The organism is Parapusillimonas sp. JC17 (genome assembly GCF_052180245.1).
In the GTDB taxonomy this organism is placed as follows: Bacteria; Pseudomonadota; Gammaproteobacteria; order Burkholderiales; family Burkholderiaceae_B; genus Parapusillimonas.
In genome coordinates, this window is record NZ_CP197474.1 from 1,584,260 (window position 1) to 1,639,934 (window position 55,675).

The window sequence follows — 55,675 nt, forward strand, 5'->3', positions numbered from 1 at the left end:
GTCAACATGTCAGAAAAACTGATAGAAGCTGACTTTTTTCGGGGCTGAGGCGGAGGTATATTTCTTTCGGTTCAATCAAAGTATTTATGGAGTCGCACCATGCAGGGCGTCAAACGCAAGGTGGTTTATGTATCGCTTTATGAGCTCATCGCCGTCATCCTGACCAGCGTCGCGCTGGCGATGCTCGGGCATGCACCGGGCCATGCAGGCGTCGCGGCCGTTGCCGCATCCTTGATTGCGGTGGTCTGGAATCTTGTCTGGAATGCGCTTTTCGAGCACTGGGAATCCCGCCAGACGATCAAGGGCCGCAGCGTGAAGCGCCGCGTGGCGCACGCCATCGGCTTCGAAGGCGGCCTCATCGTGGCGTTCGTGCCTTTTTTCGCATGGTGGCTGAATGTATCCTGGTGGGAAGCATTCGTGCTGGATCTGGGCTTCATCGTATTTTTCCTGGTCTATACCTTCGTGTTCAGCCTGATTTTCGACAAGGTGTTTGGGCTGCCTGCATCGGCCATGCAGCCAGCTCCCTCGATGAAAGCCGGCCCGCCCACGTCCGAGGCGCGGCAGGCCGCCTAGGCCCTGGTTGATGCAGGCTCTAATCGCCGATCTGGCGCGGGCCCCGTACCTGCCTGACCAGCTCGATGAAGCGGCGCGCGCCCAGCCCCAGGGGTCGATCCCGCAACCAGACGACATCCACCCACAGCTGTAGCTGATTGCTGATGTTCTCGAAAGTGATCTCGACCAGCGTTCCGCTCTGGGTGAGCGGCTGCACCAGGGAGCGCGGCAGGTAGGCCCAGCCCAGTCCCGACCGTACCAGGCTCAGCGTGGCCAGGTAATTGTCGGTTCTCCATATCTGCCGCGCCACGACGACGCGGGGATCGGTTTCGTCGGCATCTCGGCCGGCCACGACGATTTGCCGGATATCGAGCAATTCCTCCTGGCGCAGCATGCTGCGGCCGTTCGAGAACGCGGGATGATCGGGGGCGATGACGGCGACCAGGATTTCGCTGCTGAATTCCTGAAAGGCCTCATGCTCGTTGGTGGCGGGACGCTCGAACACGATGGCCAGCTGGGCGCTGTCCTGTTCGAGCATGCGAAGCGCGTCGGCCTGCGGCGCCGAGAGCACTTCGACCTCGAGCGATGGGAATTCATTGGAAAGCAGGACCAGGGGATCATTCCAGGGTGCGGACAGCAGCTCGGGCGCAATAGCCAGCGTCAAGCGGCTTTCCAGGCCCTTGTGCAGGGCGAGCGCATGGGTCTGCAATTGGCGCAACTGACCCGCAAGCTGTCGCGCCTGGGGTTCCAGGGCAAGTGCGGCGCTGGTTGGCCGGGGTTCGCGGCCTGAGCGGTCGAACAAGGCCAGGTCGAGTTCCGCCTCGAGCTGCGCGACCATCATGCTGACCGCGGACGGTACACGGCCCAGCCGCCGGGCGGCAGCTGAAAAGCTGCCGGTGTCCAGCACAGCAAGAAATACCTTGACGTTTTCCGTCGTGAAGGCCATGGCGCCTCTTTCATCCTTCAGTTTATTTGATATGAGTGTAATGCAACCTGGATTTCCTGGCGCCATGTGTCGCGGAGCGGGCAGGTAGAATGGTTTGCGCTTGGCGCCGCGCGTCCGGCTTCAGCCTCTTGTCTAACATTCACATGGAAGGTGCAATGAACAGGGAAACCACGGAAAGCCTCGTCGCAGGCATCGAGGAATGGGTGCGGCTGGAATCGCCGACACACGACCCGGGGCGGGTCGGGCAGATGATGCAAATGGCCGGGGAGCAAGCGCGCAAGCTGGGCCTGAGCGCGAGTATCGAGCCGTTGGCCGGCGACGTGGGGCCCTTGCTATGCGTCAGTAATCGCAAAACCGGGGATGATCGACCGGGCATACTGATTCTCGCGCACCTCGATACCGTCCATCCCGTCGGCACGCTGCTTGAAAACCCGGTCCGGCAAGAGGGCGACCGCCTGTACGGCCCCGGCACGTACGACATGAAGGCCGGCGCTTACCTGGCGCTGGCCGCCATGGGGCAGGCGACCGCAAACGGCGGCACGGCGCTGCCCGTCGATTACTTGTTTTCGCCCGACGAGGAGACCGGCAGCCACGCCTCGCGGGCCAGCATCGAACATTACGCGGCGCGTGCGCGCTGTGTGCTGGTGACCGAACCGGCAAGGGCCGACGGCGGACGATGCGTGACCGCGCGCAAAGGCACGGGGATGGTCACCCTTACCGCGCGCGGTCGGCCGTCGCATGCTGGCGTCGCACACGAAAAAGGACGGAGCGCGATCAAGGAGATGGCGCACCAGGTCCTGGCGCTCGAAGCCATGACCGACTATGCACGAGGCATCACCGTCAGCGTCGGCACACTGAAAGGCGGCACCGCCACCAACGTGGTCCCGGCCGAATGCAGGGCGGTCGTCGATTTCCGGGTGCCCGATCGGGAAGCGGCCGAATTCATCCTGTCGCGCATCAATGCGCTGAAGGCCGTCGACCCCGACGTCGAACTGGCCGTCAAGGCGGAACTCAATCGCCCGCCCATGACGCGCAGCGACGGAACGGCGAAATTGCTGGCCGTCGCCCAGGATTGCGCGCGTCGTGCCGGATTCGAACTCGAAGAGGCCCCCATGACCGGAGGCGGCAGCGACGCCAATTTCACCGCCGCCCTGGGCATCCCTACCATCGACGGCGTTGGCGCGGATGGCGATGGCGCCCACACCTTGAACGAGCACATCCTCGTCTCGACACTGGAAAAAAGACTGGAGTTCTGGCGGCTGCTGCTGGCTGAACTGACCTGATTCGGGGTCAGACCCCATGCGGGGTCTGACCCCTTTTCCGAGGCGGCCAGGTTGATCGAAGTTCAGACCCCGCATGGGGTCTGACCCTTTTTCATAACGATGATAAGGTTGCCCGGGGTCAGACCCCTTCATGACGGTTGTTCGGGGTCAGACCCCGTATGGGGTCTGACCCCCTCTACCCGCGCCGTTTTCCATCAAATGGAATTGTTCTTCCCGCAGCCCGCGCCGCGCCTATAATGCCATCCGGCGCCCGAAGTCGGCGCATCACAGGAGCCATCATGGGAGGTAAAGCGGCACAAGGCGACGTTGGAACGATAGAAAGGGCGGTGCAATTGATGAAGCATATGGCCACTGCGGGACGCAGGGGGCTGCCGCTCACCCGGCTCGCTTCGGACACCGGCCTGCCTTATTCCACCGTGCACCGCCTGTTGCAGCGGCTGATACAGCAGCGGATGGTGGTGCAGAACGAGTCCAACAAGCGCTATCTGCTTGGCCCGCTGGCCTTCGAGCTGGGCGTGGCGGCCTCGATGTCCTTCGATCTGCGCGAGCCCTGCCGCCGTTACTTGCTATCCCTTGCCGAAGAGGTCGGCGATACCGTGTACCTAACTGTGCGCAGTGGCGCGGACGCGGTCTGCCTGGACCGCTACGAAGGGCCGTCGCCCGTTCGCGTACTGACGCTGGAGGTCGGCAGCAGGCGGCCGCTGGGCCTGGGCGCGGGCGGCTTGGCAATGCTGGCCTTTCTGCCCGAGGAAGAGCGCGAAGCCCTGATCGCCAGCTTGGCCACCGATGTTCCAGCCAAAGGCGGAAGCCGCCTTGAAATCGATTTGCACAAAGCGGTCGCGCGCTGCAGGAAGGACGGTTATGCTTTTATCCGGAACCAGGTCAATCCGGGTGTGTCCGCCGTGGGCGTACCCTTGTTCGATTCTCTGGACCAGCCCATCGCCGCGATCAGCGTGGCCGCCATCGACGGGCGCATGGGCCCGGCCCGCATACAGTCCCTGGCTTCCATCCTGCAGACCCGGGCAAGGGCCATACGCAAGGCGCTGAACGCCGCAGCTTGAGTCCTTCGCGCAGATCATTTCCATCCAATGGAAAACTGTGGCGCATTCGGCGCGGGGCTCTCTATAGTCTGTCCTTGACGCTCACAAGAATCAAGGAGACCCCGATGGAATTCAATTTCAAAGCACTGCTGGCCGGTCTGGCCATGGCTTTCGCAAGCGGTGCCGCCACTGCCGCCTATCCCGAAAAACCCGTTACGCTGATTCACGGCTTCGGTGCCGGCGGCAACGCCGATTCGGTCGCGCGGCTCGTCGCGGCAGAGCTCGAAGGCCGTCTCAAGCAACCTTTCGTGGTGGAATCCCGGACCGGCGCCGGCGGCACCATTGCGTCCGGCCATGTCGCAAAGGCGCCCGCCGACGGCTATACGCTGATCATGCTGACCGGTGGGCATACCGCTTCGGCCGCGGTCCGCAAGTCGGTTCCCTACGATCCCGTGGCCGACTTCTCCATGATCTCCACGGTCACGCAATTTCCTTTCGTCGTGGCCGTCAGCGCCGATAATCCCGCCAAGACGCTGGCCCAGCTGCTGGAGACCGCGCGTGGGAAATCCGACGGTGTGAGTTTTTCCTCCGTGGGCGTCGGCTCCACCCAGCACCTGACGGGCGAACTGCTGGCGTCCACCGCCAAGGCCCCCATGTTGCATATTCCATACCGGGGCGGCGGCGCGCCCGTCGTATCGGTGATCGCCGGCGACGTCGACGTCCTTGTCGATACGGCGACCGTGGCAGGCCCGCAAATCCACGCAGGAAAGCTGCGCGCCTTGGCGGTGACCAGCAGCGAGCCCTGGCCCTTGTTGCCCGACGTGCCTCCGGCCAATAAGGCCTTGCCCGGCTTCGAGGTGATGTCGTGGCTGGGGCTGGCGGCGCCCGCCGGAACGCCGGCCGACGTGATCGGCAAGCTGAACGCCACTTTGGACGACATCCTGAAGGATCCCGGCGTCAGGAAGAAGCTCAACGATATGGGAAGCGAACCTTACTACAGCTCGCCCGACGGCATGCGCGACATGATCCGCGACAACATCGTCCAGTGGAAGCAGGTCGTGCAGCAAGCCCAGATCCCTCAGCAGTGAAACAGCAACAACGAGTAGGAAGAAGGTACTATGAAGCTCGCATCTTTACGTTCGGGTCGGGACGGCGCGTTGGCCGTCGTCAGCCGCGACCTGGGCAAGGCAGTGAAGGCCGGGGCGGCCGCGCCCACCATGCAGTACGCGCTCGATAACTGGGCCCAGGTGTCTCCTGCGCTCCAACGCTTGTATGACCAGCTCAATGCGGGCGATGTCGAGGGGCAGTTTCCGCTCGATCTCGACACACTGGCGGCGCCCCTGCCGCGCGCATACCAGTTCCTGGACGGCGCGGCCTACGCCAGCCATATCAAGCGCAACCGTGCCGCGCGAGGCGAGGCCATACCCGACGATTTCTACGAGAAACCCTTGGTGTACCAAGGAATATCGCATGGCTTCATGGCCTGGAACGAGACGGTGAAGCTTCCTTCCGATGACCTGGGCATCGATTTCGAAGCCGAGATCTTCGCGGTGACTGACGACGTGCCCGTGGGCGTCGATCGCGAAGACGCAAGCCGGCACATCAAGCTTTTCGTCTTGATGAACGATATTTCGCTGCGGTCTTTGATCCCGGCCGAGCTGAAGCGCACCTTTGGCTTCCTGACGGGCAAGCCGGCGTCCAGCATGGGACCCATTGCCGTTACACCCGACGAGCTTGGCGACCTGTGGGACGGCAAGCTGGTGGCCGGCACCATGAAGTGCTGGGTGCGCGGCAAACAGGTGGGCAATATCGAAACCGGTATCGACACTCCCTTCCATTATGGCGACTTGATCGCCCACGTTGCCCAGACCCGCCCGTTCGAACCGGGCAGCCTGGTGGGACTGGGCACGGTGTCGAACGAAGACGAGAGCGCCGGCTGCGGATGCATCGGCGAGATCCGCGCCCTCGAAACCTTGAACTCGGGCGCCGCCACGACGCCGCTGCTGCGCTTCGGGGATGAAGTCCGTATTGAACATTTCGATCGGGAAGGCAATTCCGTCTTTGGACGGATTCAGCAGACTTTTGCTGCGCTCGATCACTGACAGGAGACCGCCATGCTGTGCAAAGGCCTGCATCACGCTGCATTCCGCTGCAAGGATGCCCGCGAGACCGTTGACTTCTATACCAAGGTGCTGGGACTGAAGTTCATACATGCGATGGGTGAAGACCACGTGCCGTCCACGGGGGCTTACAGCCCTCATGTCCACATTTTTTTCGAAATGGAGGACGGCAGCTGCATCGCTTTCTTCGAGCTCCCCCGCGACAAGGGCGAGCCGTCCGGACGCGACGCGGAAACGCCGGGCTGGGTCCAGCATTTCGCTTTCCGCGTCAAGGACGAAGATACCTTGCTGAAGGCCAAGGCGGATCTCGAGGCCAAGGGCATTCCGGTCATTGGCCCGGTCAACCATGACGATTTTCTGCTGTCCATCTACTTTTTCGATCCGTCCGGACACAGGCTGGAGCTGGGCGTCCAGATATCGACTCCTCAGCAGGATGCCCAGTTCCGTGCCGAAGCAATGGATGTCCTGCGCCTGTGGGAGCAGACGCATGACTGGTCCCAGCGGGAAAAGCTGTTCGGCGGAAAGACGGGTTATCAGCGGGTTTGAAGCGTCAAAGGGTCAGACCCCATGCGGGGTCTGACCCTGCTGCAAAGGACTTGGGGCCGGATCCCATGCGGGGCCTGGCCCTGTTGCAAAGGGCTTGGGGTCAGACCCCGTACGGGGTCTGACCCCTACACCGGCTGCAGGCCCGATGCCTTTACGACGGCGGCATACTTGGCCATTTCCGAACGGAAGAAGGCGGCGGTTTCCTTGGGAGCCATGTTGACGATATTGTTGCCCTGGGCCTTCATGCTGACCTGCACGGCGGGGTCGTTGAACGCCGTTTTCAGCGCCTGATGAAAGCGCTGCACGTCCTTGTCGGGCAGGCCCGCCGGCCCCACGGCGGCAAACCATCCGTCGCATTCGTACTCGGTGACACCTTGTTCCGCGATGGTGGGAAGGTCGGGCATGCTTTCCATGCGCTTTGCGCCGCAGGCGCCCAGGGCGCGCAACGCCCCGCTTTCCACCTGCTTCTTTACGGACGGCAGCGACAGGACGCCGAAATCCACTTGGCCGCCGATCAGATCGGTCATCATGGGCGCGACGCCGCGATACGGAATATGGCGAGCCGAGGCGCCGGCCTGATGCACGAACATTTCGACGGCCAGATGCAGAATCGTTCCATTTCCCGAAGACGCATAGGTGTATTTGTCGGGACTGGCTTTCAGTTCGCTCACCAGTTCCTGGATGTTGCGCGCCTTGATGGTGTTTGGATTCACGACCAGCATGAAGGGCGTGGACCCCACGACCGAGATGGGGGTGATGTCCGCGATCGGGTCAAAGGGTACCGACTTGTATACGCTGGGATATACGACGTGATTGTTGGAAACCATGCCGATGGTGAATCCGTTTGGTTCGGCCTTGACGATGGCGCTGGTGCCGATGATGCCGCCGGCGCCCGGCCGGTTGTCGACGACGACCGTTTGGCCGAGCGCGTGGGCGAGCGCTTCGGAGGCCGAGCGCGTGATGGTGTCTACGCCGGACCCGACGCTGACCGGCAAGATCAATGTGACGGGGCGATCGCTTTGGGCGCGGCCGCCAAAGGGCAACGCCACCGCGGCGGCGCCCAGGCCGGCCAATACATGGCGGCGGGTCGGTGAAAAATTGTTCATTCTCGTCTCCTTGGTGTATATAAGGTCCTGCCTTCGTGATTTATTGAATGGCGCCGGCTGTTCTGAGCGCCTGGATATCGGCTGCGCCGTAACCGAGATCCTGCAGCAGGCTGTCGCTGTGTTCGCCCAATTGAGGAGGGGAGTTCCGCACGCCCAGGCGCTTTCCGGCGAGCACCAGCGGCAACAGCGGAACGCGCGTGTCCTGCCCGGCCATGGCGCCGTCGGGCACCCGGATGTCGGCAAGCCCGCCGGTGGCATTCAGGTGCGGGTCATCGAACAGGTCTTCGGGACGCGCGATGGGGGCAAAGGGCAGGCCTTGCGCCTCGAAGGTCTCGGCGAGGGCCTGAGCGCTGTAGCCGGCCAGGCGTTCGCGCAGGTCGGCCAGCAGGGTGGGGCGCATCTGCACGCGCAGGTTGTTGGTGGCGAGGTCCTCGCGGCGCTTCAGGTCATCGAAGCCGAAGGCGTCGCAGAAGGTGTTCCACTGGCTGTCGCTGACCGCCGCCAGGAAGATCTGTTCGCCGTCCTTGACCGTGAAAACATCGTACAAAGCCCAGGCGGAGATGCGTTCCGGCATGGGGGCGGCGGCCTGGCCCGTCAGCATGTACTGAAGCATGTGCTGGCCCACCAGGAACACATTGTTTTCGAACAGGGCCGACTGGACCTCCTGGCCCTTCCCGGTGATGCCGCGGCTGATCAGCGCCGCCATCACGCCTATCGCACCGAACATGCCGCCCATGATGTCGTTCACGCTGCTTCCAGCCCGCAGAGGATCGCCCGGCCTTCCCGTCATGTAGGCGAGTCCGCCCATCATCTGCACGACCTCGTCCAGGGCCGTGCGGTTTTCATAAGGACCGGGCAGAAAACCCTTGTGGCTGACATAGATGATTTTTTCGTTCTTTGCGCGCAGGGATGCGTAGTCCAGTCCATACTTTTGCATGACGCCCGGGCGGAAGTTCTCGATGAGCACGTCCGCGCCTTCGCCCAGCTGCCGCGCGATGGCGGCCGCTTCCGGCTTGCGCAGGTCGAGCGCCATGCTTTTCTTGTTGCGATTGAACATGGGGAAGAAGCCGGCGCCGGCGCCCAGCAGGTGGCGGGTCCGGTCGCCGTCTATGGGCTCGATCTTGATCACCTCGGCGCCCAGGTCGGCCAGTATGAGCCCGCAAGTGGGACCCATCACCATGTGGGTGAACTCCAGTACGCGCAGGCCGGAAAGAGGCAGGGCGGCCTGGGTCGTGGCGGGAACGGTGTCTTCGGTAGTCATCTGCTTGGAAATTCCGTTACGGTTTGTTTGGCGGGCATCATGAGGCGGCGCGGGTCCTGGGCAGGCCGGCCCGCCAGAGCGCACCATGCAGCGGTACGTCGCACAAATGGTCGGCAACAAGGGCGCGCGCTTGCAGCAGGTGCTCAAGGTCGATGCCGGTGTCGTGCCCCATGCTTTCCAGCATGAAGGCCAAGTCTTCGGTGCTGACGTTTCCGCTGGCTCCGGGCGCATGCGGACAGCCGCCGATTCCTGCCAGGCAGGCGTCGAAGCGGCGTACTCCTGCCTGCAGCGCCGCCAGGGTATTGGCCAGGCCCAGGCCGCGGGTGTCATGGAAGTGGGCGCCATGCAAGCGATCTCCGATGGCTGCCTGGACCCGGCTGAACAATTCATTCACGGCCGCCGGGTCGGCATAACCGACGGTGTCGGCCAGGCTGATGCGATCGACGCCGGCTTCCAGCAGCGCCAGGGCCAGGCGCAGCACTTCGTCCTGGGCCACATGCCCTTGCAGTGTGCATCCGAAGGCGGTTCCGATGCCGCCTTCGATCAAGGCCCGGGAACCGGCCGCATCCCGCGCCGCGCGTATTCTTGCTGCCTCACGGACGACATCGTCCGGGGTCTTCCGCAGATTGGCGAGACTGTGCTCGCGGCTGGCCGACAAGGGCAGCAGCATCAAGTCGACTTCGGCAGCGATCGCGCGCTCCGCGCCTTTCAGATTGGGTATCAGCACCGAGACCCGCAAGCCGTCAAAGGCGCGCGCCGCTTTCACCAGCTCGGCGGTATCCGCGAGTTGTGGCAGGAGATGCGGTGGAACGAACGAGCCCACTTCGATTTCGCGCAGGCCCGCAGCATGGGCTGCGGCAATCCATTCCAGTTTCCGGTCGGTGGGCACGGTCTGGGCAATGCTTTGCAAGCCATCTCTCAGGCCGACTTCCCGAATGGCGACTTTTTCTTTCACGACAGACATGTGCAGGACCTCAGCGACCGATAGTCTATTGATTCTAGCTATTCTTTATCGAGTATGCTTCGTTAATAAAGAACGAGTAATTTTCCATACGGGAATATCATGCGGGATATCGACATCACGACGCTGCGGCTGTTCGTGGCCGTGTGCGAGTTGCGCAGCATGTCGCGAGTGAGCGAGGATGCGAATATGGTGCCATCGGCCATCAGTAAGCGCTTGGCGGCACTGGAGGAAGCCCTGGGCGTGCCATTGCTGATTCGCCGGCGGCGCGGCGTGGAGCCCACGGCGGCCGGCGAAACCTTGCTCGAGCACGCACGCGCCATTCTGGCGGGCGCCGATCAGATTCACCGGGACATGTCGGCATATGCGGCGGGAGTGAAAGGCCTGATCAAGGTACTGGCCAGTTCGTCCGCAATGGCCGAGTCTCTGGCGGACGACATCGCCGGCTTTCTGCACATACCCGCGCACCACGACATACGCGTGAGTCTCGAGGAGGCCGTCAGCGAAAAGGTCGTTCAGGGTGTGCGTGCCGGTGTCGCGTCCCTGGGCATATGCTGGGATGCCGCCGACTTTCAGGGACTGGAACACGTCCCGTATCGGCATGACCACCTGGCGGTGCTGGTTCCGGAGGGGCACCCGCTTGCCGGCCGCAAGACGGTGGCGTTCGAGGAGGTCCTGGACTACGAGCAAGTGAGCCTTCCGCCCACGACCGCGGTCGTCAGTTACATGCGCAGGCAGGCTGCGTTACTGGGCCGCACATTTTCCCATCGCGTCACGGTGTCGAACTTCGATTCCGCATTGAGAGTCGTGCAGGCACGCCTGGGGGTGAGCATTGCGCCCAGAGAAGTGCTGGCCGCGCGGCACAGCGCCAGCGGAATCGTGGCGGTGGATTTATCGGATTCGTGGGCGAAACGAAGATTCGCGGTGTGCTTTCAGTCGCGGGCCTCATTGACACCCGCCGCACGGCTGCTGATGGAGTATTTGGGGTCAGACCCCGTACGGGGTCTGACCCCCGGGGCAGCCCCGGGCGCAGGCCCCACCGGCAAGCAGTCCAGATGAGACTGGGGTCAGACCCCATGGGGTCTGACCCCTTGAAATCAGGCGGTGGTGTGCAGAATCGTTCCCACATTGCCGACAGTGGCCAGACGCGGAACCGCGGATTCGACCAGGTTGGTGATGGCATCGGCCTGCATGTCGAGCGTTTTCCGCAGCACGGTCATTTGCTGCTGCTGTTGCGCATTGGCGGTTTCGATGGCAAGTGCGGTGCTTACGGTGGCATCGATGGACATGCTCATTGGTGTGTCTCCTGATGGACGATGGTTTGATTGCTTCGGGGTCAGACCCCGCATGGGGTCTGACCCCAAGATAGCAAGAGCCGTTTCCGATAGTAGCATAGGGGTCAGACCCGTATCGGGTCCGACCCCCGATTTCCGCTACTGAGGGGTCAGACCCCGTACGGGGTCTGACCCCAGCTTTTTGCCAGTACGGGATCCGACCCTTCAAAGCGAAATCGCCGTGTTTTCCGTATCCACTTCGAGCTGGTTGTTGGCGTTGCGCGACCAGGTCATTCTGTATTCGAAGCGATCGGGCGTGTAAAGGATTTCGGCAAAGTCGACGGGCCGGCCATCCGTATCGATGAAGACCCGGCGCAGCTTCAGCAAGGGGCTGCCCACGCTGACTTTCAGCAGCCTGGCCGATACATTGTCGGCCAGCGTGCAGGTTATGGCCTGCTGCACCTGCGCAATGGTGACCGAGCGCTGGATCAGGTCGATAAGCGGCGTGTTGAGCATGTCGTCGGCCGTGAAGCTGCGTCCTATGCTTTCCAGCACGTAGCTGGTCGAGTGCGAGAAGGGTTCGCTGTTCAGGTGGCGGACCCGCGAAGCGCGCTGGACCACGGTGCCGACGGGAATGCGAAGCTGCTCCGCCACGTAAGGGTTGGCGGGCTGGTATTCGAAAGCGTCGATTTCGACCGACGTGCCCTGGCCGATCACCGACAGGCTCGTCAGCAGCCCGTCGATGCTGGCGGAAATTGGGCTGCCTACGCGCATCGACGCACCCGCCTGGGTAACCGTCGTTCCCCGGCCGCGCGAGCGCTCGACCAGGCCTTCCGCGGCCAGATCATCCAGCGCGCGCTTGACGGTGATGCGGCTGACTCCGAAACTGGTCATGAGGTCTGCCTCGGAGGGCAGGACATGGCCGGCACGGTAGTCGCCGTTCACGATGCGCTCCCTCAGTATGACGTACAGGCGGTGATAGAGCGGCAAAGGCGATTCGCCATGCGCTAGGGTATGGACAGCGTTTCTATCTTTTCTTTTCATTCCACATCACTTCCCTTGTTGCGTTGGAGGGCCCTAGGGGTATGTACTAGTATGGACGGATTTGTCTAATGATATAGCATTAGGTCTTTTACGGCAAAGAAAATCAGGAGATCACCATGGAACTGTCCAGCAAGTCGGCTCGTGAATTGTATGAAGGCATCAAACAGAAGCCGACTCGTCCTCGATTCGGTTTTGGCCGCAAGCCCGTGCTGGTGAATATCGATCTTCAAAAGTCCTATACCAACGTCGGCGAATTCATCACCGCCTATGAAACGGATCCCAAGCAGCTGGACTACGTCAACGAGCTGGCGGACCTGTTCCGCGCCAACAGCCTGCCGGTCGTCTGGACTTTCGTGGGCTATATGGAGTCGGGCGAAGATTGCGGTGTGTGGGGTACGCGCACCGACACGCCGGACTCCCTGCAGAACATCAAGCTGGGATCGCGCCGGTCCGAATTCGACGACCGTCTGCGCATCGATCATGTGCGCGACGTCATCATCAACAAGCGCATGGCGTCGGCATTCTTTGAAACCAATCTGCGTTCGCTCATGACCTGGCACGGTTGCGACAGTGTCATCGTGACGGGCGGATCGACGTCGGGTTGCGTGCGGGCCACGGTCGTCGATGCCTTGTCCTGCGGCTATCGGGTAAGCGTTCCCGAGGAATGCGTGGCCGACAAGCATGAAGGGCCCCATTTTGCGAACCTGTACGACATGGCCATCAAGTATGCCGACGTCGTGCCGGTCGCCGAGGTGATCGCGCACCTGAAGCAATACAAGGGGGTCTGACCATGAGCCGCATCATGACGAACGATCCCGGGCTCTACGGGTATCTGCCCTATCGCGGCAGGCCGAAAATCACCTGGCCCGGCGACGCGCGGATCGCCGTATGGATCGCGCCGAACATCGAGTTCTACGAAATGAACCCGGAGCCGAACCCCATCCGTGCTCCCTGGCCCCGGCCCAACCCCGACGTGGTGGGTTATTCGCACCGCGACTACGGCAACCGCGCGGGCTGGCAGCGCATGATGCGGGCCATGGACGAGACCGGTTTTCGCGGCTCCGTATCGCTGAACGTCGCCTTGTGCGAACACCACCCCGAGATCATCAAGGCCTGCGCCGACCGCGGCTGGGAATTCTTCTCGCATGGCATCTACAACACGCGCTACACCTACGGCATGACGCCGGAACAGGAGCGCGCGATCATCGTGGATTCCCGCGAGACCATCGCCAAATGGACGGGCCAGACGCTGGACGGCTGGCTGTCGCCGGCACTGTCCAACAACACCTGGACGATGGACCTGCTGGCTGAAGAAGGCGTGCTGTACACCTGCGACCTGTTCCACGACGACCAGCCCACGCCCATCAACGTGGCCAGCGGCAAGCTGATCAGCATTCCGTATTCGCTGGAAATGAACGACACCATCGTCTACAACACGAATCAGTACACGCCGCGCCATTACGGCGAAATGATCAAGCGCCAGTTCGACCAGCTCTATGCCGAGGGCGCCGAGTCGGGCACCGTCATGTGCGTGCCGCTGCATCCTTACCTGGTGGGCCAGCCTCATCGCATAGACGCCTTTGCCGAGGCGCTTGCACACATCGCCGGCCACGACAAGGTCTGGCTGGCCACGGGGCGCGAGATCGCCAGGCATTACATCGATCATCACTATGACGCGGTGGCGAGCGCCATATCGGCCCACGACGCGAAACGAGGATAGCACCATGTCCCTGAGCAACGATTACCTGAACTATCCCTGGCGTCGCCATGGCATGGACCACGAACGCTATGCCTGGTCGGACCTTTTCGAGCGCAAGCCGGTTCAGTGGCCGGGCGGCGCGCGGATCGCCCTTTGGGTGACGCCCATACTGCAATGGTTTCCCCTGGACATGAAAGGCAAGCCCTTCCGTGCGCCGGGCGGATTGACCATGCCTTTTCCCGACTTCCGGCATTACACGAATCGCGACTATGGAAACCGGGTCGGCATCTTTCGCATACTCAAGGTGCTGGACGACTTGACGCTTCCTTCCTCGATCGCCTTGAATGCCATCATCGCGCAGCGCTACCCCGGCCTGATCGAAGAGCTTCTGAAGCATGATGCGGAAATCATCGCACACGGCCAGGACATGGACAGCATCCACTACACCGGCATGCCGCGCGACGAAGAAGACGCGCTCATCCGTGGCGCCCTGGAAACCCTGCGTAAAGCCACTGGGCAAGAAGTCACCGGCTGGCTGTCGCCAGGGCGGGCCCAATCCGCCGATACCCCCGACCTGCTGGCGGCCAATGGCGTGGCGTATTCCTGCGATTGGGCCAACGACGACCTGCCTTACGCCATGAAGACCGCACGTGGGACGCATTATGCGATGCCCATGGCGTACGAGACTGATGATCGCGTGGTGATGCTGGAACTGCACCAGTCCGAAGACGAATGGGCCCGGCAGATCAAGGACCGCTTCGATGTCCTGTACCGGGAATCCGCCGAGTACGGCGGGCGCGTCATGAGCCTGCCTTTGCACGCCTGGGTCAGCGGCGTGCCTTACCGGATCGGCAAGGTACGCGAAGTGCTCGAATATATCCTTGGGCACAGCGGGGTCTGGGCCGCCAGCGGCGCCGACATCCTGTCCGCTTACGTCGCGGGACAAGAAAATGAGCATGCTTGAGCCGCACACCGGGAACGTCCCCAGGACGATGTTCGACAAGATCTGGGACCGGCATGTAATCATTGCGCGTGAAAATGGCCCGTCGCTGCTGTACATCGATCGGGACATCATCCACGAAGGCTCTTTCCATGCCTTCGCGGACTTGCGGCGCCGCGGCCTGTCGGTGCGCTCGCCGAAGCAGGTATTCGGCATTCCCGACCACTATGTGCCGACCCGATCGCGCAGTTCGGCCGGCGCCGCGACCCCCGAGATCGCGCGCATGATCGATCAGTTCGACGAGAACATGAGCTGGGGCGGCGTCAACAACTTCCCGCTGTCCGATCCGCGCCAGGGCATCGTCCACGTGGTGGGGCCGGAGCAGGGCATCACCCTGCCAGGCCTTACGGTCGTGTGCAGCGACAGCCACACGTCGACGCATGGCGCGCTGGGCGCCATCGCCTTCGGCATCGGGCAGTCCGAGAATGCGCACGTGATGGCCACCCAGACCCTGTGGCAGGTCCGGCCCAAGGTGATGCGCATCAGCGTCACCGGCAAGCGGGCGCCCGGGGTGAGCGCCAAAGACATCATCCTGGCGATCATCGGGCGCATCGGCTCGGCGGGCGCCACCGGCTATGCCATCGAGTACGCCGGTCCGGTCATCGAGGCGCTGTCCATCGAAGAGCGCTTGACGGTGTGCAACATGTCCATCGAGGCCGGTGCCCGTTGCGGCATGGTCGCGCCCGACGACACCACCTTCGACTACCTGAAGGGGCGTCCCTATGCGCCCGGCGGGAAGGACTGGGACCAGGCGGTGGCATATTGGCGCAGCCTGCCTACCGACGCCGGCGCGGTGTTCGACCTGGACATCGAGCTCGACGGCAGTGCCATCGAACCCATGGTGACGTGGGGAACCAGTCCGGAAGACGCCTTGCCGATCAGTGCTTCGGTGCCCGATCCGCAGTCGTTCGCCGATCCGCAGCGTCGGGCGGCGGCCGCCGCGGCGCAGGAATACATGGGCCTGGTGCCGGGCACCAGGCTGGACGAAGTGGACATTGATACGGTGTTCATCGGTTCCTGTACCAACAGCCGGCTTGAAGACCTGCGCGCGGCAGCGGCGGTCCTCAAGGGACGCAAGGCCGTCGTGCCCGGGATGGTGGTGCCGGGCTCGGGCCTGGTCAGGAGGGCGGCCGAGGCCGAGGGCCTGGACCGCATTTTCATTGACGCCGGCCTGCAATGGCTGGAATCCGGCTGCTCCATGTGCGCGGCCATGAACGGCGACGTGGTGCCTGCGGGCAAGCGCTGCGCATCGACATCCAACCGCAACTTCGTAGGAAGGCAGGGGCCGGGCGCGCGCACTCATCTGGTCAGCCCCGCCATGGCCGCGGCGGCAGCGGTGACCGGCCGCTTGACCGACGTCAGAAAGCTATTGGGAGACTGACCGCATGCAGGCATTCATATGTGAAACCGGTATTGCCGCGCCGCTGGAAGGCCGGAATATCGATACCGACCAGATCGTCCCTGCACGCTTCCTTAAGGTCGACCGAAGCAAAGGCTATGGGCGGATCTTCTTTCATGATCTGCGCTTCGACGCGGATGGCAACGAGCATGCGGATTTCATCCTCAATCGGGAGCCATTCCGGCAGGCCTCCATTCTTGTGGCCGACGTGAATTTCGGTTGTGGATCGTCCCGCGAAGCCGCGGTCTACGCCTTGGCCGACTTCGGCATCCGTGCGGTCATCGCGCCCAGCTTCGGCGATATTTTTTACAACAACTGCCTGAAGAACGGCATCGTGCCCGTGCGCCTGGACGAGGCGGTCGTCAACGAGCTGCGAACGCGGCTGCGCGAAAGCAATGACCGCATGGTCACCGTCGATCTCCAGAACCTGTCGGTGAGCTTGCCGGGCGGCGGCCGTCACGACTTCGCCATCGATCCTTTCTGGCGCGATTGCCTGTTGAAGGGCGTGGACGACCTGGAATTGACCTTGAGCCACGAACAGGAAATCAAGCGGTTCGAGGCGCGGTATTACTCGGAAATGCCGTGGGCGCGTGTCCCCGGGATGTCCTGATTCAAGATTGAGGATGACAAGATGGCGGTGAAACCGGCAGAACAGGCCAAGTTCGAGTTCAGCGTACCCGTGGTGGTGATAGGCGCCGGCGCCTGCGGCCTGACGGCGGCTTTGTCCCTGGCCGAGCAGGGCGTGGATGTCCTGGTGCTGGAACGCGACGAGCACCCCACAGGCAGCACATCGTTGTCGGCCGGCCTCATTCCGGCCGCCGGCACACGGCTGCAGCGCGAGAAGGGCATCGAGGACAGCGCCGCGCAATTCGCCGCCGACATCTCGGCCAAGGCGCATGGGCAGAACGATCCTGTCGTCGTCCGGGCGGTGGCCGAGGCCTCGGGGCCGACGGTGGATTGGCTGATCGACGTCCAGAAGCTCGACCTGCACCTTGTGGAGGGGTTCCGGTATCCGGGGCACTCGCAGCTGCGCATGCATGGTCCGCACTCGCAATCGGGCGCCGATCTGGAAGGCATGCTGCTCACGGCCGCCGGATCGGCAGGCGTCGACATCATCACCAGCGCATCGGCCGAAGACCTGTATGCCGATGGGCAAGGGCGGATTACCGCCGTGGGTTTCCGCCGGCCCGACGGCTCCATGGAGGTCGTGGGTTGTGATGCCGTGATCCTCGCCTGCAATGGGTTTGGCGGTAATCCCGACAAGCTGCGGCAGTACATTCCCGAGATGGCCGAGGCGGAGTATTTCGGCCACACTTCGAATACGGGCGATGCGCTCGACTGGGGCGTCGCGCTGGGCGCTCAGACCCGCGACCTGGGAGCCTATCAGGGGCATGGGTCCGTTTCCACGCCGCACGGGTCCTTGCTTACCTGGGCGGTCATCACCCTGGGCGGCATCCAGGTCAATCAGAACGGAGAGCGTTTCGCCGACGAAATGCAGGGTTATTCCGAACACGCCCAGGAAGTGTTGCGCCAGCCGGGCAAAGTGGCCTGGGATATCTACGATGCCCGCTGCGAGGAACCGGCGCTCGCTTTCCAGGACTATAAGGAACTCGTCGCCATGGGCGGCGTTCGCCAGGCGGGCAGCGTGGCCGAGCTGGCTGCGGTGACGGGGCTGCCGCAGGCGGCGCTGGAGCGCACGCTGCGCGGTGTCGAGGCCTGCGTCCGCGGCCAAGCCGCCGACGAGTACGGCCGCGACTTCACCGGCAACATTCCCCTGGCGCCGCCTTATCGGGCCGCCAAGGTGACGGGCGCTCTTTTCCATACGCAAGGCGGGCTGGCGATCGACAGCTCCGCCCGCGTGCTGAAGGCCGACGGGCAGCCGTTGCCGAACCTGTATGCCGGCGGCGGCGCGGCGCGCGGGTTCTGCGGCCCGGCGGCATTTGGCTACCTCTCCGGAAACGGTCTGCTGTCGGCGGTTGTTCTGGGGCGCATTGCAGCACTTTCTTTCTTAACGACGCAGCACTTGATTTCAACTTCGAGGAATAAAAAATGACTATGACACGTACCTCTATCAATCGGCGCAATTTCATCAAGGCGGGCGCAGCGGGCGCCGCCGTGCTGGCTGCGCCGGGAATTCTGCGCGCGCAGACCCCGCCGGCCATCAAGATCGGCATTCTCCAGCCCGTTACAGGCGCATTCTCCATGGACGGCGGATTCGGCCGCACCGGCGCCGAGATGGGCATCGCCAAAGTCAATGCCATGGGAGGCATCAAGGCGCTGGGGGGCGCCAAGTTCGAAATGATCTTTGCCGACGCGCGTTCCAATCCGGAGGCCGCCGTTCAGGAAGTCGAACAGTTGAATGCGCAAGGCGTCGCGGCCATCGTCGGCGGCTTTGCCAGCCCCGTCTGCCTGGCGGCCAGCCAGGCGGCTTCGCGCTACAACCTGCCCTATATCGTCGACGTCGGCGTCACCGACCAGATCATCCAGCGCGGCCTGAAAAACACCTTCCGCTTCAGCCCGGGCTTCTCGCTTTGCACCAAGACCGCCATTGAAAACCTCATCAAGATCAACGATGCGGCGGGCAAGCCCGCCAAGACCATCGTGCTTGTGCATGAAGACGGCTTGTTCGGCTCGGGCCTGGCCAAGATGATGGCGACCGAGCTGCCCAAGCACGGTTTCGAGATCCTGGACTCCATTGCGCACCCGACGCCGGCGCGCGACATGTCCAACGTGGCGCTGCGCATCCGCTCGCTCAAGCCCGACCTGATCATTCCATCTTCCTACTACGGCGAGACGGTGCTGCTGATGCGCACCCTGCAACAGCAGCGGGTTCGCTCCAAAGGCATCTTCTCGGTGCTGAACGGTGCTGCCTCCAACCTTCGCTTCGTCAGGGAATTCCCGGAGGCCGCCGAGAACATCATGGACTGCAACCATTGGCACGATCCGCGCAAACCCGCCGCGCAAGAGCTGCGCAAAGAGGTCGAGGCCGCGGGCAAGGGGTGGAACTACAACATCGCCATCAACTATTCGGACATCCTTCTGCTGGCGGACGCCATCGAGCGCGCCGGCTCGATCGAGCATGACGCCGTCATCGCCGCGCTGGCCTCTTCGACCTTCGACGGCCACGTCATGCCGTACGGGCCCACCAAGTTCGTCGATGGCCAGAACACCGGCGCCGCGCCGGTGTCGACCCAAGTCCAGAAGGGCGACATCAAGGTGATCTTCCCCGAGGAGTTCTCCGACGCGAAGGCCAACTATCCGCTCAAGACCTGAGCGGTCGGCACCTTATCAGCCAGGCGGGCGCGTGAGCGCGCTCCGCCCGCGCTGCGTTGTAACGTCATCATAGAGAGTGATTCATGTACTCGATGAATATTGTTGTCGAGGCGATATTGAATGGAATGCTGACCGGCTCCGTTTACGCCTTGGTCGCGCTGGGACTGACATTGGTCTACGGCGTGCTGCACATCATCAATTTCTCGCACGGCGCCATGCTGGCGGCTGCGATGTTCGGGGTGCTGACCCTGAACCAGGCTTTCGGCCTCGATCCCTATTTGCAGATCCCGATCCTGACGCCCTTGCTGTTCGTGGCCGGCTACGCCATACAGCGCTTCGTCATCGGGCCCGGCAGCCACGGCAAGGATGAAAACATCCTGATGATCACGCTGGGCATCGCCATCGTCATAGAGAACGTGCTGCTGGCGATCTTCCGTTCCGACATCCGCTCCATCAGCACCGACTATTCCTTCAATGTCTTCGAGATCGGGCCGTTCATTTTCTCGCAGGCCCGCGTATTCGGCTTGGCGGGATCGGTCGTGACGGCCGTGCTGCTGTGGTTCTTTCTTGCCCGCAGCGACACGGGCAAGGCCATCCGGGCCGTGTCCAAGGAGAAGCTTGGCGCCAGCCTGGTGGGCATCAATGTCAAGCATGTCTACGCAGTGACGTTCGGCATCGGCTTTGCCTGCCTGGCCATCGCCGCCTGCCTGCTGCTGCCCACTTTTTACGTCAACCCCAGCATAGGCGGGGCCTTCGTGCTCGTTGCCTTTACGGTTGTGGTCCTGGGCGGCATGGGGTCCATCGTGGGCGCCATGGTGGGCGGCCTCATCATCGGAGTGGTAGAGAGCCTCAGCGGCTTGTTCCTGGGAGAAAGCCTGGGCCAGATCGGCATCTTCCTGACCTTCATCATCGTGCTCCTGTTCCGTCCGACAGGCCTTTTCGGAGCGAAAGCATGAAAATCAAGCATTACCTTTCCATCTTCATCGTGGTGGCGCTGCTGGCTCTTGCGCCGCTGCTGGCCAATTCCAACGTCGTCCTCAATTTCCTCATCTACACGCTGATCGTGACGCTGGGCGCCCAGGGCTGGAATCTTCTGGGAGGCATGGCCGGCCAGAACTCCTTCGGACATGCGGCATTCTTCGGAACGGGGGCCTATGTGATCAGCCTCTGGCAGATCAACCTCGGGCTGGGCGCCTGGACCGGCTTTGTCGTAGCCGTGGCCGCCGGCGCGCTGGTCGGCTGGATCGTCGGCTTTCTGTCTTTCCGGGCGGGGCTGCGAGGCTCCTACTTCGCGCTCGTCACCCTGGCTTTTGCCGAGGTCTTGCGCGTCCTGGCGAACTCGGCTTCCTTCACCGGCGGCGCGGCCGGCCGGTTGCTGCCCATCAACCTCGGCGCGGAAAACTTCCAGTTCTCCGACCGGACGCATTATTACTGGGTGGCGCTGGCCATGGTGGCGGTTGGCCTGCTGCTCATGCGCTGGATATCGCTCTCGCGTTTCGGCGCCCGCCTGGTCGCAGTGCGCGAGAACGAGGATGCGGCGCGCGCGCTGGGCATAGATGTGCTCCGGACCAAACTGGGCGCCATCACGATTTCCGCGGCGATGACGGCGGCGGCGGGCTGCCTCTATGTGCAGTATTTCCTGTACATCGATCCGATTCTGGTCTTCGGGCCCAAGATCTCCATCGAAGTGCTGCTGGCATCGATGGTGGGCGGACTCGGCACGGTGTTCGGCCCGCTGGTGGGCACGTTCGCCCTGCATCTGCTGGGCGAGGGCGCCAAGCTCTTTACCGGTGAAATCCCGGGCATCGACCTGGCCATCTATGGCTGCGTGCTGATCGGTGCCGTTTGCTTCCTGCCGCAAGGCCTGCTCAGCCTGCTGCCCCGGCGCGCGGCGCGCAAGCCCGCGGCCGAGCCTGTCCTGGAGAAACAATCATGATGCTCGATGTGCGGCATGTAACGATGCGCTTTGGCGGACTGACAGCGGTCAAGAACGCCTCGCTGCAAGTCAAGGAAGGGTCGATCACCGGGTTGATCGGCCCCAACGGCGCGGGCAAGACCACGCTTTTCTCGGTCGCATCGGGCTTCCTGAAAGCGAACGAGGGCGCCATTTTCTACAAGGGTCAGGACATCACCGGCCTGCCTACGCATCAACGCGCGGGCCTGGGCATTGCCCGCACTTTCCAGATCGTGCAGCCCTTCGCCGGCCTGTCCACGCTTGAGAACATCGTCGTGGGTGCGTTTCTTCGCCACGCCGACCGGTCCGATGCCGAACGGCTGGCGCGCGATGTCGCGCGGCGGGTGGGGCTCGAAAAAGACCTCGACCGTCCCGCCTCGGGCCTGACGGTGGCGGGCCGGAAGCGGCTGGAACTTGCCCGGGCGCTCGCGACCGAACCGCAGCTGCTGCTGCTCGACGAGGTGCTCGCCGGACTGAATCCGTCGGAGATCCGCGACATCATCCCGGTCATACAAGGCATCCGGAACGGCGGAGTCACCATTCTGATGATCGAGCACGTCATGCAGGCGGTAGTGAGTCTTTGCGATTATGTATATGTGCTCTCGCAAGGCGAGATGATCGCCGAGGGGACGCCGGCCTCCGTGGTGGGGCATCCACGCGTCATCGAGGCGTATCTCGGGCATGGCGCGGCCGCGCGCCTGGCGGCGAACAAGGAGAAAGAGCATGCTTGAAATCACAGGCCTGCGGGCCGGCTATGGCGCGGTCGAGGTGCTGCGCGGCATCGACATGCATGTCGGCCAGGGCGAGATCGTCGCCGTGCTCGGATCCAACGGCGTGGGCAAGACCACGCTCAATATGGTCCTGTCGGGCATCATGCGCTCCAATGCGGGCGACATTCGCTTCAATGGCAGCCCGCTCGCCAGGACCAGCAGCGATATCGTCGCGTCGGGCCTGATCCATGTCCCTGAAGGTCGCAAGATCTTTCCCAATCTCGACATTCTCGAGAACCTGGAGCTGGGCTGCTATATGCGCGGCAAGGCGAATCGCAAACGCAATCTCGAACGCGTCTTCGACATCTTTCCGCGGCTGCGCGAACGCATATCGCAGAAAGCCGGCACCTTGTCGGGCGGCGAGCAACAGATGCTCGCCATCGGCCGAGGCCTCATGGCGGAGCCCTTGTTCCTCATCCTGGACGAACCTTCATTGGGGCTTTCCCCCTTGCTGGTGGAAGAGATGTTCACGCTGATCCAGAAGCTGAACCAGGATGGCCTGCCCATCATGCTGGTCGAGCAGAACGTGGTGCAGTCGCTCGAATTGGCGAGCCGTGCCTACATCATCGAGAACGGCGAGATCGCGCTGTCCGGCGACGCCGAGTCCGTGCGCAACAATCCGGACCTGCGCCGCACCTATCTGGGCCTGTAGCGCAGTGTCCGGCCCGCGCCGCATCCAGGCGGTCCGCGGGCCGATTAATTGAAGGAGTTCATGAATGTCGTTGAAAAAACGCTTGCAGGCCGGCGAGGTTGTACTTGCGCCGGGAGTCTACGATCCGTTGACCGCGTTGATTGCCACACAGCACGGTTTCAAGGCGCTGTACGTGTCGGGTGCGGGGATCGCCTACACCCGCCTGGGCCGATCCGATATCGGGCTGACCACCATGACCGAGATCTCCGAGACGATCGGCTTGATCCGCGATCGCGTCGACACGCCGCTGATCGTCGATGCCGACAACGGCCATGGCAATGCGCTGAATGTCCAGCGCACAGTCCGGCTGTACGAACGGGCCGGAGCGAATGCCCTGCAGATCGAGGATCAGAGCCTGCCCAAGCGCTGCGGCCATCTTGGTGGCAAATCCCTGATCTCCTGCGCGGAAATGGTCGGAAAGATCAAGGCGGCCGTCGATGCCAGGGCCAGCGACGAGACGCTGATCATCGCGCGTACCGACGCGATCGCGGTAGAGGGTTTCGACCGCGCGCTCGAGCGCGCCGAGCGCTTTGCCGAGGCGGGGGCCGACGTCCTGTTCGTCGAGGCGCCGCGTACGCGGGACCAGCTGGAAACCATCTCCTCGCGGCTCGGATCCCGCCTGCCGCTGCTGGCCAATATGGTCGAAGGCGGCGATACGCCCATGCACGACGCGGGCCAGCTTGGCACGCTGGGTTTTCGCATCATCATTTTTCCGGGCGGGATCGTGCGCGCAATCGCCAGGACGGCCGTCGACTACTACGCCTCGCTGAAGGCGCATGAGACCAATGCGCCGTTCAAGGACCGCATGTACGACTTCAACGGGCTCAACGATGTCATCGGCACGACCGACCTGCTTGAGCTTGGCGAGCGCTACGCCGCCGCGGACGGCGATCGGTAGCCGGTGCCTTTGCGCCATCCTTTCCAATCAGGAGAACAGAACCATGCCCGTAGTCCAGATGACGGTGATCGAAGGTTATGACGACGCCACCAAGGCCCGCTTGCTCAAGGGCATGACGCATGTCGTCCTGAGCGTCATGGCCGCCAAACCCGATGGCGTCGTGACCATGTTGAACGAAGTCAAGGCCAGCTCCTATGCCCGGGGCGGCGTGTCGCGCGTGCCCGGACCTCCATTGCCCTCCGGCATGGAGGTGGTGCGCGAGTTTTCGCGCGCGCTGTCAGGTGCCGATCGGGCCCGGGCGGCCCAGTATCTTGGTGAAGGCTGCACGTGCACCGACGGCGGCGGCATGGAGCGTAATCCGCTCAACATGCCGGAATGGCTGGGCGAGCTCGATTACGCCGATTTCGACGAGGCCCTGACCGAAGACGGCACAGTGGTTTACGCAAGGCGCCAACGCGGCGTGGGAAGTGTGGAGCGCTTCCATGTGCGGCATGGACGGATCATGGATATCCAGAGCTGGGGCCGGTCTTAGGGCCTTTTAGCATTAACAGGCCCTAAGGAGGGCGCATGCAGCAATTGTCGGTCAAGTCCATCGAAGAGGCCGGGACGCCCGTCCGGCAGGCGGACGTCGTCGTCATCGGCGCGGGTGCTTGCGGGCTGGCCGCCGCGCTGGAGGCGCGCGACGCGGGCGCGGGTGTGCTGGTCATAGAGCAGGACGATCAGGCGCGCGGCACCACGTCCATGACCTGGGGCATGCTGCCCGGAGCCGGGACCCGATATCAGCGGGCGCTGGGCATAGACGATACGCCGGAACGCTACGCCGCCGACATCATGAAAAAGTCGGGCAACCGGGCTGACCCGGCTATCGTCGGCGCCGTGGCCCGTGGGTCCGGCCCCGCCATAGAGTGGCTGTCGGACCGCCACGGGTTGGCCTTCCAGCTTCTGGACGACGTCCTGTATCCGGGACACAGCCGCCATCGCTACCATGTTCCGCTGTCCAGGACGGGCGCCGAGTTGCAGCAACGCCTTCTCGATGCGGCCCGGCGCGCCGGCGCGGACTTTCTGTTCCGGGCGCGCATCACGACGCTTTATCGCGATGCGGATGACTCCGTCAAGGTGGTGGGATGCCGGCTCCCTGATGGCGGCGAACAGATCATCGCTTGCGCGGCGCTGGTGCTGGCCACCGGCGGCTACGGCGGCAATCCAGACACCATTCGGGCGCATATCCCGGCCATGGCGGATGCGGCGTATTGCGGCCATGACGGCAGCCGCGGAGACGCCCTGGCCTGGGGCCGCGACATGGATGCGGCGCTGGGCGATCTGGGCGGCTACCAGGGGCATTGCGTGGTCGACGAGTCCCGCTTGCCGCTGACCTGGACGCTGGTCATCGAAGGGGGCATACAGGTCAATCATCTGGGCCATCGCTTCTCGAATGAAATGAGCGGGTACTCCGAACAGGCGGCGGCAGTGCTGCGGCAGCCGGGGGGTACGGCCTTCACCGTCTACGACGAGCGTAGCGAGCGCCTTGCCCTGCGCTATGCCGATTACCGGCAGGTGCAGGAGTCGGGCGCCATCCAGCATGCCGACAGCATCCAGGCGCTGGCGCAGGTCCTGTCCGTGCCGTACGACGCGCTGGCGTCCGTCTTTGACGGCATCGAGCAATGCGTCCGCGAGGGTCGGCCCGACGCCTTCGGACGGCGGTTCCGTGCCGATCAGCTGTTGCGTCCGCCGTATCGGGCCGTCAGGCTGCGCGGCGCGCTTTTTCACACCCAGGGCGGGCTTTGCGTCGACGAGCGGGCGAGACTCCTGCGCGCGGCAGACGGCAGCGCATTTCCCAATGTATGCGTGGGCGGGGGCGCCGCCCGCGGAATCTCGGGGCCGGACGCATCCGGCTACCTGGGCGGAAACGGATTGGCCACGGCGGTGGTGCTGGGTCGCCTGGCCGGCGATTCCGCGGCCCGCGCAGCGGGTTTCATGGCTTGTACAGAATTTACAGGAGGCAGTAATGCATAAAGTGCTGGTGATCGTTCCCTTTCCCATGAGCGACGAGAATCTTTCGAAGCGGCAGGAACAACTCAAGGCGGTCAAGCTCGGCCCAGGCATTCAATTCGATTTCAAGGCGGTGCGCATTGCACCGGTGAACTACGTGAGTCAGCAGGATGCCTTGCTGGCCGACGTGGGCATCCTGGAGGCCGGCCTTTCCGCGCAGGAGCAGGGCTATGACGCCGTCTGCATCGATACCGTCAGCGATTCGGGAATGGCCGCCTTGCGTTCGGTGCTGACGATTCCGGTCATCGGCGCGGGCAGGCACGCCATGCTGGCGGCGCAGATGCTGGGCGACCGCTTCTCCATTCTGTCGATGTGGAGCCGTTGGGATCCCTTGTACAAGAAGACGCTTGCTGATCTGGGGCTGTCGCACAAATGCGCCTCGATGCGGTCGCCGGAAATGGAACCGAACAATCAGAAGCTGCTGAAAGGCCGTGAAGACACGGTGTTTCCCGCCCTGCATCGCGTGGCCATGCAGTGTATCGAAGAGGACGGCGCCGACGTGATCATCCTGGGGTCCACCACCATGCATGAAACCCATGCCTATCTGGCTGAAAAACTGCCCGTGCCGGTCATCAATCCCGGGCCGCTGTCCTACCGGCTGGCGGAAACGGCCCTGCGCCTGAACCTCACGCACAGCAAGACCGCTTATCCGGCGCCGCTTGCGCCGCGACTGGACATGTTCCACGCGATGGGCGAGCACATCGCCGCCCGCCCCTGAATTTGAACGAAGAGGAAGACATGCCGAAGATTCTGGTCATCAATCCATTTCCGCTGGACGAAGCCGGCGTCGCCCGCCGTGCCGCGCAGAGCGGCCACGTGCAGCTCGACCCCGACACCGAGCTGGTGTATCGCCCCGTCCGCATCGGGCCCACTTCCTTCATGAGCCCGCACGACTGGCTGATCGCCGACCTGGGCATCTACGAGGCCGGCGTGACGGCCGAAGAAGAGGGGTTCGACGCCGTCGTCATCGACACCATGAGCGATTCGGGAATGGCTCCCTTGCGGTCCGTCCTGTCCATACCGGTCATCGGGCCGGGCAAGGCCTCGATGCTGTATGCCCTGACGCTGGGCAGCAGGTTCTCCGTGCTGGCGCAATGGAAGCCCGCGCTGCCCCGATACAAGAAAGTGATACGGGAATACGGGTTCGAAGCGCAGTGCGCGTCCGTTCGTTCTTTCGACGTCGAGCCGGACTTCATCAATCTTACCGAAGGCAAGGAGGACGCCACCTTTCCGCGCATGCTGGAGACCGCGATGCGCTGCGTCGAAGAGGACGGTGCCGACGTCATCTGCCTCGGTTCGACGACCATGCATCAGGCGGCGGAGTATCTGTCGGAACGCTTGCCCGTGCCGCTCATCAACCCGGGGCCGCTCAGCTACAAGCTGGCTGAAGCCTTTCTGGGCCTGGGCCTGTCGCACAGCCGCAAGGCCTATCCGAAACCGACCGAGCGCAAGGATGCGCTCGTGCATGCCCTGGTCGATGGTGCCGTGAATGGCTGACAAAGCATGGACCATCATCCGGGGCGGCCTGGTGCTGCGCGGCGCGGAATGCCAGGCTGAGTTCCTGGATGTGCTGCTCGAAGGCGACACGATCGCCGCACTGGGTCCTCCCGGCATGGCGGCGCCGGCCGATGCGAAGCCGATAGACGCAAGCGACCGGCTGCTGCATGCGGGCCTGATCAATGCCCATACGCATGGCTACGGCAGCTACACGAAGGGAGTGGGGGACCGCTGGACGCTCGAACTATTGTTGACGGCGGGCTCCTGGCTCAACGCCGACCGCACGTTGGCGGACAAGGCGCTGAGCGCCAGCCTGAATGCCGCGGAAATGCTGCTCAAAGGCTGCACTGCCTGCTATGACTTGTATGCAGAGGCGCCTGTCCCCACGTCGGAGGGCATGCAGGCCGTCGCGCAAGCCTATCGCGCGGCGGGCATGCGCGCGACATTGGCACCCATGGCCGGCAACCAGTCTTTCTACGAAACCATACCGGGACTGCTTCAGGCCTTGCCCACCGACTTGCGTGCCGCGGTCGAACGCTTTCGGCCGCAAGACTATCGCGGCATCCTGTCGCAGGTCGATGCCTTCCTCAGGACGCAGGGCGACGGCGACCGGATCAAGGTGGCGTTGGCGCCCACCATTCCCCTGGTGTGCAGCGACGACTATCTGACGGCATGCAGGGACGTCGCCGCCGATTTGGGAATCGGCATCCATACGCACATTGCCGAATCCAAGGTACAAGCCCTGGTCTATCAAGAGCGTTACGGCCGCAGCGTGGTGGCGCACCTGGACGCGCTCGGCATGCTGAACCCCGATTTCGTCCTGGCGCATGCCATCTGGCTGGACGACACCGATATGCGTATCGTTGGCGAGCGAGGCGCGTCCATTGCCCATAATCCCGGCTGCAATATGAAGCTGGGCAGCGGCATCGCCGATTTCCGGGCCATGCTCGATCATGGCATCAATGTGGGCATCGGCACCGATGGCTCCACCAGCTCCGACAACCAGAACATGTACGAAGCGCAACGCTTGGCGTCGTTGGCGTCCAAGGTCCGTGGGCCGGATTACGAAAACTGGATTTCCACGCGCGATGCCTTCCAGGCGGCCACCGAAGGCAGCGCGCGCTGTCTCGGCTTCGGCGGCAGGCTGGGCCGCATCGATCCGGGATACAAGGCGGACATCGTCTTTCTGGATCTTGCGCACATCAATTGGATCCCCCGGAACGATGTCGTCAACCAGATCGTTCATGTCGAGGACGGCGCGGCGGTGCAGGACGTCATGGTCGGCGGCGAGTTCGTCGTTCGGCGACGCCGGTTGGTGCACGTGGACCTGGCGGCATTGCGCATCGAGGTCGAGCGCGCCCAGGAACGCCTGCTGGCATCGACTGCCGAACGCCGCGAACTGGCCGGCAAGCTGGCCCAGGCCGTCGGCGCTTTCTGCCTTTGCCTGGCTGAACGTCCCTATCACATCAATCGCTGGGCGGCTTATCGATAGGGGTCAGACCCCGTACGGGGTCTGACCCCAAACCCAAAGGAGCATGAACCGTATGTCTCAATCCTCGTTCGACCCCATTACCGTAGCGCCCTCGGCGACCGCTCTCGCCCTGGCGAAGCTGGCGCATTCGGCTTCATGGACGCAGCACCCCCCGGAAGTGACCGAACATGCATTGAAGATCGTGCGCGACACGCTGGGCGTGATGCTGGGCGGCTCCACACTGGCGGAGGTCAGGAAATTCGCCGGCATGGCGCCGGTGCTGGGCGCGGGCGAAGCGACCATATTCGGATCCCCGCATACTGCCGCCGCCCATGTCGCGGCCTTGGTGAACGGCACGGGCGGCGTGTCGCTGGAGCTCGACGAGGGCAACCAGTACGCCGTCAACCATCCGTCCATACACATGCTGCCGGCGCTGTGGGCCTTGGCGGAAGAGCAGGGCGCAAGCGGTGCGCAATTGATGCACGCCCTGATCGTGGGATATGAAATCGGCGTGCGCGTGGGCGCGGCCACCCGGCTGAGACAGCCCGTTCATCCTTTCGGCTCCCACACCATCGTCGGCACCGCCGCCGGTGCCGCCGTGCTGCTGGGCATGGATATCAAGCAAACGGCCACTGCGCTGGAGATTGCGGCCGGGCTTTGCATCGCGTCGTCTCAAAACGCCGCGAACGCCGGCGCTTCGGTGCGCAACCTGTTTACCGGCTTCACCAATCACAACGGCTTGCTGGCGGTTCGCTTGGCCAAGGCCGGTTTCAGCGGCGAGCCTGGCGCGCTGGAGTCGGTGTTCGGCAAAGTGCTGGGCAGCGGATTCGAGCTGACAGTGGGCGAAGGGCTGGCGCCTTATTACATTACCCGCAATTATTTCAAGATCTATGCCTGCAGCCGCTGGAACCATGCACCCATCGAAGCGGCGGCCCGCATCATGGCCGATGGCGACATCGCGCTCGATGCCATCGAAGCGATCGACGTCCACACCTTCGATCCCGCCACGCGCCTGAGCGGCACCACCGTGGCCAACGGGTATGCGGCAAAGCATTCGATTCCGTACAACGTGGCGGCTCAGGTCGTCTACGGTTCAAATTCCCTGGAGGTCTACACAGATGCCCATGTGCAGGATGCGCGCGTGCAAGCCTTGCTGGAAAAAATCCGCGTGCTGGAAGATCCCGCCTTGACGGCGCTGCTGCCGGGCATCCGCGCAGGCCGGGTCACCCTGCGGCTCTCGTCCGGCGAAGTACGCACGGCGCAGTCCGAGCAGCCCAAGGGCGGATTCGACAATCCGCTCAGCGAGCAGGAGTTGCTGGAAAAATTCCGTTTGCTGGCCGGCATGGCATTGCCGGCGGCTCAGGTAGAGGCCTTGTTGAAAGCCATTGCGGCACTGCCCGGCGCCGACAGCGTGCGGACGGTCTCGAGCTTGCTGAAAACGGCGTAAGCAGAGATGGGGTCGGACCCCGTACGGGGTCTGACCCCCATAGCAAGAGCCAGCCTGGATGGGGACAGACCCCGTTCGGGGTCTGTCCCCTGGGGTCGCGGGGTCTGTCCTCTTCGATCAGGGTTTGGCCAAATGCCAGACGCCGCCGACCCCGTCACCCGTCGTATCGCCGGGATTGGCGTCTTTGGCATAACGGTATAGCGGCTTGCCCTTGTAGGCCCATTGCGATTTGCCATCGTGGCTTTCAACGAAAGTCCAGTCGCCGCTTGCGACGTCGTCCTGTCCCACCAGTGCGGGGGGCCAGTTCTTGGCGCAGTTGGCGCTGCAGGCGCTTTTGCCGTCGGAATCCTTGTCGAAGGTATAGAGGGTCGCGCCGTCGGAATCGATGAAGTGGCCGTTTTGAGTCTTGGGCGCTTCAGCAAAGGCCGGACTGGAGAGTCCGGCGCATAACAGCATCAGAAACAGGGTGGTTCTGGTACGCATGGTGACTCCTTTTGGACGCCTGGGGTAGGCGTTTCACCATGCTATACGATAAATTTCCCGCCAGGTGTTACTGGATGGAAATGTTCTGGCTGCGTATGACCTCGCCCCATTTGGTGGTTTCGTTCTGGATGAATTGCTTGAATTGCGCCTGGTCCTGGAAGTCGGGAATAAGGCCCATTTCGGAGACCACGACCTTCATCCCTTGATCCTGAGCGATGGACCGCAATGTGTCGACGATCTGCTTCTGCACGTCGGCCGGGGTGGCGGCGGGGGCGAAAAAGCCGAACCAGCTGCTGGAGATCACACCCGAAGCAACGCCCGACTCTTCGATGGTGGGCAGTTCCGGCGCGTCGGCAATCCGCTTTTCTGTGGTGACGCCCAGTGCGCGAATGGAGCCGTCCTTCGCATACTTCATGGACTGCATGGTGTCGAAATAGGCATTGACCTGCCCGCCGAGGAAGTCGGCGATCGCGGGACCGGTGCCCTTGTAGGGAACCTGAATGGCATCGATGCCGGTCTTGGAGGCGAACAGTTCCGCGGCCAGGTGCGGGCTGGAACCGACACCCGAAGAAGCGAAGCTTACGCGGCCGGGATTCTTCTTCGCGTATTCGACGAATTCCTTGACATTGTTCGCCGGGATGGAAGGATGGATATACAGCACGTTGGGAGCAAGCGCCACCAAGGCAAGGGGAACGAGCTGGTTCGGATCGTAGGGCAGCTTCTTGAGCAGCATCTGGTTGGTCACCATGCCGACGCTGCCCAGCAGCACCGTGTAGCCGTCGGGCGCGGAGCGGGCGACGGCGGCGGCGCCGATGGACGAGCCCGCACCCGGCTTGTTTTCCACGACCACCGGCTGTTTCCATGCGTCGGCGAGTTTGTCGGCATAGCGGCGAGCCAGGTTGTCGGTAAGGCCGCCGGGCGAGTAGGGCACCACCATCTGAACGGGCTTGACCGGAAAGTCGGCGGCGGCTGCGGTGGAAGCCAGCATGGCCACGGCCAGCGCGCTTGCGATACGTTTGAACATTTGTGTCCTCTGAATAATTGTGGAAAGACCCACTGCGTCGTGGCGGCGCCATGGCGATGGCCGCAATGGCGGTGACGCGGCCTTGCGGTCATACATGTCTTGTCAAGTTTTGAAAAACTGTTGGTCCAGTATAAGATGCGCCATAGGGGCGAACCAGCCCTGCGCTACATAAACCAGAATTGCAATTTGCGTTATGTCTGAATCCTGGAAAATTCAGTGGGACCTCAATCGCCTGCGAATATTCGTCACGGTGGCAAAATGCGGCAGCCTGAAAGGGGCCGCCGCGCTGCTGGGCATGCCGCAGCCTGCGATCAGCCGGCAAATTGCCAGGCTCGAGGCGGAATGCAAGGGGCGCCTGTTCGACCGCACCGGCCGCGGCATGACGCTGACGGAACTGGGCGCCCGCAGCCTGCCGCAAATAGAACGCGTGCTGGGCGAATCCGAAGCGCTTACCAACCAGATCACCGCCACATCGGGATTGCCCTTCGGCGACGTCCGCATCGGCGTTCTGCCCTCGCTGTACATGATCTTCATCGTCCCCTTGTTTTTCTTGCTGCGTAAGCGTTTTCCCGGCATACGCCTGCAGATTTTCGAAGGTTCGGCCGGGCAGATCGATCAGTGGCTCCTGACCGGCCACATCGATATCGGCTTGCCCTATCGATACGGAGCCGCCGTATCGGGCAGCGAATGCCTGATCTCGGCTGATTCCTGTCTGGTCGGTCCGGCGGGAGACCGCCTCACGCGGCTTTCCTCGGTGGAGTTCGCCCAGTTGGACGGCCTGCCGCTGGTCCTGCCCAGTGCGCCCAGCGGGGTGCGCACCACGCTCGACAAGCTCGCACGCAAAGAGAACGTATCGCTCGACATCATCGTCGAGGCCGATTCCACACAGTTGCAAAAAGCGATCGTCGCCAAAGGGGGAGCGTATACGGTCCTGCCCCGGCTCGCGATCTCGGCGGAGCTGGAAAGCGGCCAGTTGCAGGCCGCCCGCATCGTGAATCCCGTGATCGAGCGCAAGATCGTTCTGGCCACCACCAGCGCCCATCCGCCGTCTTACGCGGCGCGTTCCGTCGCCATGGCCATACGTGAAATCGGCGAACTGCCTGAGACCGCGGTATTCTGGTCATCGGGGGTCAGACCCCAACCCAATACCGTGGGGTCAGACCCCGTACGGGGTCTGACCCCTTAAACCAGAGCCGGGGTCAGACCCATGGGTCTGACCCCTGTCAGCATATGGGGTCAGACCCCGGCCAGCATCAGTCGATCTTCGCGCCCGACACTTCGATTACCTTCTTCCACTTGGCCTGTTCGTTCACGACCAGTTCCTGCATCTCGGCGGCGGTATTCCCTTCGGGCAGCAGGCCTGCCTTGAGCATGCGTTCTTTAAGCTCCGGCTGGCTGAGCACTTTGTTCAACGCGGTGTTCAGCTTCTCGACGATGGCGTCGGGCGTGCCGCCGGGAACGCTCAGATAGTTGACGGGCGATGAGTCGAAGCCCGGGAGGTCGTTGGCGATGGGGGGAACGCCGGGCAGGGCGTCCAGCGGCTTGAGCGTGGCGACGCCCAGCGGGATCAGGTCGCCGGATTCGATGAAGGGCATGTACACCGTCAGGCTGTCGATCGCCATTTCCACCCGGCCGCCCACGAGATCCTGCATGGCGGGACCCGTGCCGCGATAAGGCACGTGGTCGATTTCGGCGCCCGTCATGACCTTGAAGAGCTCACCCGACAGATGGCTGGAGGCTCCGATGCCGGCACTGGCAAAGCGGACGCTGTGCGGCTCTTTCTTTGCCTTCTCGATCAGTTCCTTGACGTTCTTGACGCCGACGGTCTTGTTGACGACCAGGACGCTGGGAACGATGGCGATGCGCGACACCGGCTTCAGATCCTTGTTGGGATCGTAAGGCAGGCTCTTCATGAGGTAGGGATTGGTCAGCTGCGGGCCGGGCGTCGTGTAAAGCACGGTATAGCCGTCGGGCTTCGCGGTGGCAACGATGCGGGCACCCACCGTCGCGCCGCCGCCCGGCTTGTTTTCGATGATGATGCTTTGGCCCAGTTCCTGCGCCAGCGGCTCCGCCACCATGCGGGCCGTCAGGTCGGCGCCGCCGCCGGGAGCGAAAGGCACGACCATGCGTATGGGTTGATTGGGGTAGCTGCCGGCATCCTGGGCCAGAGCGGCGCCCGCGCCGACGGCGGCGAGCGTAAGAGCGAGAACGGTTTGCTTCAGTATTTTCATGGTTGATCTCCAGGGGTTCAGGCGGGTAGTCCCAGAACCTGTTTTGCAAGGATGTTGCGTTGAATTTCGTTCGTTCCGCCATAAATGGTCGTGATGGCGGAATTGTAAAGCCGGGCGCACGGAGTGATCTGAGTATCGTCCACCAGCAGCGTCGTGGCGTCGCCGCCATTTTCCTGGGCGGCTTCGACGACCTCCATGGCGATGCGCGAATAGGTTTCCGTTGCCCAGATCTTCAGCAGGGAAACGCTGGGCGGCAAGGGCTCGCCACGCTTCACGATGTCGGCGTAGCCGGCGTAGAGCGACTGCAGGTCCTCCACGTCAAGCATGGACGCCGCATACCGGTCCGTGAAGGCCTGGTCCTTGAACAGGTCTCGCGATACGCCCAATAGACGCAAATGGTTCAGTGCGTAGCGGGCCTGATTCGGGCTGCCGACGAAGATGCGCTCGAAGTCCAGCAGCGCCTTGGCGATGGTCCAGCCCTGATTCAGCTCGCCGACCAGGTTTTCCCTGGGGACTTTGACCTGGTCGAAGAAGACTTCGCAGAATTCTTCTTCGCCGCCGATGTTGCGGATGGGGCGGACCGTGATGCCGGGCGTCTTCATGTCGGCCAGCAGGAAGCTGATGCCGGCCTGCTTCTTGACCGTCTTGTCGGTGCGGACCAGCATGAAGATATGCGTGGCGTCTTGCGCGAGCGTCGTCCAGATCTTCTGGCCGTTCACGATGAAATGATCGCCGTCCAGGACTGCTTCCGTACGCAAGGAGGCAAGGTCGGAACCGGCATTGGGTTCGGAATATCCCTGACACCATATGTTCTCGCCCGAGACGATCTTGGGCAGGTATTTCCGGCGCTGCGCTTCCGTGCCGTACTTGATCAGCACGGGCCCGATGTTGATGATGCCCTGGTCGGGTGTACGGGCCACGCCATAGGCTTCCATCTCTTCGATGAAGGCGATCAGCTTGTCCGGGTCCAGTCCCATGCCGCCGTGCTCGCGGGGCCAGGCGGGCGCGATCCAGCCCTGGCGCGAGAGCGCCAGATACCAGTCTTTTAGGTCGGCCCAGTGCAGGCGCTTGGGCGGATTGCGCAAGGAGTCGGGATAGTTCTCTTTCAGGAAGCGCCGTATGGTGGCGCGGAAGACCGGTTCGGGAAGACGATTCCAGTCTTCGTCCTTGCCGGCCTCGATCGGCTCGGCATGGGCTTCCGCCGCTTGTTCGCCGGAGCCGGCGCCCGACCATGCCAAGCGGCGATTTTCCAGGACGCCGCCCAGCCAGCCGGCAAGATGCAGCGCGCGTTTCAAATAGAGGCCCACATCCAGTTCGTCCGTATAGCCGATTGCGCCATGGAACTGGATGGAGAGCCGCGTCATGTGCAGGGCCGCGTGCGCGCAGCGCGCCTTGACGCGGCCGCTGCCCGCGGCGAACCGCCCGGCGTCCTCGGGAAGCTGGCTCAAGAACTCCTTGAGCACCGCCGTCGCCAGTTCCACCTGCAGTCGGGCGTCTACCATGCGATGCTGCAAGGCTTGATTGGCGCCGATGGGCTTGCCGAACTGGACACGGGTCTTGAGATAGTCGAGCGTGGCCTGGAATGCCTGTTCTGCGATGCCCAGCAGTTCGGCGGCCTGAATGATGCGCGCGCAGCTGTGCGCATGTTCGAGCGCTTGCCGGGCTGCCGCGGCGCTTGCGAGCCGGTTGCTCGCGGGTACCATGGCCTGTTCAAGGCTGAGGGTGGCGGCAAGCGAGCCATCGACGCGCGCATGCGTTTCGCTGCGCAATCCGGCAGTTCCCGCCGGCACCCAATAAAGGCCGTCGTCGCAGAATACCAGCCAGCCGTCCGCGACCGCGGGGTAAACCCATTGTTTCGTGCCGGACAGGGCGCTCGAGCCGCCTTGCGTTTCGGCGCGAGTTCGCATCGCTGCGCCGTCGGCGCCGCCGTGGGACTCCTGCCAGGCCAGGCCCACGATATGCGTGCCGGCGGCCAGGCCGGCCAGCAAGTCATCACGCAATGCCGAGGGGGGCAGCGCGGCCAGCGCGGCGGCTGCATGTATGGCGCAGGGCAGATAGGGTTCCGGCAAAGGATGCTTGCCGACTTCGATCGCGACAGCGGCTGCGGCGTCCAGGCCTAGTTCCAGACCGCCCTGGTCCTCCGGCACCAGTAGTCCCGTCCAGCCGGCTTCCGCCATTTTCTGCCAGACTTCCCGTTCATATCCGGGCGTGGTGTCGCGCAGCGCCCGCAGGCGTGTCAGCGGCGTGACGGTTTGCAGGAAGTCGCGAGCGCTGTCCGCGAACGCCTGTTCCATTTGTCGAGTTTCGATTTGAGAGCTTGCTTGCATGATGCTGTGCTTGTTCCGCATGTATCCGTTGGTCGATCCAGTGTAGGGGTAAATGCTTGTAACGGTCAGGGGGCGAATGCATAAACCAGAGTTGCGCATTCTGTTATTCGACACGGACATGACGATATGGATATATCTGGATTGCGCCCGTCCGACTGGTGAACCGGGCCGGCATGGCCTAGACTGCGCTCATACGTAAAGCGGCCACAGGCCGCGCTGAAAACAGGAGAAAAGCAGTGCTGCCTTTGTTATCGCATATTCGGGTGCTCGATCTGAGCCGTGTCTTGGCGGGCCCCTGGAGCAGCCAGATCCTGGCGGATCTGGGAGCCGATGTCATCAAGGTCGAACGTCCTGGTCGTGGCGACGATACCCGCGCATGGGGCCCTCCCTTCTTGAAGCGCGCCGACGGCAGCAATACGGAAGAGGGCGGCTACTTCGTCGCGGCCAATCGCGGCAAGCGCTCCATCACCCTGGATCTCCAGACGCCCGAAGGCCAGGAGATCGTAAGGAAATTGGCGGCGGAATGCGATGTGGTCCTGGAGAACTACAAGGTCGGCACGCTGGATAGGCTGGGCCTGGGTTACAAAGACCTGTCGGCCATCAATCCGCGCCTCATCTATTGTTCCGTGACCGGCTTCGGCCAGACCGGGCCGCGCAGCAAGCTTCCCGCCTACGACTTCCTGATCCAGGCCATGGGCGGGCTGATGAGCGTCACCGGCGAGCGTGATGACAAGCCGGGCGGCGGGCCGCAGAAAGTCGGCGTGCCCATCGTGGACCTCGTCACAGGCGTCTATGGCGCGCTGGCCATCGTATCGGCTCTGGTGGGGCGCAACGAGACCGGGCATGGCGACCATATCGACCTGGCCATGCTGGACGTGCAGGTGGGCCTGCTGGCCAACCAGGCCATGAATTACCTGCTGTCCGGCAAAACGCCCAAGCGTACCGGCACGGCCCATCCCAACATCCAGCCACAGCGGATCTTCGATTGCCGCAACGGCCAGATCGTGCTGGTGGTGGGCAACGATGGGCAATTCCTGGCGCTGTGCGATGTCCTCGGGCATCCCGAACTGAAGAGCGACGAACGCTTTCTGACCAACGGCAAGCGGGTGGTGAACCAGTCGGTGCTGGATCCCATACTCGATGCCGCCTTCTTGGCGCAGGACCGCGAGTACTGGCTGGACAAGCTCGAAGAGGCCGGCATTCCCGCAGGGCCCATCAACAGCATACCCGAGGTCTTCAACGAGCCGCAGGTCGTCCATCGCGAGATGCTGCGCCATCTGCCGCATCCTCTGGCGGGAACCGTGCCGCAGGTGATGAGCCCGCTGCGTTTCGCGCGCGCGCCCCTGAAGACGGACACCCCGCCGCCGCTGCTGGGCCAGCACACGGCTGAAATCCTGGGCAATCTGGGATTCTCCAGCGAAGAGATCGAAGATCTGCGCCAGCGCAAGGTGGTCTGAGCGGCCTGAACCACCGCATCCCATATACCAAGGAATACAACATGCATGACGATTACACCGAACTCAAGATAGAACGAATCGGCCACGTGGCCGTGCTGCGCCTCGCCAATCCACCGGTCAACGCCTTGAGCACCGTTCTGATGAACGAGCTTACATTGGCCCTGGACCGGATCTCGGAATCCGACGACATCCGCGCGGTGGTGCTCACCGGCGAAGGCAAGGTCTTTTGCGCCGGCGCCGATCTGAAGTCCCGCAGTGAAACCATCAAGGGGCCGGGCGATTTGCCGCAGCATTCCCGCCGCACGCGTGAATGCTTTCACGCCATCCGCGAATGTTCCAAGCCCGTCATTGGAGCAATCAATGGCGCAGCGCTCGGCGCGGGGCTGGCGATCGTCGCTTCGTGCGATGTCCTGGTCGCGGCCAAGACCGCAGTGGTCGGCTTGCCCGAGATCAATGTGGGCTTGCTGGGCGGCGGACGTCACGGCATGAGGCTGTTCAGTCATTCACGTCTTCGCCGCATGATGCTGACCGGCCTGCGGGTCGATGGCGACGAGCTCTACCGACTGGGTGTCGTCGAGGCCAGCGTGCCGGTGGAAGAGCTGCTGGACCGCGCGCTCGAACTGGCTGAGGAGATCGCATCCAAGAGCCCGCTGTCTACCGTGCTCGCCAAACAGACGCTGAACGCCATCGAGGACATGAGCCTGCGCGACGGATACCGCTACGAGCAGGACATGACCGCCGCCATCGCCAAGACGGATGATGCCAAGGAGGCGAGAATGGCTTTCCTGGAAAAGCGCGCGCCCGTGTTCCGAGGTTCCTGATCCGCGCCGCATGCGGCTAAAATCCCAGGCACGGCAAATCATGCGGAGGAGACATATGCGCGCAGCCTGGTATTCCAAGAACGGTAAAGCACAAGAGGTCCTGGAGGTCGGGGAACTGCCCGATCCCACGCCGGGCCCCGGCGAGGTAAGGGTCAGGCTCCATGCGTCCGGGGTGAATCCGTCGGACGCCAAGTCCCGGGCCGGCAGCCGTCCCGTTCAGTCGGGATTCATCGTGCCGCACAGCGACGGCGCCGGGGTCATCGACCAGGTTGGCGAAGGCGTTGCCCAGGACCGCATCGGCGAACGCGTGTGGATCTGGAACGGACAATGGCAGCGGTCCATGGGGACGGCCGCGGAATATATTGCGCTGCCTTCCGGGCAGGCCGTCGCGCTGCCGGACTGGATCGAGTTCGAAGAAGCCGCCTGCCTCGGCATCCCGGCAATGACGGCCTTCCACGCCGTCGAGCTTTTAGGCGACCTCGATGGCAAGACCATTCTGGTTACGGGCGCCGCTTCGGGCGTCGGCTTCTATGCCGCACAGTTCGCCATGATCAAGGGCGCCCGGGTGCTCGCCACCGTGGGGTCCGCCGAGAAAGCCGCTTTGCTGGCGCGCATCGGGGTTTCCGACGTCATTCTGTACAAGGATGGCAAAGTGGCCGAGCAGATCAAGGCATACACGGATGATCGCGGCGTCGACGGCGTGGTCGACCTGGATTTTTCATCCACGGTCAAGCTGGTTTCGGCGGGTGCAGTCGCGCATCACGGCGTGGTGGTGTCCTATGGCTCCAATGTGCGCGAGGGCATTCCCTTCGACTTCGGCGCCTGGCTGCCACGCTCCATCAGCTTGCATTTCTTCCTGGTCTACGAGCTCCGCCCCGCAGAACGCGCCGCAGCCATCGAGGGCATCGATGCGCTGTTGCAGAACGGCCGCCTGCAGCACGTCGTCGGCGCATCGTTCGACCTTTCCGACATCGTGCGCGCCCACCAGGCCGTCGAGGCCGGACAGACCGTCGGCAATGTCGTCGTCACCTTGCCGCCCCTGGGGTCGGACCCCGAACGGGGTCCGACCCCTCAGAGCGCTGATAAACCCCCTGTTTTTTAGTTAAGGGGTTTATCGGCTCGTGGTTCAGGCCAATCTCAGCCGATTTGAAGAGTTTGCGGGCCACACGTACATAACGACGGCTTGAGCCGCGAGCAAGGCCAGACTTGGCCCTATCAAGGCCTCAAGAGGCGCTAAAAGCCGCGCCAGCAGCAGCGCGATCTTCTTCATATTCTGGGCCGCAGCGGCCAACAGACACTGCTCCATCACTTTCTGTAGACCACGCAGGCGCGCGTAGCGATGGCCATGCAGTTGCTTGGCATCGGCAAAGCTGCGCTCGACCGTCTCCTGGCGCCTGGCATAGATGCGCTTACCAGCTGGCGTCAGCCGCCGGGCCTTGACCCGCTCTTTGGCCTCCTCCCAGAGGTGGCGCATCACCACTTTGACCCCCGTCGCGCTTTGTGTGCATCGGGCTCGAACCGGGCAACTGGCGCACTGGGTGCGATCGGAGCGGTATTCGCGGTAACCCTCTCGGTTAGTCGTGCTATAGGTCAGTGTTTGATTGTTCGGGCAGACATAAGTGTCCGTTTGCGCATCGTATTGATATTCGTGTTTCTTAAAATAACCCGCTCTCTGGGCGGAACGACGGTACCCCATGACGCCGGCAATCAGGCGATCCTCAAGGCCCTTGCACACCGCGGCGGTGAAGTAGCCCGCATCCAGGCCGACCGCATAAGGGTTCAAATTAAAGCGCTCGCGCTGACGATCCAGCCGCGCCAGGTACGGCACGCTGTCATTGACGTTGCCCGGCGTGACGTGTGTGTCGGTGATGATGGCATGCTTGGCATCGACCGTGCGGTGATCCAGATAAAAGAACCCTTTGGGCTTACCCTCGCGCGCCATGTAGCCGCTGTCCGGGTCGGTGCGGCTGACCTTGGCCGGGCGCGTGGGCGGGGGCTCATCGTCCTTGTCCGTGCGCTTTAAGGCCGGCTTGCCGTGCGCTAGGCGGTCGGCATCTACGGCCGCATCCAGCTCCTGCAGGTAGGCCTGCGCGGGCACAGCCACCTGGCCCTGCTCGGCCTTGTTCTTGTTGGCACTGGCCTTCAAATGCGTGCTGTCCGTATACAGTACCTTGCCCTGGACCATGCCGCGCCTGATCGCCTGCAGCACTATCTCATCAAAAATCTCTTGGTAAATCTGGCTGTCTGCAAAACGGCGGCGCCGGTTCTGGCTGATCGTGGAGGCGTCGGGCACCTTATCGGTCAAGCGCAGCCCGAGGAACCAGCGGTAAGCCACATTGACTTGAACGTCACGGACCAACTGGCGCTCGCTTCGAATGCCAAACAAGTAGCCCAGTAATAGCAACTTGAACAGCAGCACCGGATCAATGGCCGGGCGGCCGTTGTCGGCGCAATAGAGGTGCGCCACCTTGGCGCGAATAAAGCTCAGATCTATGGCAGCGTCGATCTTGCGCACCAAGTGATCGGCGGGAACCAAAGATTCCAGCGTCACCATCTCAAGTTCGTGCTGATAAGCGGGGGGATCTCTTAGCATCCCCACATTATGAACAAGCTCGACGCGTTGCGCGAGGGTTTGTCAGCATTCTGTGGGGTCGGACCCCGAACGGGGTCCGACCCCTTGAACCCCTCCGCCCATCCCTCGAGGGGTCAGACCCCATCCGGGGTCTGACCCCATGAAAACCCCATCCCGTTCGCTACGGGGTCAGACCCCGCAGGGGTCTGACCCCAGGGAAGTCTCTGTCCCGTGCGCCGCGCTCTGACGCCGGAAGACCTGTTCCGAAAGCTCTCTTTGAGATCATTGAGAGTATTCGACCAGGTCGCCGAGCATGGATCCACGATCAAGGCGTCCGAAGCGCTGAGCCTGAGCCAGTCCGCCGTCACCAAAGCAATACAGACGCTGGAGCAGACGCTCGGCATGCAGTTGTTCCTGCGCACCAACCATGGAATGACGCCGACTGAGTATGCGCAGGTTCTTCGCCGGCGGGTGAAGCTCGTCCTCGCGGATTTCCAGGACCTTGCGAACGAAACGAACTCCTTCCTGGAAGGCGATTCGGGGCAAGTGGCGGTGGGTACCTTGATATCCTCTACCTTGCGGTTCCTGCCTCTCAGCATATCCCTGCTCGAGAAATCCGCGCCGAAGATCAGCGTCAGCGTCCTGGAAGGCACCGTCGAGCAACTATTCCCGCTCTTGTTGTCCGGGCAGGTTTCGGCTGTCGTGGGGCGGGTTTCATACTCGTCGGCGTCGCCTTATCCCTGGCTGCGCGATGGCTCCGTCCGGCATGAAGCCCTGCTGGATGAAGTGCTGTGCCTGGTCACGGGAAAGCATCATCCGCTGGCGCCGCTCGATAAAGTATCCTTGCGGCAGATGTCCTCGTATCGATGGATACTGCCATCCATTCCCTCTCCCACGCGCAGGCTGGTCGAAAAGCTTTTCGAGGATGCGAAGCTGGAATTTCCGCGGCACGCGACCGAGTCCCTATCCCTGTTGTCGAACCTGGGGATACTGCTGAATTCCGATGCCATCGCGGCACTGCCCAGCACGGCGGCCTTCGAGTTTCGCCGCCTGGGCCTGGTTCATATATTACCGCTGCCCACGACGATCGAGTTCGGCAAGATCGGCTATTCGGTGCATGCCGACCGGCCGTTGACGCCCGCTACGCTGCGCTTTATCGACAGCCTGCGCACAGCGGCGAAGATCATCCGCGCCGGCGCATGACGGTGCTGCTCGATGCCGGCTATCTCCAAATGGAATAGCGGGAACGAAATAATTCAGTATCGGGAATCGGCACTGCTTTCTAAGATGTCGGCAAGACATCTTGCACTGGAGAAGCAGCATGAACGATTCAAGGACGTCCGGTCCGCCACCAAAGTATTTTCTGATGTTGACCTTCGAGATCTCTTCGGACCAGGAGGAGCTGTTCAACGACATTTATGACACCGAGCACGCGCCATACATACTCGCCGTCGAGGGGGTTCACAGCTGCGTGCGATTCACCGACCGCAGCACCAGTGCAGAGGGCTGGCTCGTTTATTCCACGCTGTACCAGTTCGACCGCCCGGATCTGCCGGATAGCCCTCAGTGGAAGGCGGCCTCGGATCGGGGGCGATGGAAGGATATGATCAGGCCTCACGTCAAATCGAGACAGCGTCGGCAGGGAAGAATCGTGGCGGAGTATGCGAAATGAATGCGTACCGGAGAACTCTTGCCATGCTCCTCCCTCTGTTTGCCCTGAGCGGGGGAGCATGGGGCGCAGCAGCGAGCCCTGAATCCGTTTATCCGTCAAAGCCGATAACCATCGTTGTGCCTTATCCCCCCGGCGGTCAGGGAGACGTCATGGCGCGCCTGGTGGGCGAGCGTCTGGGGACTGCATGGAAGCAGCCCGTCATCGTCGAAAACCGGCCCGGCGCCAGTGCAGTGATCGGCACCAAGCGCGTCGTGGAAGCGGCACCCGATGGCTATACGCTGCTGATGGGGCAAACGGGGGAAATTGCCGTGAATGCTTCCGTAATCAGGCAACCTGGATATGACCCGACAAGCGATCTGGAGCCGGTCGTGCTCGTCGCCAATGCGCCATTGCTGCTTGCCGCGCCCGCGACGGCGGGGTTTTCCGATCTGGCGGGCTTGCTCAAGCACGCAAAGAGTCAGCCCGGCAAGATCAGCTATGCCTCGACCGGCAATGCCACGCCGGGACGCCTGGCATCGGCGGCGCTCGCCCTGGCCGCCGGCATCGACCTATTGAACGTGCCCTACAAGAGCGCAGGACAGGTAATGACCGACCTGCTGGGCAATCATATCGACCTTTTCTTCGTCAGCACGTCCGCATTTCGGCCTCATGTGGAATCCGGAAAGCTCAGGCCTGTCGCCGTTGCGACGCTGGAGCGTCTCGCCGCCTTTCCGGATACACCGACGATCGCGGAGCAGGTGCAGCCGGGTTTCAGCTATACCTTGTGGGCTGGATTGTTTGCGCCGAAGGGCACGCCGGCGGCCGTTATCGAGCGCATCAATCACGAGGTCAATCTCATCATGGCGCAGCCGGATATCCGCGAACGGCTGGACACGGACGGTAGCGCCGTAGCCGCCAACTCCCCGCAAGAGTTTGCGCAGTTCGTCAAGAAAGAAATTTCAAAGTATTCGGACCTGGTCCGGGCCACGGGAATTCAAGCAGAGTGATACCCATAAAAGAGGGATGGAGAACGTCATGGCAATCAAGGCAATGAAAAAACATATAGGAAAGGTCGCGCTGGGCTTGGCGCTTGCCGCGGGCGCCACCCTGGCGTGCGCCCAGGCATATCCAAGCAAGCCGATCAGGATCGTCGTGGGGTTTCCGGCTGGCGGCGGGACGGACACCTTCACGCGCCTCATCGCGGGTGAAATGACCAAATCCCTTGGCGAGTCGGTCGTCGTCGAGAACCGGTCAGGGGCCAACGGCGTGATAGGCGCAACCTCGGTCGCCAAGTCCGCGCCCGACGGCTATACGCTCATGATGGTGGTGTCGACGCACATCATGAATGCGTTTTCCTACAAGGATCTGCCCTTCGACGTGATCGGCGATTTCACGCCGATATCGGCGCTGGCCACCACACCGTACGTACTGACGGCCAACAAGGATTTTCCCGCCAATAGCGTGAAGGATCTCATCGACATGGCGAAGGCCAAGCCGGGAACCATCGACTACGCATCGTCGGGCAGCGGGTCGACTCCCCATTTGTTCCAGGCGCTGATGAACGAGCAGGCCGGCATCGAGCTCACCCACATCCCGTATCGTGGCGGGGCGCCGTCCTTGAATGATCTCCTGGGCGGACAGGTGTCCCTGCTGATGCAAAGCACGGTGCAAAGCCTGCCATACATCAAGGACAAGAGGGTGAAGGCGCTGGCCGTCACATCGGCGCAACGGAGCGAGGCGCTGCCTGACGTGCCGACGATCGCGGAGTCCGGCATACCCGGTTACGACGCGGAGATGTGGTGAGCGGTGCTGGGTCCCAAGGGCATGCCGACCGACATCCAGCGGAAGCTTGAAACGCTGCTGATCGATATCGTCAGCAAGAAAGAAGTGAAGGATTTTCTGGCGTCCCAGGGCGCGCGCTCCATCGGCTCCACCTCCACTGGGCTTACGTCCATCATGAAGGACGAATACAAGAAGTGGGAGCCCTTGTTCAAGCAGGGCTTGATCAATTGATGGCCGGCTATTCGGGAACGGAAATCGTAAGGCAAGACAATGGAGAGAGGTCGTGCGCATAGATTGTGAAGTTCATATGGGCGAGTTCCGCGGCGAGCTCTATTCCTGGCTGGACCGGAAAATCGGCAAGAGCGAACTTGAGGCCTTGCTTGATGAGCATGGTTTCGATATGGCGCTGGTCATGCCCTCCGTGGCGATGTTCCCCGACAACGCGTCGATGGGTGCCGCCATCCGCGGCAGCTCGCGGCTGCTGGGCTTTGCGATGGTCAATCCCTGCGTCGAGGATGGCGGCGTTGCTGAACTGGAGCGTGCGGTCGGCGAGTGGGACGCGAAAGGCTTGAAGCTGGTTCCGCTGCGGCACGGCTATGAAGCGGACGGCAGTGTTCCCAACCGCGTCATGGCTTGCGCGGAGCGGCTGGGCCTGCCCGTTTCCGTGCATTCGGGCGCCCATTACTGCCTGCCGTGGCAGATAGGCGCCCTGGCCGCCAGGTTTCCTGCCGTGTCGGTAATCATGGATCACATGGGATGGCGGTACTACGTGGAAGGGGCGCTGGATGTCGCCCTTTCCACGCCCAATATCTATCTTGAGACCGCCATGGTCAGCATGCCCGGCTATATCCGATTGGCCGTCGACAAGGTGGGGGCGGACCGCGTGATCTACGGTTCGGATTATCCGACCGGGCATCCCGCGTCCATGCTGGAGGTGATCAAGGCGGCGAAGCTGGACGACGAAGCGGAGTCTTTGGTGCTGGGCGGGAATCTGGCGCGATTGCTCAATATATAAGCTATAAGCTGGAGAAAGCATATGGATACGCGCGAGCTGGGGGAGCCCCTGCTCTTCACCCCGATCACATTCAAGGGCGTTATCGCACGCAATCGGGTCATGGTGTCGCCGATGTGCCAGTACTCATCGGTGGATGGCGCGCCGACAGACTTTCACCTGGTGCATCTTGGGCAATTCGCCCTGGGCGGCGCCGGCATCGTTTTCTGCGAGGAGACGTCGGTCCAGGAAATCGGCCGGAAAACGCATCATTGCGCCGGCCTCTACACGCCGGGGCATGCCGGCGCCTATCGCAGAATCAACGCATTTCTCCATGCCCAGGGCGCGGTCACGGGCATTCAGCTGGGGCATGCCGGAGGCAAGGCTTCGAGCCGCGGGCCATGGGACGCCTTTCACCCGCTGAGCGCCGAAGATGCGACGAAAGGGGAAAGGAGCTGGACCACGGTGTCGTCCAGTCCGATCTCCCTGCACCCCAAGCGGCCACCGCCGGTCGCGCTGGATGAAACGGACATCGGCCGATTGGTGGAGGCATGGCGCCATGCGGCATTGTTGGCGGCCGATGCCGACTATGACATCGTCGAAGTTCACGCCGCGCACGGCTATCTTCTGCATCAGTTTCTGTCTCCTTTGATCAACCAGCGCCGTGACGGCTATGGCGGCTGCCTCGAAGGAAGAATGAGGCTCTGCCTGGAGGTCGTCGAAGCCGTACGAGCAGCCTGGCCGGCGGACAAGCCGGTTTTCGTCCGGCTTTCGGCGGCCGACGGCGAGGGCAGCGGCTGGGAAATGGAAGACACCCTGGTGCTTGCAGACGCCTTGAAACAGCGGGGCGTCGACTGCATAACGCCTTCGTCGGGCGGGATCAAGGGCCCCACCGCCGTCAGCGTCGTGCCGCGGCTTCCCGGCTATCACGTTGCCTATGCACGGCGCATCCGGCACGAAGTCGGCATCCCCACCATCGCCGTCGGATTGATTACCGAGGCCGAGCACGCCGAACACATATTGGAAAGCGGCGCTGCCGATGTGGTGGCGCTCGCCCGGGAGCTCTTGTGGAACCCCTATTGGCCGGTTCACGCGGCCAAGGCGCTGGGCAGCGAGTCATTTCTGCGCCTGATCCCGAGCGGATACGCTTGGTGGCTGGAGCGCCGGGAGCAGATACGCGAGGCGACCAGGGCCGTGCAGGGCTGACAGGCCCCAGGGAATAGCCGCTCTTCAGATTTTTCAAAAAGCAAGGAAGCAGGAGCATGAATAGTTTCATCACCCCGGCAGCAGAGGAATGGATCGCCATTCACAATCTGTATGCGTTTTATAACCTGTGCAGCGATACCGGAGACGCTCATGGCTTTGCCTCGTGCTTCGCCGATGACGGCGTTCTGGACCAGGTATCGCGCCGGCTCGTTCTTCGCGGACGCCAGAGCATACTCGAATACAAGCGCAAGGAAGCCGCATCGCGCAACGGGAAATACCGGCGCCACTGGAACAGCGGCTTGTTCTTGGACAAGCAGGCCGACGGCAGCGTTCGTGGCTGGTGCTATTTGCATGCCTACAACGGCGATCCAGGCTGGCTGCCCGTCAAGCAGGGCGCCGGCGTCTATGATGATTTGATCGTGCCGGTCGGCAAGGAATGGAAGTTTCAACGTCGCATCCTGACCATGGACGCGAGAGTTGAACCGACCGTCCAATTTTCCCGGCACGCCGGCAGCGGCGATGCAGCCGAAAGCGTGGCCCCATGAACGGCCGGCATCGTTTTCCGATCATTCCGTCTTCGGAAATGTCGTCCTCGCAAAGGCAATATGCCCAGGATCTGTTGACCGGGCCCCGGGGTGCCATTACCGGTCCCTTTCTCCCGCTGATGCATGCCCCCGAACTCGGACAGCGTATAGAAAAGCTGGGTGAGACCTTGCGTTTCAGCAGCTCCCTGCCGCCCGATGCCATAGAGTTGTCCATATTGATCGTGGCGCATCATTTCAGGTGCGACTACGAGTGGCACTTCCATGCCCGCCTGGCGCGCGAAGCGGGGTTGGCGGAGGCTTCCATCGCTGAAATCCGGCAAGGAATCATGCCGTTGGATCTGTCTCCATCCAATCTGTGGGTCTACCGCTTCTGTACTGCGATGCTGCGGGAAGCAAGAGTCCCGGACGAGATATTCAGCGAGGTCGAGAAAATGGCCGGCAAGAAAGGCGTGCTGGAACTTCTTGCACTTTGCGGCTACTACTCGATGCTGGCCATGGTTTTGAATGCTTCCGAGCTGCTTCCGCCAGAGGGCAGGGCATTCAGGGGTCAGACCCCGGATGGGGTCTGACCCCCTCCCGCAGTCGAGTCTGTGCAGTTCATGGGGTCAGACCCCGCAGGGGTCTGACCCCTCAAGCGATTGAACGCTGCAGACTCGGTTCCTTCCAGCCCGCTTGGCCTCGTACATTCCTTCATCGGCCAGTTGCAGCAGCCGCTCGAAGCCATCGATGCCGTCGCGCAGTTCGGCGACGCCGATCGATGCCGTGAACCGGATGGTTTCGGCCTTGTCCGTTACCGTGCCGGTTTCCGAGATGGCGATGCGCACACGCTCGGCGATCGACAAGGCATTGTGAAGGCTCGCATGCGGCAGCAGAACGGCGAACTCCTCGCCGCCCAGCCTGCCTGCGACATCCTGTATCCGGTTGCCCACGTGCAGAATCCCGCTCAAGGTTCTCAAGACCTGGTCGCCCGCATGATGGCCATGGGTATCGTTGATCGATTTGAAGTGATCCAGGTCGAGCATCATGACGGACAGCGGATGCCCATGGCGGCGGGCGGCAAGGACCTCCGCATCGCCCGTCGCCATGAAATGCATGCGATTGGGCAGATTGGTCAAGCCGTCCCGATGGGCGAGCAGTTCGAGCTTGCTCATGGTTTCCACGTGCTGACTGATGTCGCGCCCTATGCTGACGATTCCGTGCGGAGCGTCGCCATCGCCTCGCAACGGGCGAGCCAGCCATTCGATGTCGCGCAAGCCTTTTGCGGTATTGCTGCGCTGCCGGTAGCGGGCGAAGTAGGGCGGGTTGAGCACTTCGGACAGATGGATGCCGGCGGCGTCCTGATCATCCTCGCCGCCGATGCTCAGGAAGTGCCTGCCCAGCAGTTCGGCCGGCGCGGCGCCGTACAGTTCGCAGAACGCGGGATTCACATAGGTATAGTGGCCCTGCGTGTCCATCTTCACCACCAGGTCGGTCGTGCCTTCCACAATGAGGCGATAATCCTCGTCTTTGGCGCGCAGCGCTTTCTGCGCCGTGGCCTCTTTTTCTTCGAAAAGGCGTTGGCGTACCTGATACACGATCAGGCCGACGACCGCGGCAACTGATACCAGTATGAACAGGGCGACTTCCGACAGGGCAAGGCGTTTCCATGGACTGAAGACCATGCTGGTGTCGCGCCCGGTGGCGATGATCAGGGCTTCGTCCATGTTCAGGTGGGCGGCATGTGCGGTGTGCAGCGCCACGACTTGCGTGTTGTGCCGAGGCGTCGATTGATCATATATGATGGATCTGAGCCTGCCGCTGTGCAGATGCCGCATGAAGACCGCGTTGTCGCCGCTGAGCTCGTGATCGCTTCCAGCATGGTCGGGACGCCGCAGGAAATGGACGCCGTCGGAATGCACGATGGCCGCCCACATGTCGGGCGCATACAAGACGGACTTCAATAGCGTATCGAAGTACTCGGTATTCAGGGTGGCATAGACCAGGCCTTTGAAGCCGCCGTCCGGCTTGATGATGGCGCGGCTCAGGTTGACGGAGTACAGGTTCAATACACTGACGTACGGAGCCGACACATACAGGGTCTTTGCGGCGGGCTCCTGTTGGACCGTCCTGAAGTAATCCCGGTGGCTGAATCCCGATCCGATGTTCTCGGGCCGATTGGAGGCGGTCTGGCGTCCCGTGTTGTCAAGAACGCCCGCGCTGCGTACGCCGGGCATGGCGCTTACCATGGATTTGAGATAAGCAATCTGCGACATGACGTCCTGGTTCTGCGCATAGGCCAGTATCGCTTCCAGGGCCTGGTTGGTGCTGGCCAGGTGCAGTTCGATATTCTGGGCGATGATGGTGGACTGTGTCGCCAGTCTTTCTTCCTCGCTTTTCTGAATGCGCCGGTATTCCGTCCACAAGTGTGCGACGACGACGGCGGCCAGCGTAAGCAGAATGGTCCCGAGCGCGAATTGTTGCGCCCTGGCACGCCTGGATGTCAAGGTGAAGACGGACATGGGGATTTTTGTCGGCGGGCCTGGAAGGAGGTGAAAAGGGTTCTACGACATGTATCGCGTGGTATTGTAACGAAAGATTATTTTTTACGGAGACATGCCGTGCTGATCCGATATGCCAAATCATCGCTGGTCGCGGCGATGGCGTTTTATGTCTCGCTGGTGGCTTTTGGCAACATGACGGACTATGGCAGCAATCTCGCCTTCGTTCAGCACGTGCTGGCCATGGACACCGTTTTCCCCGGCTCCACGATCACCTATCGTGCCATCGTCGATCCTGCGGCACAGCATGCCGCATATATTTTCATCATTGCGCTGGAGGCGCTGACCGCCGCCATTTGCTGGCTTGGCGCCTGGCGCATGCTGCGCAGCGCGCGGTCGCCGGCGGAGTGCTTCAATAAATCAAAAAACATCGCGATCGCCGGACTCACTCTTGGTTTCCTGTTGTGGCAGGTGGGCTTCATGGCGGTGGGTGGCGAGTGGTTCGGCATGTGGATGTCGTCGACATGGAATGGGCTGGAATCGGCTTTCCGTTTTTCCACCACGCTCATCCTGGTACTGATCTTCGTGACGCGAAGCGACGCCGGCATCGATGCGTGATGCGGCGCGCGCTGCGCGCCCTGGCTACTGCAGCTTGATATCCAGTTCCTTGATCAAAGGCTCCATGGCGGCGCGGTCGTCGGCGATGGTCTTGGCCAGCTCTTCCGGGCCGCTGCCAATGGGGATCATGCCCAGGGTAGCCAGCTGTTCTTGCAGGGCGGGTTCCTTGAGTACGTCGGAAAGGGCTTGCTGGATTTCCATCACCCGTTCGCGCGACAGCCCGGCGGGCCCCATGAGGCTGATCCAGGGTTGCGATGAATAGCCTTCGAGCCCTGACTCATTCAGTGTAGGGACGTCGGGCAGGCCGGAAAACCGCTCGGGACTGGTTATGGCCAGCGCCCGGACCCGGCCGCCGTCGATCAGGCCCTTGGCGCTGGAAGGAGCGTCCAGAGCGATGTCCAATTGTCCGCCCAGCAAATCGTTTTGTGTTTTTCCCGATGATGAAGAGGGTACATACAGCGCCGTGATGCCCGCGCGCCGCGAGGTCTGTTCCCATACCAAGTGGAAAGCCGTGCCGACGGTGAACGAGCCGATGGGGACGTCGCGTGCCTTGGCCGCGTCGACGAAATCCTGCCAGGTCTTGAACGGGCTGTCGCGGGACACGATGAATATGAATGGCGTACGGGCGACGAGGGAAATTGGAGTGAGGTCCTTGACGGGGTCGAAAGGAAGCGACTTCACCGTGAACGGCATGATCGTAACGGCGGATGCGACGACCATGCCCAGCGTATAGCCGTCGGCCGGCGCTTCGACGATGCTGCGCGTGCTGATGATGCCCGAGGCGCCCGGCTTGTTCTCGACGATTACCGGCTGGCCCCATTTCGAGCTGAGCCTGTTCGCGACGATGCGCAGCATGACATCCACCGGGCCGCCCGGCGGGTTCGACACGATGATCGTGACCGGTTTTTCAGGATAGGCCGCGAGGGCGGGTGCGCCGAGGCAGGACATGGCGGCAAGAAGCAGGCAGCGTAAGGCGTTCTTGAACAAGATGAGTCTCCGAAAGTGCAATAGGCTCAGGCTAGGATTTCGACTTGCGGGAATTGCGGCCAGTCGACTGAGCCGTCCCGTATGAATGTTATCCAATTGGATTGAATGCGTTCGGTAAGGCGTGCCGCGTCGGCCGCCGTGGTGCCGACGAGCATGGGGGCGGCGCCGAATGCGTCCAGAGTGCCGAACACGAACGGAAGCTCGATGCAGTGGCATGCCCCGTAGCGCTGGGTCGGCGCATGGTCGAATCGGTAGACCCATGCCGACCGCCCCTGTGCGCATGCCGCTTGTGCCCAGTCGCGCGACGGGGCGCCGAACACCTTATCGCCGGCTGCCTGGCTGGCGTCGTCGATCTGCACATTCGGAAAGGCAGCCATTTCGTTGCGCGTATATCCGATCAGGACGTCGGCCTTTCCTGCGTTGCCTTCGCGAATTTCTTCGATACTGTCCGCGATTACCTCACCATCTATGACGGGGCAGAACAGAGCCCGGCCGATTTCATCGTTCTTTAGCGCCTCCAGGACGGCTGGCGCGCGCTGAGCCTGCAGCAGTTCGTGATAGGGAAGTGCGCGCGCTTGCTCCAGGTTCTGAGCGCCGGCCGCTTCCAGGACTTTTTGTCCGAGCAGGGATGCTTCGTGCGCCGGCCGGAAGCCGCGGCCCAGCGAGGCGCTTTGAAGGATTGCCCGGCTGAACAAGGGCTTGCGGCTTAGCAGTCCGGCAATACATGATCCACCGGCGGATTGGCCCATGAGCGTGATGGCCGACGGGTCGCCGCCAAAGCTTTCGATGTTTTCTGCGACCCATTGAATGGCCGCTTCCTGATCCAGCAAGCCCAGGTTGGCCGGCATACCAGGAACATAAAGCCATCCCAGTGCGGCAAGCCGGTAGTTCGGCGCGACCACCACGATATCGCCCAGTGCCGCGAGCTTTTCGCCCGAGTACCAGTCGGGGGCGCCGCCTCCGCTTTGCCAGGCACCACCGTGCAGCCAGATCACGACGGGACGCTTACGCTTGTCCAGCGCCGGCGTCCAGACCGTCAGGTGCAGGCAGTCCTCGGACTGGGGGTGATTCAACGGGCCCATGACGTCTTCGAGGCGGGAGGGCAGCTGCGGCGCGAGCGGCCCGGGCCTGGTGCAGTCGAGTTCGGCATAGGCGGCGGGCGGAGAGGGTGGGGCGAAACGCAAAGGCCCGACGGGCGGCGCGGCATAGGGAATCGCCCGGAAGACGTTCGTTTGGCCGGTGTGCAGGCCTATGACTTTTCCTTGGCGTGTCGTGGTGCTTACGGTATGGCTTGTCATGCGCTTGTACGAAAGATGGCGTGCGAAATCACGATTACCCGTGCATCATAACGGTTTCTTGGGGGGCAGACCCCGAACGAGATAGCCGGGGTCAGACCCCGGATGGGGTCTGACCCCTCTCCCCAACCACCGTCCCTGGAGTCCGCCGCCATGACATCCGCCGAGCCCATCGTATCCGAGCCCTCCCATGGGCCTTGTATCTTCTGCGCCATCGCAAACAAGGAGATCCCCGCCACCATCGTCCATGAGGACGACGATTTCGTGGCTTTCCTGGATATCAATCCGATACGGCCCGGTCATGTGCTCATCGTATCGCGCGGGCACCACGCCTATTTCGATGACCTGCCGCCTGAGCTGGCCGCAGGCATGATGCAATTGGCGCAGCGGTTCTCGAAGGCCATGAAGCGCATTCACGATGTGGAGCGCGTCGGCTTTGTCTTTACCGGCACGGACATTGCGCATGTGCATGCGCACCTCGTGCCTTTGGTCGGCCGGACCGACATCACTTCGCCTGCCTATATCGAGCAGAAAGACCTCAGTTTCGCTCCCGCCCCGCGCGCCACCGCGGAAGAGCTGCAGGAGCAGTCCGAGCACCTGCGGCGTGCGCTCGGCTAGGTGTGGGGGTCAGACCCCGCATGGGGTCTGACCCCTTCAATCGGTTTCCGGGGTCTGACCCCTCGCACAACGCATCGGTCTCCATGGGGTCAGACCCCGTACGGGGTCTGACCCCTTGACCCCTTCAAACCCTCACATACCTCGTCAATCTCACATCCACCGTCACGTCCAGTTTCGTCAGGGCTTTGGCCCTGGCCAGGCCTTCGGCGCTCGCGCGGTACAGGTGCGGGGTCATGGCAAGCAAATCAGCGATTTGCGCCGTATCCGTCAATGCCAGCGTATAGCTCAGGCTTTCGGAGGCCACGCGTTCGAACGCGGCGGGATCGGTGTTGCCGCCAGGGCGCTCGGGTTTGATCGAGGGGTAGATGATTTCGCGTAATTCACGCAGGTGTAATGATCCGGCATCGACTTGCAGCAGTTGTCCGCCCGGCCTGAGCACCCGGGCGAATTCGGGGTAGACCGGAAAACCGAACATGCAAAGCAGCCTGTCCACGGTCCCAGACTGTATGGGAAGGTTGGCGTTGCTGCCTACCAGCCAGGTTGTCTGCTTGTCCCGCTTGGCGGCCGACTGCACCGCCCACTTCGAGATATCCAGCCCCACCAGGCTCAGTTTCATACCTGCTGCGGCGCCAAGGGCCAGATTCCGCAGGTAATGGCCCTCTCCGCAGCCTGCATCCAGGCAACTGACACTCGCGTCGGAAGGCAGGTCCAGCAAGGCATGCCGGCTCACGGCTTGGGCGATCAGGTCGTAAGCGCCGGAGTCCAGAAACCGGCGCCGCGCCGCCACCATTTCCTTGCTATCGCCGGGATCGCGTGATCGCTTGTTCTGCACGGGCAGAAGATTGACATAGCCCTGGCCGGCAACGTCGAAGCAATGGCCCGCCGCGCATTTCCATATGTTTCCGTGGCGCTGCAGCGCTGCACCATCCAGCGGGCAGGCCAAGGTCTGAAACGGGATGATCATAGGAGAAAATATCTACCGGATGGCTGCAAAAAAGAGATCATAGCGTTTTGACAGGCCGCGGATGCGGCAGCGGGCGCCATCCTGAGAGTCCGCAAATGAAACTTGGCGGTTGTATAAGCCGGGACTTGCTCCGATAATTCACCATGGACCATGGTTTGAGCCGGCGCAGCCTCACTGTCGGCGCGTTCGATTCGCCCCTCGGCATGCTGTGCCGACCGCATCCTCTTCGGAGTTCCTCATGAACACTTTTCGATTCGTGCCGGTGTTGCGCGGCGTGGCGCTGGGGTTGGCGGCCTTTGCCATCCAGTCGCCGGCCGCCCATGCAGCGCTGCCCACGGGCAGCGCCGCGCCTGCCTTTTCCTTGCAGGCTGCCCTGGGCGGCGAAGTATTCGACTTTTCCATGCGCGAAGCCTTGAAGCAAGGACCCGTCGTCTTGTACTTTTACCCTGCGGCCTTTACCAGCGGCTGCACCATAGAAGCGCATAATTTTGCGGAAGCCGTGGACGAATACCGGCAGTACGGCGCAACGGTGCTCGGTGTGTCGGCCGACGACATCGAGACCTTGAAGAAGTTTTCCGTAAGTGCCTGCCGCAGCAAGTTCGCCGTAGCCGCAGATGCAGACGCCAGTGTCATCGGGGCTTACGACGCAAGAATGGCGTATCGGCCCGACAGAGCCGACCGCATTTCCTATGTCATCACCCCGGATGGCAAAATCTATTACGAGTTCAGCAGCCGCGACCCGGACAATCACGTTGAAAACACGTTGGCGGCCGTCAAAAAGTGGGCCGCGGAGCGGCGCTAGGTTTCAGCCGGCATTGGCAGGGGTCAGACCCCGTATGGGGTCTGACCCCCACCGGGGGCGCATTCAATTCTGAACGCCGGCGGCCTTGGCGTTTGCACCGCTTTTTGCTAGCAAAGTAAGTTTTTCATCGGTGGCCTTTTCTTCGGCCAGCGTTTCCTTGAGCAGCGATACCGCGTCGGTGTATCCCAATTGCTTGCCCAGCTCACATAAGGTTCCATAGCTGGCGATTTCATAATGCTCGACCTTTTGGGCCCCGCCAATAAGCGCGGCATCGCGCACCGGTCCTTTTTCGATCTCTTCAATCACCTCCTTTCCTTCTTCGACCAATCCTTCCATGGCTGCGCATTTGATGCGCTTTAGCCGAAGATTCCGTTGTTCGACGATCTGGTCGATTCTTTCGACCTGGCCCTGGGTTTCTTCCAGATGGGTTGTAAACGCGGCTTGCAAATCCGGGTTCTCCGCGGCGCGAGCCAAGCGAGGGAGTGCCTTGGTGAGCTGCTTTTCGGCGCTATAGATGTCCGATAGTTCATGGATGAACAGGTC

Annotated in this window: 57 protein-coding genes (1 of these 57 only partly in view); 41 read left to right on the forward strand and 16 right to left on the reverse strand. The window is 62.5% G+C overall.

From position 1 onward, the window contains the following. The first annotated feature begins 99 nt into the window (after nt 1–99). Nucleotides 100–573, forward strand: a complete 474-nt coding sequence (locus tag ACSBPU_RS07610) for a PACE efflux transporter (RefSeq protein WP_442596927.1) — start codon at nt 100–102, stop codon at nt 571–573. Nucleotides 574–592: 19 nt separating this feature from the next. On the opposite strand, the gene ACSBPU_RS07615 is transcribed toward ACSBPU_RS07610, so the two are convergent. Then, nucleotides 593–1,498 carry a LysR family transcriptional regulator gene (locus ACSBPU_RS07615; protein ID WP_442596929.1) on the reverse strand — a complete coding sequence of 302 codons (906 nt, stop codon included), beginning with the start codon at nt 1,496–1,498 and terminating at the stop codon, nt 593–595. Nucleotides 1,499–1,653: 155 nt separating this feature from the next. Here ACSBPU_RS07615 and ACSBPU_RS07620 point away from each other — a divergent pair, with 155 nt between their 5' ends. The 5 genes from ACSBPU_RS07620 (at nt 1,654) to ACSBPU_RS07640 (ending at nt 6,487) form a co-directional block, all read left to right on the forward strand. After that, nucleotides 1,654–2,781: a M20 family metallopeptidase gene (locus tag ACSBPU_RS07620; protein ID WP_442596931.1), complete on the forward strand. Its 1,128-nt coding sequence runs from the start codon at nt 1,654–1,656 to the stop codon at nt 2,779–2,781. Between the two features lie 278 nt (nt 2,782–3,059). Beyond that, nucleotides 3,060–3,842: an IclR family transcriptional regulator gene (locus tag ACSBPU_RS07625; RefSeq protein ID WP_442596933.1), complete on the forward strand. Its 783-nt coding sequence runs from the start codon at nt 3,060–3,062 to the stop codon at nt 3,840–3,842. A 104-nt stretch (nt 3,843–3,946) separates the two neighbouring features. Further along, a complete protein-coding gene (locus ACSBPU_RS07630) occupies nt 3,947–4,909 on the forward strand; it encodes a tripartite tricarboxylate transporter substrate binding protein (RefSeq protein ID WP_442596935.1) in 963 nt (320 codons plus the stop codon). A gap of 30 nt (nt 4,910–4,939) precedes the next feature. After that, nucleotides 4,940–5,923, forward strand: a complete 984-nt coding sequence (locus tag ACSBPU_RS07635) for a fumarylacetoacetate hydrolase family protein (RefSeq protein WP_442596937.1) — start codon at nt 4,940–4,942, stop codon at nt 5,921–5,923. 12 nt (nt 5,924–5,935) lie between these two features. Then, nucleotides 5,936–6,487: a VOC family protein gene (locus ACSBPU_RS07640; protein ID WP_180067479.1), complete on the forward strand. Its 552-nt coding sequence runs from the start codon at nt 5,936–5,938 to the stop codon at nt 6,485–6,487. Nucleotides 6,488–6,612: 125 nt separating this feature from the next. Here the strand turns inward: ACSBPU_RS07640 and ACSBPU_RS07645 are convergent, their stop codons facing one another. From ACSBPU_RS07645 to ACSBPU_RS07655, 3 genes are read right to left on the reverse strand one after another with little or no spacing between them, the layout of a single operon-like run. Continuing rightward, nucleotides 6,613–7,593 carry a Bug family tripartite tricarboxylate transporter substrate binding protein gene (locus ACSBPU_RS07645; protein ID WP_442596939.1) on the reverse strand — a complete coding sequence of 327 codons (981 nt, stop codon included), beginning with the start codon at nt 7,591–7,593 and terminating at the stop codon, nt 6,613–6,615. A gap of 40 nt (nt 7,594–7,633) precedes the next feature. Continuing rightward, entirely contained in the window at nt 7,634–8,854 is a 1,221-nt protein-coding gene (locus ACSBPU_RS07650) for a CaiB/BaiF CoA transferase family protein (protein ID WP_442596941.1), read from the reverse strand. Nucleotides 8,855–8,891: 37 nt separating this feature from the next. Continuing rightward, entirely contained in the window at nt 8,892–9,818 is a 927-nt protein-coding gene (locus tag ACSBPU_RS07655) for a hydroxymethylglutaryl-CoA lyase (RefSeq protein WP_442596943.1), read from the reverse strand. Between the two features lie 99 nt (nt 9,819–9,917). Between ACSBPU_RS07655 and ACSBPU_RS07660 the strand changes: the two genes are divergently transcribed. Then, the gene (locus ACSBPU_RS07660) at nt 9,918–10,874 is read left to right on the forward strand and encodes a LysR family transcriptional regulator (RefSeq protein ID WP_442596945.1); all 957 of its coding nucleotides are present in this window, start codon (nt 9,918–9,920) and stop codon (nt 10,872–10,874) included. 38 nt (nt 10,875–10,912) lie between these two features. On the opposite strand, the gene ACSBPU_RS07665 is transcribed toward ACSBPU_RS07660, so the two are convergent. Further along, the gene (locus tag ACSBPU_RS07665; protein WP_442596947.1) at nt 10,913–11,110 is read right to left on the reverse strand and encodes a putative motility protein; all 198 of its coding nucleotides are present in this window, start codon (nt 11,108–11,110) and stop codon (nt 10,913–10,915) included. A gap of 204 nt (nt 11,111–11,314) precedes the next feature. Continuing rightward, complete coding sequence (locus ACSBPU_RS07670; protein ID WP_442596949.1) at nt 11,315–12,133, reverse strand: GntR family transcriptional regulator; 819 nt, start codon at nt 12,131–12,133, stop codon at nt 11,315–11,317. Nucleotides 12,134–12,249: 116 nt separating this feature from the next. Here ACSBPU_RS07670 and ACSBPU_RS07675 point away from each other — a divergent pair, with 116 nt between their 5' ends. From ACSBPU_RS07675 to ACSBPU_RS07760, 18 genes are all read left to right on the forward strand, one after another. Further along, the gene (locus ACSBPU_RS07675; protein ID WP_442596951.1) at nt 12,250–12,921 is read left to right on the forward strand and encodes an isochorismatase family protein; all 672 of its coding nucleotides are present in this window, start codon (nt 12,250–12,252) and stop codon (nt 12,919–12,921) included. A 14-nt stretch (nt 12,922–12,935) separates the two neighbouring features. Beyond that, a complete protein-coding gene (locus tag ACSBPU_RS07680; RefSeq protein ID WP_442596953.1) occupies nt 12,936–13,853 on the forward strand; it encodes a polysaccharide deacetylase family protein in 918 nt (305 codons plus the stop codon). Between the two features lie 4 nt (nt 13,854–13,857). After that, the gene (locus ACSBPU_RS07685; RefSeq protein ID WP_442596955.1) at nt 13,858–14,796 is read left to right on the forward strand and encodes a polysaccharide deacetylase family protein; all 939 of its coding nucleotides are present in this window, start codon (nt 13,858–13,860) and stop codon (nt 14,794–14,796) included. Then, nucleotides 14,789–16,213 (forward strand): 3-isopropylmalate dehydratase large subunit, encoded by a 1,425-nt coding sequence (leuC, locus tag ACSBPU_RS07690; protein WP_442596957.1) that lies wholly within the window; start codon nt 14,789–14,791, stop codon nt 16,211–16,213. Before ACSBPU_RS07685 ends, leuC begins: the two co-directional genes overlap by 8 nt. 4 nt (nt 16,214–16,217) lie before the next feature. Beyond that, nucleotides 16,218–16,841, forward strand: a complete 624-nt coding sequence (gene leuD / locus ACSBPU_RS07695) for a 3-isopropylmalate dehydratase small subunit (RefSeq protein ID WP_442596959.1) — start codon at nt 16,218–16,220, stop codon at nt 16,839–16,841. Between the two features lie 21 nt (nt 16,842–16,862). Further along, nucleotides 16,863–18,284, forward strand: a complete 1,422-nt coding sequence (locus tag ACSBPU_RS07700) for an FAD-dependent oxidoreductase (protein WP_442596961.1) — start codon at nt 16,863–16,865, stop codon at nt 18,282–18,284. Nucleotides 18,285–18,286: 2 nt separating this feature from the next. Further along, on the forward strand, nt 18,287–19,504 hold the full coding sequence (locus ACSBPU_RS07705; protein ID WP_442596963.1) for an ABC transporter substrate-binding protein: 1,218 nt from the start codon (nt 18,287–18,289) through the stop codon (nt 19,502–19,504). A gap of 83 nt (nt 19,505–19,587) precedes the next feature. Beyond that, nucleotides 19,588–20,460: a branched-chain amino acid ABC transporter permease gene (locus ACSBPU_RS07710; RefSeq protein ID WP_442596965.1), complete on the forward strand. Its 873-nt coding sequence runs from the start codon at nt 19,588–19,590 to the stop codon at nt 20,458–20,460. Next, nucleotides 20,457–21,440 (forward strand): branched-chain amino acid ABC transporter permease, encoded by a 984-nt coding sequence (locus tag ACSBPU_RS07715; protein ID WP_442596967.1) that lies wholly within the window; start codon nt 20,457–20,459, stop codon nt 21,438–21,440. Before ACSBPU_RS07710 ends, ACSBPU_RS07715 begins: the two co-directional genes overlap by 4 nt. Continuing rightward, complete coding sequence (locus ACSBPU_RS07720) at nt 21,440–22,189, forward strand: ABC transporter ATP-binding protein (protein ID WP_442598269.1); 750 nt, start codon at nt 21,440–21,442, stop codon at nt 22,187–22,189. The genes ACSBPU_RS07715 and ACSBPU_RS07720 overlap by 1 nt, the downstream gene beginning before the upstream one ends. Beyond that, the gene (locus ACSBPU_RS07725) at nt 22,182–22,880 is read left to right on the forward strand and encodes an ABC transporter ATP-binding protein (protein ID WP_442596969.1); all 699 of its coding nucleotides are present in this window, start codon (nt 22,182–22,184) and stop codon (nt 22,878–22,880) included. Before ACSBPU_RS07720 ends, ACSBPU_RS07725 begins: the two co-directional genes overlap by 8 nt. A 64-nt stretch (nt 22,881–22,944) precedes the next feature. Further along, nucleotides 22,945–23,817: an isocitrate lyase/PEP mutase family protein gene (locus tag ACSBPU_RS07730; RefSeq protein WP_442596971.1), complete on the forward strand. Its 873-nt coding sequence runs from the start codon at nt 22,945–22,947 to the stop codon at nt 23,815–23,817. A gap of 43 nt (nt 23,818–23,860) precedes the next feature. After that, nucleotides 23,861–24,349, forward strand: coding sequence for a tautomerase family protein (locus ACSBPU_RS07735; RefSeq protein WP_442596973.1), 489 nt, complete (start codon nt 23,861–23,863; stop codon nt 24,347–24,349). A 35-nt stretch (nt 24,350–24,384) separates the two neighbouring features. Continuing rightward, a complete protein-coding gene (locus ACSBPU_RS07740; protein ID WP_442596974.1) occupies nt 24,385–25,830 on the forward strand; it encodes an FAD-dependent oxidoreductase in 1,446 nt (481 codons plus the stop codon). Beyond that, complete coding sequence (locus ACSBPU_RS07745; RefSeq protein ID WP_442596976.1) at nt 25,823–26,584, forward strand: aspartate/glutamate racemase family protein; 762 nt, start codon at nt 25,823–25,825, stop codon at nt 26,582–26,584. Before ACSBPU_RS07740 ends, ACSBPU_RS07745 begins: the two co-directional genes overlap by 8 nt. Nucleotides 26,585–26,604: 20 nt before the next feature. Continuing rightward, nucleotides 26,605–27,363 (forward strand): aspartate/glutamate racemase family protein, encoded by a 759-nt coding sequence (locus ACSBPU_RS07750; RefSeq protein WP_442596978.1) that lies wholly within the window; start codon nt 26,605–26,607, stop codon nt 27,361–27,363. Next, on the forward strand, nt 27,356–28,855 hold the full coding sequence (locus tag ACSBPU_RS07755; RefSeq protein WP_442596980.1) for an amidohydrolase family protein: 1,500 nt from the start codon (nt 27,356–27,358) through the stop codon (nt 28,853–28,855). The genes ACSBPU_RS07750 and ACSBPU_RS07755 overlap by 8 nt, the downstream gene beginning before the upstream one ends. Before the next feature lie 52 nt (nt 28,856–28,907). Then, nucleotides 28,908–30,281 carry an MmgE/PrpD family protein gene (locus ACSBPU_RS07760; RefSeq protein WP_442596982.1) on the forward strand — a complete coding sequence of 458 codons (1,374 nt, stop codon included), beginning with the start codon at nt 28,908–28,910 and terminating at the stop codon, nt 30,279–30,281. A 117-nt stretch (nt 30,282–30,398) separates the two neighbouring features. Here ACSBPU_RS07760 and ACSBPU_RS07765 read toward each other — a convergent pair whose 3' ends face one another. Both ACSBPU_RS07765 and ACSBPU_RS07770 read right to left on the reverse strand, forming a co-directional pair. Then, nucleotides 30,399–30,764, reverse strand: a complete 366-nt coding sequence (locus ACSBPU_RS07765; protein ID WP_180067457.1) for a hypothetical protein — start codon at nt 30,762–30,764, stop codon at nt 30,399–30,401. 67 nt (nt 30,765–30,831) lie between these two features. Continuing rightward, nucleotides 30,832–31,788: a Bug family tripartite tricarboxylate transporter substrate binding protein gene (locus ACSBPU_RS07770; protein ID WP_442596985.1), complete on the reverse strand. Its 957-nt coding sequence runs from the start codon at nt 31,786–31,788 to the stop codon at nt 30,832–30,834. A 193-nt stretch (nt 31,789–31,981) separates the two neighbouring features. On the opposite strand from ACSBPU_RS07770, the gene ACSBPU_RS07775 reads away from it, so the two are divergent. Continuing rightward, complete coding sequence (locus tag ACSBPU_RS07775) at nt 31,982–32,974, forward strand: LysR family transcriptional regulator (protein WP_442596987.1); 993 nt, start codon at nt 31,982–31,984, stop codon at nt 32,972–32,974. Nucleotides 32,975–33,041: 67 nt separating this feature from the next. On the opposite strand, the gene ACSBPU_RS07780 is transcribed toward ACSBPU_RS07775, so the two are convergent. Continuing rightward, nucleotides 33,042–34,019 carry a Bug family tripartite tricarboxylate transporter substrate binding protein gene (locus tag ACSBPU_RS07780; RefSeq protein WP_442596989.1) on the reverse strand — a complete coding sequence of 326 codons (978 nt, stop codon included), beginning with the start codon at nt 34,017–34,019 and terminating at the stop codon, nt 33,042–33,044. Nucleotides 34,020–34,036: 17 nt separating this feature from the next. Then, on the reverse strand, nt 34,037–36,346 hold the full coding sequence (locus ACSBPU_RS07785) for an acyl-CoA dehydrogenase (RefSeq protein WP_442596991.1): 2,310 nt from the start codon (nt 36,344–36,346) through the stop codon (nt 34,037–34,039). A gap of 236 nt (nt 36,347–36,582) precedes the next feature. Between ACSBPU_RS07785 and ACSBPU_RS07790 the strand changes: the two genes are divergently transcribed. From ACSBPU_RS07790 to ACSBPU_RS07800, 3 genes are read left to right on the forward strand one after another with little or no spacing between them, the layout of a single operon-like run. Continuing rightward, nucleotides 36,583–37,803, forward strand: a complete 1,221-nt coding sequence (locus tag ACSBPU_RS07790) for a CaiB/BaiF CoA transferase family protein (RefSeq protein WP_442596993.1) — start codon at nt 36,583–36,585, stop codon at nt 37,801–37,803. Nucleotides 37,804–37,844: 41 nt separating this feature from the next. Then, nucleotides 37,845–38,624 carry an enoyl-CoA hydratase/isomerase family protein gene (locus ACSBPU_RS07795; RefSeq protein ID WP_442596995.1) on the forward strand — a complete coding sequence of 260 codons (780 nt, stop codon included), beginning with the start codon at nt 37,845–37,847 and terminating at the stop codon, nt 38,622–38,624. 55 nt (nt 38,625–38,679) lie between these two features. Then, nucleotides 38,680–39,726: an NADPH:quinone reductase gene (locus ACSBPU_RS07800; protein WP_442596997.1), complete on the forward strand. Its 1,047-nt coding sequence runs from the start codon at nt 38,680–38,682 to the stop codon at nt 39,724–39,726. 24 nt (nt 39,727–39,750) lie between these two features. Here ACSBPU_RS07800 and ACSBPU_RS07805 read toward each other — a convergent pair whose 3' ends face one another. Then, nucleotides 39,751–41,217 carry an IS1182 family transposase gene (locus tag ACSBPU_RS07805; protein WP_442592329.1) on the reverse strand — a complete coding sequence of 489 codons (1,467 nt, stop codon included), beginning with the start codon at nt 41,215–41,217 and terminating at the stop codon, nt 39,751–39,753. 210 nt (nt 41,218–41,427) lie between these two features. Between ACSBPU_RS07805 and ACSBPU_RS07810 the strand changes: the two genes are divergently transcribed. The 9 genes from ACSBPU_RS07810 to ACSBPU_RS07850 all read left to right on the forward strand — a co-directional run bounded on the left by ACSBPU_RS07810 (nt 41,428) and on the right by ACSBPU_RS07850 (nt 47,940). Next, nucleotides 41,428–42,399, forward strand: a complete 972-nt coding sequence (locus ACSBPU_RS07810) for a LysR family transcriptional regulator (RefSeq protein ID WP_442596999.1) — start codon at nt 41,428–41,430, stop codon at nt 42,397–42,399. 118 nt (nt 42,400–42,517) lie between these two features. After that, nucleotides 42,518–42,868 (forward strand): hypothetical protein, encoded by a 351-nt coding sequence (locus ACSBPU_RS07815; RefSeq protein WP_442597001.1) that lies wholly within the window; start codon nt 42,518–42,520, stop codon nt 42,866–42,868. Nucleotides 42,869–42,891: 23 nt separating this feature from the next. Further along, nucleotides 42,892–43,854 carry a Bug family tripartite tricarboxylate transporter substrate binding protein gene (locus tag ACSBPU_RS07820; protein ID WP_442597003.1) on the forward strand — a complete coding sequence of 321 codons (963 nt, stop codon included), beginning with the start codon at nt 42,892–42,894 and terminating at the stop codon, nt 43,852–43,854. A gap of 28 nt (nt 43,855–43,882) precedes the next feature. Beyond that, a complete protein-coding gene (locus ACSBPU_RS07825; protein WP_442597005.1) occupies nt 43,883–44,650 on the forward strand; it encodes a tripartite tricarboxylate transporter substrate binding protein in 768 nt (255 codons plus the stop codon). A 3-nt stretch (nt 44,651–44,653) separates the two neighbouring features. After that, complete coding sequence (locus ACSBPU_RS07830) at nt 44,654–44,860, forward strand: hypothetical protein (protein ID WP_442597007.1); 207 nt, start codon at nt 44,654–44,656, stop codon at nt 44,858–44,860. A gap of 52 nt (nt 44,861–44,912) precedes the next feature. Beyond that, complete coding sequence (locus ACSBPU_RS07835; protein ID WP_442597009.1) at nt 44,913–45,644, forward strand: amidohydrolase family protein; 732 nt, start codon at nt 44,913–44,915, stop codon at nt 45,642–45,644. A gap of 21 nt (nt 45,645–45,665) precedes the next feature. Beyond that, nucleotides 45,666–46,826, forward strand: coding sequence for an NADH:flavin oxidoreductase/NADH oxidase (locus ACSBPU_RS07840; RefSeq protein WP_442597011.1), 1,161 nt, complete (start codon nt 45,666–45,668; stop codon nt 46,824–46,826). A gap of 56 nt (nt 46,827–46,882) precedes the next feature. Continuing rightward, nucleotides 46,883–47,371 (forward strand): nuclear transport factor 2 family protein, encoded by a 489-nt coding sequence (locus tag ACSBPU_RS07845; protein ID WP_180067443.1) that lies wholly within the window; start codon nt 46,883–46,885, stop codon nt 47,369–47,371. Continuing rightward, nucleotides 47,368–47,940 carry a carboxymuconolactone decarboxylase family protein gene (locus ACSBPU_RS07850; protein ID WP_442597013.1) on the forward strand — a complete coding sequence of 191 codons (573 nt, stop codon included), beginning with the start codon at nt 47,368–47,370 and terminating at the stop codon, nt 47,938–47,940. The genes ACSBPU_RS07845 and ACSBPU_RS07850 overlap by 4 nt, the downstream gene beginning before the upstream one ends. Nucleotides 47,941–47,976: 36 nt before the next feature. On the opposite strand, the gene ACSBPU_RS07855 is transcribed toward ACSBPU_RS07850, so the two are convergent. After that, the gene (locus ACSBPU_RS07855; protein ID WP_442597016.1) at nt 47,977–49,869 is read right to left on the reverse strand and encodes a sensor domain-containing diguanylate cyclase; all 1,893 of its coding nucleotides are present in this window, start codon (nt 49,867–49,869) and stop codon (nt 47,977–47,979) included. Nucleotides 49,870–49,968: 99 nt separating this feature from the next. Here ACSBPU_RS07855 and ACSBPU_RS07860 point away from each other — a divergent pair, with 99 nt between their 5' ends. Beyond that, entirely contained in the window at nt 49,969–50,466 is a 498-nt protein-coding gene (locus ACSBPU_RS07860) for a DUF2165 family protein (RefSeq protein WP_442597018.1), read from the forward strand. Between the two features lie 24 nt (nt 50,467–50,490). Here ACSBPU_RS07860 and ACSBPU_RS07865 read toward each other — a convergent pair whose 3' ends face one another. Continuing rightward, entirely contained in the window at nt 50,491–51,453 is a 963-nt protein-coding gene (locus tag ACSBPU_RS07865) for a Bug family tripartite tricarboxylate transporter substrate binding protein (protein WP_442597020.1), read from the reverse strand. Nucleotides 51,454–51,479: 26 nt separating this feature from the next. Further along, entirely contained in the window at nt 51,480–52,751 is a 1,272-nt protein-coding gene (locus ACSBPU_RS07870) for a carboxylesterase/lipase family protein (protein ID WP_442597022.1), read from the reverse strand. Between the two features lie 150 nt (nt 52,752–52,901). Here ACSBPU_RS07870 and ACSBPU_RS07875 point away from each other — a divergent pair, with 150 nt between their 5' ends. Beyond that, complete coding sequence (locus ACSBPU_RS07875; protein ID WP_442597024.1) at nt 52,902–53,366, forward strand: HIT family protein; 465 nt, start codon at nt 52,902–52,904, stop codon at nt 53,364–53,366. Between the two features lie 124 nt (nt 53,367–53,490). On the opposite strand, the gene ACSBPU_RS07880 is transcribed toward ACSBPU_RS07875, so the two are convergent. Further along, a complete protein-coding gene (locus ACSBPU_RS07880) occupies nt 53,491–54,330 on the reverse strand; it encodes a putative RNA methyltransferase (RefSeq protein WP_442597026.1) in 840 nt (279 codons plus the stop codon). Between the two features lie 262 nt (nt 54,331–54,592). On the opposite strand from ACSBPU_RS07880, the gene ACSBPU_RS07885 reads away from it, so the two are divergent. Then, a complete protein-coding gene (locus ACSBPU_RS07885; RefSeq protein ID WP_442598271.1) occupies nt 54,593–55,132 on the forward strand; it encodes a peroxiredoxin in 540 nt (179 codons plus the stop codon). A 63-nt stretch (nt 55,133–55,195) separates the two neighbouring features. Here the strand turns inward: ACSBPU_RS07885 and ACSBPU_RS07890 are convergent, their stop codons facing one another. Then, nucleotides 55,196–55,675, reverse strand: partial view of a YciE/YciF ferroxidase family protein gene (locus ACSBPU_RS07890; RefSeq protein WP_442597028.1) — the 3' portion only. The gene runs 21 nt beyond the window's last position; only the last 480 of its 501 coding nucleotides appear in the window; the start codon falls outside the window, past its right edge; it ends in the stop codon at nt 55,196–55,198.

Bases quoted from the DNA above. Each gene is read 5' to 3' on its own strand.
- ACSBPU_RS07610 (WP_442596927.1), top strand. From the start codon at position 100: ATGCAGGGCGTCAAACGCAAGGTGGTTTATGTATCGCTTTATGAGCTC.
- ACSBPU_RS07615 (WP_442596929.1), bottom strand. From the start codon at position 1,498: ATGGCCTTCACGACGGAAAACGTCAAGGTATTTCTTGCTGTGCTGGAC.
- ACSBPU_RS07620 (WP_442596931.1), top strand. From the start codon at position 1,654: ATGAACAGGGAAACCACGGAAAGCCTCGTCGCAGGCATCGAGGAATGG.
- ACSBPU_RS07625 (WP_442596933.1), top strand. From the start codon at position 3,060: ATGGGAGGTAAAGCGGCACAAGGCGACGTTGGAACGATAGAAAGGGCG.
- ACSBPU_RS07630 (WP_442596935.1), top strand. From the start codon at position 3,947: ATGGAATTCAATTTCAAAGCACTGCTGGCCGGTCTGGCCATGGCTTTC.
- ACSBPU_RS07635 (WP_442596937.1), top strand. From the start codon at position 4,940: ATGAAGCTCGCATCTTTACGTTCGGGTCGGGACGGCGCGTTGGCCGTC.
- ACSBPU_RS07640 (WP_180067479.1), top strand. From the start codon at position 5,936: ATGCTGTGCAAAGGCCTGCATCACGCTGCATTCCGCTGCAAGGATGCC.
- ACSBPU_RS07645 (WP_442596939.1), bottom strand. From the start codon at position 7,593: ATGAACAATTTTTCACCGACCCGCCGCCATGTATTGGCCGGCCTGGGC.
- ACSBPU_RS07650 (WP_442596941.1), bottom strand. From the start codon at position 8,854: ATGACTACCGAAGACACCGTTCCCGCCACGACCCAGGCCGCCCTGCCT.
- ACSBPU_RS07655 (WP_442596943.1), bottom strand. From the start codon at position 9,818: ATGTCTGTCGTGAAAGAAAAAGTCGCCATTCGGGAAGTCGGCCTGAGA.
- ACSBPU_RS07660 (WP_442596945.1), top strand. From the start codon at position 9,918: ATGCGGGATATCGACATCACGACGCTGCGGCTGTTCGTGGCCGTGTGC.
- ACSBPU_RS07665 (WP_442596947.1), bottom strand. From the start codon at position 11,110: ATGAGCATGTCCATCGATGCCACCGTAAGCACCGCACTTGCCATCGAA.
- ACSBPU_RS07670 (WP_442596949.1), bottom strand. From the start codon at position 12,133: ATGAAAAGAAAAGATAGAAACGCTGTCCATACCCTAGCGCATGGCGAA.
- ACSBPU_RS07675 (WP_442596951.1), top strand. From the start codon at position 12,250: ATGGAACTGTCCAGCAAGTCGGCTCGTGAATTGTATGAAGGCATCAAA.
- ACSBPU_RS07680 (WP_442596953.1), top strand. From the start codon at position 12,936: ATGACGAACGATCCCGGGCTCTACGGGTATCTGCCCTATCGCGGCAGG.
- ACSBPU_RS07685 (WP_442596955.1), top strand. From the start codon at position 13,858: ATGTCCCTGAGCAACGATTACCTGAACTATCCCTGGCGTCGCCATGGC.
- leuC (WP_442596957.1), top strand. From the start codon at position 14,789: ATGCTTGAGCCGCACACCGGGAACGTCCCCAGGACGATGTTCGACAAG.
- leuD (WP_442596959.1), top strand. From the start codon at position 16,218: ATGCAGGCATTCATATGTGAAACCGGTATTGCCGCGCCGCTGGAAGGC.
- ACSBPU_RS07700 (WP_442596961.1), top strand. From the start codon at position 16,863: ATGGCGGTGAAACCGGCAGAACAGGCCAAGTTCGAGTTCAGCGTACCC.
- ACSBPU_RS07705 (WP_442596963.1), top strand. From the start codon at position 18,287: ATGACACGTACCTCTATCAATCGGCGCAATTTCATCAAGGCGGGCGCA.
- ACSBPU_RS07710 (WP_442596965.1), top strand. From the start codon at position 19,588: ATGTACTCGATGAATATTGTTGTCGAGGCGATATTGAATGGAATGCTG.
- ACSBPU_RS07715 (WP_442596967.1), top strand. From the start codon at position 20,457: ATGAAAATCAAGCATTACCTTTCCATCTTCATCGTGGTGGCGCTGCTG.
- ACSBPU_RS07720 (WP_442598269.1), top strand. From the start codon at position 21,440: ATGCTCGATGTGCGGCATGTAACGATGCGCTTTGGCGGACTGACAGCG.
- ACSBPU_RS07725 (WP_442596969.1), top strand. From the start codon at position 22,182: ATGCTTGAAATCACAGGCCTGCGGGCCGGCTATGGCGCGGTCGAGGTG.
- ACSBPU_RS07730 (WP_442596971.1), top strand. From the start codon at position 22,945: ATGTCGTTGAAAAAACGCTTGCAGGCCGGCGAGGTTGTACTTGCGCCG.
- ACSBPU_RS07735 (WP_442596973.1), top strand. From the start codon at position 23,861: ATGCCCGTAGTCCAGATGACGGTGATCGAAGGTTATGACGACGCCACC.
- ACSBPU_RS07740 (WP_442596974.1), top strand. From the start codon at position 24,385: ATGCAGCAATTGTCGGTCAAGTCCATCGAAGAGGCCGGGACGCCCGTC.
- ACSBPU_RS07745 (WP_442596976.1), top strand. From the start codon at position 25,823: ATGCATAAAGTGCTGGTGATCGTTCCCTTTCCCATGAGCGACGAGAAT.
- ACSBPU_RS07750 (WP_442596978.1), top strand. From the start codon at position 26,605: ATGCCGAAGATTCTGGTCATCAATCCATTTCCGCTGGACGAAGCCGGC.
- ACSBPU_RS07755 (WP_442596980.1), top strand. From the start codon at position 27,356: ATGGCTGACAAAGCATGGACCATCATCCGGGGCGGCCTGGTGCTGCGC.
- ACSBPU_RS07760 (WP_442596982.1), top strand. From the start codon at position 28,908: ATGTCTCAATCCTCGTTCGACCCCATTACCGTAGCGCCCTCGGCGACC.
- ACSBPU_RS07765 (WP_180067457.1), bottom strand. From the start codon at position 30,764: ATGCGTACCAGAACCACCCTGTTTCTGATGCTGTTATGCGCCGGACTC.
- ACSBPU_RS07770 (WP_442596985.1), bottom strand. From the start codon at position 31,788: ATGTTCAAACGTATCGCAAGCGCGCTGGCCGTGGCCATGCTGGCTTCC.
- ACSBPU_RS07775 (WP_442596987.1), top strand. From the start codon at position 31,982: ATGTCTGAATCCTGGAAAATTCAGTGGGACCTCAATCGCCTGCGAATA.
- ACSBPU_RS07780 (WP_442596989.1), bottom strand. From the start codon at position 34,019: ATGAAAATACTGAAGCAAACCGTTCTCGCTCTTACGCTCGCCGCCGTC.
- ACSBPU_RS07785 (WP_442596991.1), bottom strand. From the start codon at position 36,346: ATGCAAGCAAGCTCTCAAATCGAAACTCGACAAATGGAACAGGCGTTC.
- ACSBPU_RS07795 (WP_442596995.1), top strand. From the start codon at position 37,845: ATGCATGACGATTACACCGAACTCAAGATAGAACGAATCGGCCACGTG.
- ACSBPU_RS07800 (WP_442596997.1), top strand. From the start codon at position 38,680: ATGCGCGCAGCCTGGTATTCCAAGAACGGTAAAGCACAAGAGGTCCTG.
- ACSBPU_RS07805 (WP_442592329.1), bottom strand. From the start codon at position 41,217: ATGCTAAGAGATCCCCCCGCTTATCAGCACGAACTTGAGATGGTGACG.
- ACSBPU_RS07815 (WP_442597001.1), top strand. From the start codon at position 42,518: ATGAACGATTCAAGGACGTCCGGTCCGCCACCAAAGTATTTTCTGATG.
- ACSBPU_RS07820 (WP_442597003.1), top strand. From the start codon at position 42,892: ATGCTCCTCCCTCTGTTTGCCCTGAGCGGGGGAGCATGGGGCGCAGCA.
- ACSBPU_RS07825 (WP_442597005.1), top strand. From the start codon at position 43,883: ATGGCAATCAAGGCAATGAAAAAACATATAGGAAAGGTCGCGCTGGGC.
- ACSBPU_RS07840 (WP_442597011.1), top strand. From the start codon at position 45,666: ATGGATACGCGCGAGCTGGGGGAGCCCCTGCTCTTCACCCCGATCACA.
- ACSBPU_RS07845 (WP_180067443.1), top strand. From the start codon at position 46,883: ATGAATAGTTTCATCACCCCGGCAGCAGAGGAATGGATCGCCATTCAC.
- ACSBPU_RS07850 (WP_442597013.1), top strand. From the start codon at position 47,368: ATGAACGGCCGGCATCGTTTTCCGATCATTCCGTCTTCGGAAATGTCG.
- ACSBPU_RS07855 (WP_442597016.1), bottom strand. From the start codon at position 49,869: ATGTCCGTCTTCACCTTGACATCCAGGCGTGCCAGGGCGCAACAATTC.
- ACSBPU_RS07870 (WP_442597022.1), bottom strand. From the start codon at position 52,751: ATGACAAGCCATACCGTAAGCACCACGACACGCCAAGGAAAAGTCATA.
- ACSBPU_RS07875 (WP_442597024.1), top strand. From the start codon at position 52,902: ATGACATCCGCCGAGCCCATCGTATCCGAGCCCTCCCATGGGCCTTGT.
- ACSBPU_RS07880 (WP_442597026.1), bottom strand. From the start codon at position 54,330: ATGATCATCCCGTTTCAGACCTTGGCCTGCCCGCTGGATGGTGCAGCG.